This is a genomic window from Acetobacterium sp., from assembly GCF_041752335.1.
Classification (GTDB): Bacteria; Bacillota; Clostridia; order Eubacteriales; family Eubacteriaceae; genus Acetobacterium.
The window spans coordinates 1-42818 of the sequence record NZ_JBGSHG010000013.1; the positions used below are offsets into that span (position 1 = coordinate 1).

Here is a 42818-nt window from a genome sequence, read left to right on the forward strand (position 1 = left end):
ATTCTCATCCGGAGAAATTTTTGTTCCGGAAATGCTGATCGCTGCCAAAGCCATGTCAAAAGGCGTAGAAGTTTTAAAACCACTGATGGCCGGTGACGGTTCCGCCTCATTGGGAACCTGCGTCATTGGTACGGTGGCGGGGGATCTTCACGACATCGGGAAAAACCTGGTTTCGATGATGATCGAAAGCGCCGGCTTTGATATGGTTGACCTGGGCGTGGATGTTCCCGCCGATACCTTTGTCCAGGCAGTTAAAGATAATAAAAACGTTAAACTGGTAGCCTGTTCCGGTCTGCTGACTACCACCATGCCAGCTATGAAAGAAGCAGTCGCAACCGTTAAAGCCGCTTGCCCGGATGTCAAAGTCATTGTTGGCGGGGCCCCGGTAACCCCAGAATACGCCGCCGAAGTTGGCGCCGACGGATACGCTCCAGACGCCGGCAGTGCCGCGGTTAAAGCTAAAGAATTGGCATCCGCCTAAATTTACATTTTTCCCCTATAATATCAACCCAATCTAGAAATCAAAGCGCAAATTGTTTTTAATAAGCACACCAAAATTTTAGGAGGTATTATCATGTTAACAAAAAGGCAGAATTTAATGGAAGTCATCAAAGGCGGAAATCCCGATCGATTTGTCAATCAGTATGAATTTATGGAAATAATCTTAGAAGCTCCAATGGATCTTCCGCTGGCACCCGCTCCTGGCACCCGCATCAAAAATAAATGGGGCATAACCTTCGATTGGCCTGCCGATCAAATCGGTTCTTTTCCGATGCACGATGATGAACACAAGGCGCTCAAAGACATTACCGATTGGAAAAATCAAGTTAAAGCTCCCTCCGTTTTCTATACCGATGAAGAATGGGCTCCAGCAATTGCCCATTCTAAGTCGGTCGACCGTAATGATAAATTTGTTACCGCATTTTGTGCTCCTGGCATTTTTGAAATGACTCATCATCTGATGAGTATGGAAGATTCACTGATGGCGCTCTATGAAGAACCTGAAGCGATGAAAGAACTGATCGATTATGTGGTTGAGTATGAACTGGCTTATGCCAAAGAATACATCGAACACATTCATCCCGATGCATTGTTTCATCATGACGATTGGGGCAGCCAAATTTCGACCTTTATCTCACCGGCGATGTTTGACGAGTTTATTCTACCTGCCTACAAGAAAGTCTATGGCTACTGGAAAGCCAATGGCGTTGAACTGATTGTCCATCACAGCGACTCCTATGCGGCAACGCTGGTTCCTGAAATGATCGAAATGGGTGTCGATATCTGGCAGGGTGTAATGACTACCAATAATGTACCCGAATTGATTAAAAACTATGGTGAAAAAATTACCTTTATGGGCGATGTGGACAGCGGCCGGGTTGATTTCCCCGGCTGGACCCGGGAAAAAATCTATGAGGATACGAAAAAAGCCTGCGAAGAATGCGGTAAGCTTTATTTTATTCCTTGTTTAAGTCAGGGTCTCAATATCAGCTCATTCCCAGGGGTTTATGAAGCAACTAGCGAGGTGATTGACCAACTCAGCACGGAAATGTTTTAACAATAGACATCTCCATACCGTATTTACTGATCTAACTCAAGCTAAACTACAAAATTAAATTCCCACGCTTTTAAGGTAAAAAAAAAATTATTTACCTCAATAAATAACTCAAGCTCTATCTCAATTAGGACCCCATCCGGTACTAATTGAAGATAGAGCTATTTTTATCACCACAATCTTAAAAAAACATTAGCCGACTGATTATCAAGCGTTGACATCCGGGCAACGCTTCGTGCAACCGAATACAGGCCTTAACTGTGCGGTTTTCGCAAACAAGTGAGCGCCATTTAGAAACACAAATTGCTTTTGATTACTAAATACATAATAAAAAAACTGGTGCGATCCGGATTTTTATAGTGAAATTTTTGTGATAATTATCTAGCTTTATAGTATAATTATAAAACCGTATCTCATCTTGTAAAATTCGGCACATTCCCGTATTTTTTTAAAGTTTATTATACTTTAATTTATCTCTATGGTATAGTCAGATACAAAAAATTACTCGTTAAACATGAATAAAAATTGTTGAATTCCAAATGGGACAATAGTATTCTGTTCATTACAAAAAAGATTTTTCTGAGGAAGGTTAAAATGCGTATGAAACACACTAATTTACCACCAAAGCAGGGACTCTATGATCCCACTTTTGAACATGACGCCTGTGGTATTGGAGCGATTGTCCATATCAAAGGAAAGAAATCCCACGATATTGTCAAGCAGGCTTTAACAACACTTGTTAATTTACAACACCGTGGTGGACGAGGCTCCGAACAAAACACCGGTGACGGCGCCGGGATTCTGATCCAGATCCCCCACCAGTTTATGGAAAAAGCTTCCATTAAAGAAGGGTTTACCCTACCCCAACCCGGGGACTACGGTTTGGGGATGTTATTTATGCCCACCGATGCCAACGAAAGAAGCCAATGCGAACAAATCCTGGAAGATGTCATCATCGCCGAAGGGCAAACCCTGTTGGGCTGGCGTGATGTTCCGGTCGATCTCTGCGATCTGGGAAAAACCGCCGTTGCCAGCATGCCTTTTCTCAAACAGGTATTTATCCAAAAAAATCCGGCCATTACCGATGCCATGAATTTCGAGCGGAAGCTGTATACCATTCGAAAACAGGCCGAAAAGAAAACTAAAAAAGCCGGACTTTCTTTTTACGCTGCCAGCTTTTCTTCACGCACCCTTGTTTACAAAGGAATGCTGACCGAAGATCAGGTTGGCCAGTTCTATCTGGATTTGCAGGATCCCGATGTCACCACTGCCATTGCCATGGTCCATTCCCGTTTCAGTACCAACACCTTCCCCAGCTGGGAAAGAGCCCATCCCAACCGCTATGTGATCCATAATGGCGAAATCAATACCCTCCGCGGCAACGTCAACTGGATGTATGCCCGTCAGTCCCTGCTCCAAAGCGAACTCTTTGGCAATGAACTGGAAAAAACCTTTCCGGTGGTTGATGTGGACGGCAGTGACTCGTCCATTTTTGACAACGCCTTCGAATTTTTAAGTCTAACCGGACGTTCCCTGGCCCATAGCGCGATGATGATGATCCCGGAGCCCTGGTCCAAACATACCACCATGAGCCCGGAGAAAAAAGCCTTCTATAATTATCATTCCCGCATGCTGGAACCCTGGGATGGCCCTGCTGCCATCGCTTTCACTGATGGGATTCGACTGGGGGCGGTGCTTGACCGCAACGGTCTGCGGCCTTCCCGTTACTATGTGACCAAAGACGACATGGTTATCTTGTCCTCTGAAGTTGGCGTTTTAGATATACCTCCCGAAAACATTCTCTGTAAGGAACGATTAAAACCAGGTCGGATGCTGATGATCGATACCGAAAAAGGCAAAATCATCAATGACGAAGATCTCAAATACTCGGTTGCTTCTCAGGAACCTTATGCACAATGGCTGGAAGAACACAATATTTCCATTGACAGCTTACCGGAACCCCAGACAAAATATGTCACTGATCAGGAAACCCTGATACAGCGTCAGAAAACCTTTGGTTACACCTACGAAGATTTAAATGCGCTAATCATCCCTATGGCCAAGGACGGTGTCGATCCGATTGGCGCGATGGGTAATGATATTCCCCTGGCGGTATTATCGGATAAATCCCAGGTGCTGTTTAATTACTTCAAACAGATGTTTGCTCAGGTCACCAATCCCCCCATTGATGCCCTCCGGGAAGAACTGATCACCGGCACCGAGGTTTATCTTGGCGGCGAAGGCAACCTGATTAATCCATTGCCAGAAAGCTGTCATCAGATCAGTCTGGCTATGCCGATTCTCAGTAATGAAGATCTGGAAAAAATCCGGGAACTCGATGATCCGCGGATCAAAACCATCACCCTGTCCACCTTATTTGAAAGCCATACCGGTGGCGATGGTCTGGAAAAAGCCATGGACGATCTTTTTGTTGCCGCTGATCAAGCCATTGCTGCCGGCCATACAATTATCGTTCTTTCCGATCGCGGCGTGAACGACAAGATGGTGCCGATTCCCTCGGCGCTGGCGATTGCCGGCCTCCATCATCATTTAATCAATAATTTGACCCGAACCCGGGTCAGCCTGATTGTGGAATCCGGCGAACCACGCGAGGTTCATCATTTTGCCGTCCTGATCGGTTATGGTGCCACGGCCATCAATCCTTATCTGGCTTTTGAAAGTGTCGCCGATTTAATTGATCGCGGGCTGTTAACCGATGTTGCCTATGAAAAAGCCGTTAAAACCTATATCAAAACCGTCAGCAAGGGTGTTATCAAGGTGCTTTCCAAAATGGGAATTTCAACGATTTTAAGCTATCATGGCGCCCAGATTTTTGAGGCAGTCGGCATTAACTCCGATGTTATCGACAAATATTTTACCCGAACCCCTTCCCGAATCGAAGGGATCGGTATCAATGAGATTGCCCGGGAATCGCAGATGCGTCATGACGAAGCCTATATCAATCCCTTTGCCGATGCCAACGCCCTGGACTCCGGCGGAAATTTCCAATGGCGGGCCGATGGCGAATACCATACCTATAATCCGGTAGCCGTTTATAAATTGCAGACCGCCTGCCGCAACGGTGATTATAAAACCTACCAGGAATATACTGCTTTGATCAATGAACAAAGTCAGCGCACCTGTACCTTAAGAGGGATGATGACCTTTAAAGATCTTCAGCCCATCGCCATTGATGAGGTTGAATCGGTGGAAAGCATCTGTACCCGCTTTAAAACCGGGGCGATGTCCTACGGTTCGATCAGCAGTGAGGCTCACGAAAGTCTGGCCATTGCCATGAACCGCATTGGCGGCAAGAGCAATACCGGTGAAGGCGGCGAGGATCCCGAACGACATATCCCCTTGCATAATGGCGATTCCCGTCTCAGCGCCATCAAACAGGTGGCATCTGGACGTTTTGGGGTCACCAGCCATTACCTGTCCAGCGCCCAGGAAATTCAGATCAAGATGGCCCAGGGCGCAAAACCAGGTGAAGGCGGCCAGCTGCCGGGACGTAAGGTTTACCCCTGGATTGCCAAGACCCGTTACTCCACCCCGGGTGTTGGTCTGATTTCACCGCCCCCTCACCATGATATTTATTCGATTGAAGATTTGGCGGAACTGATTCATGACTTGAAAAATGCCAACCGGGAAGCCCAGATCAATGTCAAACTGGTTTCCGAAGTGGGCGTCGGTACCATCGCTGCTGGTGTGGCTAAAGCTAAGGCTGATATCATTCTGATCAGCGGTTATGACGGCGGTACCGGGGCATCGCCACGAACCAGTATCCGTCATGCGGGGCTGCCCTGGGAGCTGGGTCTGGCTGAAACCCACCAGACGCTGGTACTGAATAATTTACGAACCCGGGTCAAAGTAGAAACCGACGGTAAACTGTTAACCGGTAAGGATTTAGCAGTGGCTACCCTGTTGGGTGCCGAAGAATATGGCTTTGCCACGGCTCCGCTGGTCATCCTTGGCTGTGTGATGATGCGGGTCTGTCATCTGGATACCTGTTCGGTTGGGGTGGCGACACAAAACCCTGAACTGCGTAAGCGCTTCACCGGTGATCCCGGACACGTGGTTAATTTTATGAAATTCATTGCTCAGGAACTCCGTGAAATCATGGCGGAACTAGGTTTTAGAACCATCGATGAAATGGTCGGCCGTTCCGATAAGCTGGAAATGAACCAGGCCATCGATCACTGGAAAACAAAGGGACTGGACTTCTCCAGTATTTTCTATCAACCCGAAGTTCCCGAAGGCGGCGGTTTATACTGCCAGATGGAACAAAACCATAATATCGAAAAATCATTGGACTTAACGGTGCTGCTGGATCAGTGTAAACCAGCCTTGGAAAAAGCTGAAAAAGTCGAAATTACCACCCCAATTAAAAACGTTAACCGGGTTGTCGGTACGATTATCGGAAATGAAGTTTCCAAACGCTACGGTGAAGCAGGACTGCCTGAAGATACCATTACGATTAACCTGAAAGGCTCTTCCGGACAAAGTCTGGGTGCCTTTATGCCAAAAGGCATGACCATTAAACTGGAAGGCGATGCCAACGATTATTTCGGCAAAGGCTTATCCGGGGGAAAAATGGTAATCTACCCACCCAAAGAAGCTACCTTTGTTCCGGAAGATAACATCATCGTTGGAAATGTGGCCTTTTACGGCGCCACCGAAGGCGAGGCCTATATCCGTGGGGCTGCCGGCGAACGGTTCTGTGTCCGCAACAGTGGCGTAACGGCAGTGGTTGAATCCGTCGGCGATCATGGTTGTGAATACATGACTGGCGGCAAGGTTGTTATCCTGGGTAAAACCGGCCGTAACTTTGCGGCCGGAATGTCTGGCGGGACTGCCTATGTGCTGGACCTGGATGAAAACTTCTGTGAATCCTGCAATGCCGAAATGGTCGATCTGGTTAAGATCACCGACGCCGCTGAACTGGCAGAGCTTAAAGCTTTAATTGCTAAACATCGTGATTATACCAACAGTTCCCTGGCGCAGAAAATTCTGGATGACTTTGATCACTATGCGCAACAATTTACTAAGGTTTTACCCCGCGATTATAAACGGATGCTGGATGCGATGGAGCGGGTCAAGGCTCAGGGTCTAACCGGCGACGAAGCCTTAATGGCAGCTTTTAATGAAAATAACCGGGATTTGTCCCGGGTAAGCGGAAATTAGAGAGGAGGTAAACAATTATGGGAAAATCAACAGGATTTTTAGAATATAAACGGGAACTACCCCAAGATCGGGAACCTCTAACACGGATCAACGACTGGCAGGAGTTTCATTTAGAGCTGACCGAAGAAAAACAGCGCCTTCAGGGCGCCCGCTGTATGGATTGCGGCGTGCCTTACTGCCACTCCGGCATCATGATTGCCGGCGGTGCCTCCGGCTGCCCGCTTCATAATTTGATTCCTGAATGGAACGATATGATTTACAAGGGTTTGTGGAAAGAGGCCCTGATCCGACTGCTTAACACCAATAATTTCCCCGAATTCACTGGCCGGGTTTGCCCGGCTCCCTGTGAAGGGGCCTGCACCGTGGGACTGAACGAACCGCAGGTAACCATTAAGACCAATGAATGTACGATCATCGATCATGCTTTCAAAGAAGGCTGGATTACCCCCAAACCACCGAAAAACCGGACCGATAAAAAAATCGCCGTCGTCGGCTCCGGCCCCGCCGGACTGGCCTGTGCTGCCGAGCTTAACAGAGCTGGCCATCAGGTCACCGTCTATGAGCGGGCTGACCGAATTGGCGGACTGCTGATGTACGGAATCCCCAACATGAAGCTGGATAAGATTGACGTGGTGCAGCGACGGGTTGACCTGATGAGCGCCGAAGGCATTAACTTTGTCACCAGCACTGAAGTCGGTAAAGACTACGCCGTTGCCGATTTAAAGGCCGATTTCGACGCCGTGGTCTTATGCGGCGGTGCCACCAAACCCCGGGATCTACCGGTGGAAGGCCGAAATCTTCAGGGGGTGGATTTTGCGATCGACTTTTTATCCGCCAATACCAAAAGCCTGTTAGACTCCAACCTGGCCGATGGCAACTATACTTCCGCTAAAGACAAGCATGTGGTCATTATCGGCGGCGGCGACACCGGCACCGACTGTGTCGCCACCTCGATCCGTCACGGCTGTAAAAGCGTGCTGCAATTGGAAATTATGCCAAAGCCCCCGGAAACCCGGGCCCCGAATAATCCCTGGCCGGAATGGCCAAAAACCTATAAGCTGGATTACGGCCAAGAAGAAGCCGTCGCCCTTTATGGCAGCGATCCCCGCCAATACTGCACCACCACTAAAAAAATCGTCGGTGATGCCGACGGTCATGTCAAAGAGGTCCATACCGTAGAAATTGAATGGCTGGCCGATGAAAGTGGACGGATGACGATGAAAGAAATTCCCGGAACAGAAAAAGTGCTGCCCGCTGATCTGGTTTTACTGGCCATGGGCTTCCTGGGACCGGATGACCTGTTAGTTGACCAATTAGGTCTGGAACGGGATCTCCGCTCTAATGTTAAAGCCGATTATGGGGTTTATCAGACCAGTGTCGACAACATCTTTGCTGCCGGCGACATCCGTCGGGGCCAAAGCCTGGTTGTCTGGGCCATCAATGAAGGCCGGGAAGCAGCCCGAGCCTGCCACAATTATTTGATAAGTAATTCTGCAGTTAATTAAAGAAAATAACCCCGTACCGACAATTGTTTACTTTTATGTAATCAAACCAAAACAGCCACCAGATCAAAACCTGATCTGGTGGCTGTTTTATTTTTTATGGCTGTTTTTTAATAATAGGAAGCATACAACCCGTTAATATAAATGGCATTATCCCCCAACGGATTACAGTCAATTGAAAAACTGTGAGTTCCAGCATCAACGGTCCCGATGGTGCCATTATTTCCCGGAGAAATGTTAAAACTATAGACATCATCAAAATAGTCGCTACCGCCATCGGTGACATTGACTCTTCCGCCGCTAAAGGTATAATACAAAACAAAACCGCTGGAATCCCGGACCTTCCAGGTACCAGCAATATTACTTTCAAACTGGGCCCGTTCATTGGCATTCGTTGAAGCCGCTGGGGTTGTCGTGGTGGTTTGGGGTTGGGTAGTTTGGGGTTGGGTGGTTGCCGGCTGGGTAATCGCGATATTATAGGTGGCTGTTTTGATGTCGCTCTGATTACCATTCTTGTCAATGGCGATGCTCTTGAGGGTAGTATTGGTCTGCAATACAATCGGGTTCTCATATTTAGCTGACTTAACCGTTGGGTCAGTACCATCAATGGTGTAATAAACCTGAACCTCTTCGCCGGCCGGGTTACTGATTGCTACTTGCTGCTCGGTGCTATAGGATCCTTCACTTAATGAGTAAGTTGGCAGGTCTAAAACAGCACCATTCGTTTGGCTCCCAACCGAAGATCCGGCTTTGCCAAATAAATGCTGTCCCTGACTAAACCACCAGAAAGCCGTACCACCGATTAAGATGATCGCTCCCAATACGATTGAAATAATAATAATCGGCATCCGCGATGATTGCTTCTGCCCCTGATTTTGGGGCGTGGACTCCGGAATTGGTCCCGCATCAACAAATCGGGGATTCGCAGGAGTTCCGACAAATTTTACCTGATCCTCCGGTTGAATCGTTTCCTCGAAATCCGCCACGGCTTCGGTATCAAAACCGCAGTTACCACAAAATTTTTCACCCGTCTCTATTTTCGTCCCGCATTTGGGACAAAATCTTAAATCACTCATACTTCCTCCTTCAGTTCGGGGTTTGCAGGATTTTTTCACACAATGACAATCTCACCTTCCAGAATCCCTGCTTTATTCACATTTTCAAAATAATTGAATAGGCTGGTCCTAATATCCTGAACCACTTCCAGGGTATAACCTTCCAATCCGTGATCAGCCATATTTTCTTTCATCGTCTCAATCTGCTCTGGCGTATAAACCTCCCCAATCAGGTCCAGTCGCAAATTCTTTCTATCCAGGTCAATGGTAGCTCTCATGGCGGTGGCCGTGGAAGAATTAACTTCTGCATTCACAAATGACTCTACCTTACTGGTCAAATTATTTTCCAATATCGAATCAATGGACACATAGACGGCCGAAACCGCTGCCGGAATGGTAATCAGAATCATCCCGGTAATGATGCCCCGCTTTAACATCATGTTGAAGCGCTCTTTAACTACCTCAGCTTGTTTAAGTTGCAGCAGTTTACAAAAGGCAAAGGTTGCCAGCATGATAAAAAAAGCGTTAATCAGAAATAAATAAGCGGCCGGTAAAATATAATCGGGGTTGCCATTGGCTATTCCATAACCAACGGTGCACATTGGCGGCATCAGTGCTGTGGCAATGGCCACGCCGGGGATGACATTGGTTTTTTCTTTTCTGGTTATCCCGATAATCCCTGCTGTTCCGCCAAAAAAAGCAATCAGCATATCAAAAAAAGAGGGGCCCGTTCTGGCAATTAATTCACTGGTTGCTTCGCGAATGGGGGTCAGGGCAAAATAAATAGAAGCGCCAATCAGGGCAATGATAATCTGAATCAAAAAATTAAGGGCCGCATTTCGCAGCAACAACCCGTCATAGGTTGCGAGGCTATAACCCATGGCAATAATCGGATTCATCAAAGGTGATATCAGCATGGCCCCAATGATCACCGCCGTTGAATTGGTGTTTAAACCAACCGAAGCCACAATAATGGCACAGAAAAGGATAATCAGGGGGGCGCCCTTCAGCTTAACGCCTGAGACAATGCTTTCGTGGATGGCATCCGCATCCATTTGATCGGATCTGATATTAAATAAACCATTTTTAAGATAATCAATCATGCTAATCTCCCCATCTCAATTTGCTTATTGTCTTTTATTACCCCATCAGTCATAATGCAAACCCTGGTTTAGTAAAGATTATATCAAAAGTGCGGCCTCAATTCCATATGTTTTCAGCACGTCTTTTCAATTTTTAAATTGAATACCAGTCCGGACACAAAAAACGCTGAAAGCCGATTCCACAAATATTTCTGTAGAATCGGCCTCAGCTTACAATCTCAGTTGTCATTTCTTGGGATTCACCCCTTTCTTTTTTTCAAAAATCTTCTTCACTTTTCCAATGTAAATCTTGCACTTGTTTGGGGATTATCTTACTTTTTATTTTCGCTTAGCCTTCTTGCTCATTAGCACAATAAGGTTTTTAGTATTAAATAAATTTCTGAACAATCTGTTCTTTCGTCCAAATCTCTCCCTTTTATTTCTCTGAATTTTAATGGAAAATCATCTTCTCTTCTCACATCGATTACCTATTCTTGATCTATTATTTTTATTATGTCCACATCTTTTGATGATTATCATAATGTGAATACCGATCGCCAATAAATCAGCATGTGATTAACAATGTACTTCTTAATTTTTATTGAATATAATTTTCCATTGTAGAGTCTATGATCGATAAAATCAAATCCTCGAAGTTTATCACTGAGTTTTTATTTATAATTGGATAATCTTCTCCCAGATTTTATCATTCAGCCAAGTGTTTATTTACTTTTCAATGATCTTTCACTTAATTGGAAAAGGATTGGTTGATCCTTGATTCAATTATATTCTATCATGTTTCTGCGATAAGTAAATAGCCGCGCTGTAAACGTTTGTAACTCTTTTGTAAATAAGCAATCCGGCTTTATTATGCTATTCTTGAAACTGGCTTAAATCTTCTTTTTTCGAATATTTATATTAATTTGCTGATAAATTCCCTTTTTGTGGGTATTAAACATATGATCATCAGTTTCACAAAGTGAGGTGTTGTTATGGTAAGAGTTGAAGACATTAATATGAGCTACCGAATTTACGGAGAAGGGTATCCTCTGCTTTTAATTATGGGCTATGGCAGTACCATGAACCTGTGGGAGGAACGATTCCTTCGTTCCCTGTCAAAAAAATACAAGGTGATCGTGTTTGATAACCGCGGTATGGGAGAAACCAGTTCTGGTCATATGGACTTTACGATTGAACAATTTGCGGAAGACACCTATGAATTAATGGTTGCCTTAAAGATAGAAAGAGCTCATGTTCTGGGCTGGTCCATGGGTGCGTCAATAGCCCAGGAATTAGCCTTAAATCATCCCGAAAAGGTAAAAAAATTGATTCTTTACGCTTCACTTTGCCATCCGGAGATTTTTCCGCCTGAACCCAAGGTGATTTCCCGACTTGAAAACACCTTGGGACTTCCTTCTGAAAAAGGTTATGAATGGTTACGACTGATTTTTCCGGCCGACTGGATAAGAAGCAATCAGGATCGGATTCGGGAAATATTTCATCGTTCTTTGGGATCAATGAATCCCAATTCGATCCTCAAACAGGCTGAGGCCATCAATAAATGGGAGGGCTCCTGCAATCGCATCCCCTTTCTTCAGCACGATACTCTGGTAATTGACGGAAAAGACGATTTAATTCTGCCCTCGGAAAATGCCGCCTATCTGGCCAGTAAACTGCCCAACGCCAAACTTGTTTTAATTGCCGAAGCCGGACATGGTCTGATGTTTCAAAACCCGGATAAATTCACTTTAATTGTCAATCTGTTTCTGGACTAACGATCAGTTTAGCATTGATTGCTTTAATTTCGTAAATTCACAGTGATGCTGTTCAAGTATATATGATTCTTTTAACCGTCAAGATGCGGCTGGTTCCTCTTAATTCAGGAACCAGCCGCATTTTTATCCGTCGCTATTTCATTGCACTATTTGGTCCCTTAATCCAGCTCAACCACCGGTGTTTCTTTCATGATTCTGACAAACAATTCGACGATCTCAGGATCAAACTGAGATCCGGCATTTTTCTCAATTTCAGCTAAGGCGCTTTCGCGATCCGTGGCTTTTTGATAAATCCGATTCTCGGTCATGGCATCATAGGCATCGGTAATGCCGATGATCCGTGACAGCAGCGGAATATCTGCTCCGGCCAGGCCTTTCGGGTAACCGCTGCCATCCCAATGTTCATGATGGCTGAGAATATACTCAGAAATTGATACCAGCTCAGGAGACGCCATCGTAATCCGATAGCCGATTTCCGGATGCTTTTTCATTTCAATCCATTCCTCATCGGTCAGTTTTTCCGGTTTCGCTAAGATACGATCATCAATTCCCACCTTGCCAATATCATGTAGGGTCGCCAGCAGCTCCAGATTATCCAGTTCAATTTGCGAAAGATGCAGCGCTTCACCAACCATTCGGGATAAGGCCGCTAACCGTTCCGAATGTTCCTCAGTCTCATGGCTTTTCTCAAACATCGTTGCCTTGATCGAGGAGATAATGGCACTGTGGGAGCTTCGCTGTTCCAGAAGCTTGCGCTGATTCATATACAATTCAGCTTTTTTAATGGTCTCCTTCAAATTGCCATGGGGTTCTTCTTTGGTGCCGGAGCCCAGAGCCACATTGATATGAAATGCCTCATTTAAAATGCGGCGATTGTACCATATAAACGACTGCTTTATTTCTTCCATCCGTTTTAAAGCTGTTTCCCGGTTCGTTTGCGGCATTAGAATGCTGAATTCATCGCCGCCGGTTCTGGCAATGATTTCACCATCATGGCAGTAGTTTTTCATGATCTGTGCCGTCTCCATAATCATACGATCCCCGGCTTCATGGCCAAAGGCATCATTCATCAGTTTGATCCCATTAATGTCGCCAACAATCACCGAGATGGGCAGCTGATCTCCAATGTCAATCCGTTTTTGCTCTTCCTCCCAGAACAGCCGATTATTAAGCCCGGTCAGGTGATCATGATAACTTAAATAACGGTATTTCTGTTCACTGACTTCCAGATTATCTTTGGCATTGGCAATAATTTTTGCTTGTTGCTCCAATCCGTCATAGATCTTTTGGATAATAAACAGCAACCCAATCCCCAGCACCTGGCTGCTGATGGCGACGATCCACCATCGTGATCCATAATCAGCAATGGCGAATTCATTAAAAAACCCAATGGCCAGCAAAACTGTCATAACAAGAAAAGCAAACAGATTAAAGGTAATAAATTTTAGCACCCAATTTTTGTCCAGCAGCGATCCCGTTAAAACCAGTACCGCTGTCACACAAACCATTCCGGCCCCCATCGGTCCGGCGACAATAAGCACCAGCACACTGGCAAAATATCCGGTCAGCAGAAAAAACAGTTTTTTGATGCGGATATTGATTTTCCGACTAACCAGCACGAAAACTGATAGAAAATATAGCACAAACTCAATGGCCGCAACCACATATTTGCCTTCCTCATAAAATAAATAGGCACCATAAAAGAACAGGATGGGCCCCAATAGAATAAAATAAAATGAGAACTCATAAAATAAATGGTTTTTTAGATAATTGAGATCTCTGTAACCATCACCATTATTTTTTATATTGAGGATTTGCATTTTCAGGCTTTTGAACAGATTTCGTATGAATCCCATCGCAGCAGCGATCTTTTTTCTGATTATTTGATTCATCCTTTCATAACCCTTTCTACAAATATTCTTCTCCCATTAAATCATTCAAAAGGACACACTAAACGCTCCTCCAAACCATCGGGCTACTATATTAAATACCCCGTGATTCTCTGTTTAGTCATCAAGTTGGCTAAATCCCTGCTGCAACTGTATTTCCAACAGAAAAAAGCCGTCAATTGCTTATTGATAAGCGACTAACGGCTTTTTTAGCTTTCTTTTATACTTTCTCGGCAATGGTACGAATCAGTTCTTCTGATGCCTTCCAGCCCAAACAGGAATCGGTGATGGATTTTCCATAAACCCCGCCGTCAACCGGCTGATTACCTTCTTCAATATAACTTTCAATCATTAAACCCTTGACATATTTTTTTAAGTCAGCATCGTAATGACGATTGCGCAGAATTTCCCGGGCGATTCGCGGCTGCTCGCCAAACCGCTTGTTGGAATTGGCATGATTCAAGTCGATAATGATCGCCGGACAGGCAAAATCACGTTTTTCATAGAGTTTAATCAGATGCATGATATCCTCATAATGATAATTTGGATAATTGCGGCCATGCTGATCGACCGATCCGCGCATGATCGCATGGGTCAGGGGATTTCCCGATGTTTTCACTTCCCAGCCCCGGTAGATAAAGGTATGACCGGCCTGGGCCGCCTGAATGGAATTCAGCATTACAGTAATATCGCCACTGGTGGGATTTTTCATTCCCACTGGGATTTCCAGACCAGAAACAGTTAAACGATGTTTCTGGTTTTCCACCGACCGGGCACCAATGGCCACATAGCTGAGCAGATCCTCCAGATAAGCATAATTTTCCGGATACAGCATTTCATCAGCACAGGATAAGCCCGTTTCTTCAATGGAGCGGATATGCAATTGCCGAATGGCTTTAATCCCCTCAACCATGTTGGCTTTTTTGTTGGCATCCGGCTGGTGAAGCATCCCCTTATAGCCTTCACCGGTGGTTCGCGGTTTATTGGTATAAATGCGCGGAATAATGATAATCTTATCTTCCACTTCTTTTTGAATCATACTTAATCGGTTCACATAATCAATGACCGCAGTCTCATTGTCTGCAGAGCAGGGACCGATAATTAAAATAAAACGATCATCTTTTCCTTCAAAAACATCTCTGATCATTTGGTCCCGCTGGATTTTTATTTTTTTACCGGCTTCCGACAACGGCATCATTTTAAAAATCTCACTGGGCGACGGAATTTCCTGGATCAACTCAAAACTCATTTGTTACTCCCTCTTAAACTATTTTTATCATAATTATCACCGATTTTGTTTCTAATCACCATTTCACTGTGGCTACAGTATCGGCATTCTTTTTATTGGTATTTATTATAGAGATTAATGGTCCACCTGACAAGACTTATTATTGATGACCATCTATCCTATCCTGACAACCGATACCCTGCCGACTGGAAGCTCTACTGATATTGTCTTTGCGACAGAAGTTGAAGAGCAATACTGGGATCTGATGATTGCCGACTCGGCTGGAACCACCGTTTAATGGTCAAATATCGATTTGTTCACGGTTTCCGAAATTACGCTTAAAATCGAAAACAGCAATCCGACTGCCACCGTCAAGTAGAATTGAACAAAAAAACAAACCGCTGGAAATTTGCTTCCAGCGGTTTTATTTTTTTGTATATCAACTGAATGATGGATGAATTTAGTGAATTAGAACATCAGCCTGCTCATTTTATCAATCGCTTCATCATTTGATTCGTAAACACCTGGGAAACAGCCAAAGTTCAAACCATGGCTGGCCCCGGGTATAAAGTAAAGCTTACCACAACGTTCACAGGCTTCCTTCGTTTTTTCAAAAATGATTTCCGGCGTCCAGCCCGGGAAATCAACAACGCCACTGTCAATATCGCCCATAAAAGAAATTTGTCCGCCGTATTTCTTAATCAGTTCGGGGACGTTATTGGTTGTCATCACACCCTGCCAGATGTCAATGCCCATTTCAATCATCGCTGGAACCAGGTTGGCAGCATAGGAATCACTATGGTGGACGATCAGCTCAACGCCATTATCCTTATAAAAGCCATAGATTTTTTTATAAGCTGGAACAAAGAATTCGGCAAACATTTCCGGCGAAACGAAGGAGCTGATTTGACTGCCCCAGTCGTCATGGTGGAAAATACAATCCGGATGAAGCCGGCTGATCATTTCCTTGGCATAAGCCAGTTCATATTCAACTAGATAGTCAATCAGATCATGCATATCCTCCGGCTCTTCATACAAGGCCATCAACGCATCTTCCATACTCATCAGATGATGGGTCATTTCAAAGATTCCTGGTGCCACAAAGGCTGTGACAAACTCTTCATTACGATCAACGGCCTTGGCGTGGGCAACCGCTGCTGCCCACGCCTCATCTGAGGTTTCCACGGCAGGTGCTTTAACCTGATTTCTCCAGTCAGTAATATCCTTTAAAGCCTTATGCGCATCGTCATGGATTGGAAAACCGCCCAATTGACCTTCTGGCCAGGTAAAGGTAATTCCCCAACCATTTTTAATTGTTTGACCAGGGCCAACCATTGCGCCCATGGGCGCTTCCATGATAAGATTCATAAACTCATATTGTTTTACAAATCGATCGGGATTTCCACCTTTTATGGTTTCCAGCAAATTCTGTCTTTTTGTTAACATTCTAATACCTCCTCAAATTTTGTGGGTAATTATGAAAGTGTCCTGAGCTTGGCTAGTTATATCTCCATACTAATCAGTGCTTCTGAGCCGTTGCCAGTTCTTTAGTTATGTCAGCGATTACATATATCGTTCAACATCGCTTCTCACCTAATTCTTTCATCCGTATAATTTCTTCTTTCTTTGACTTAAGCAAATTTTAAATCAATTTAAAGTTTATGTCAACACTTATTTATAAAAAAGATACTTTTTACTAATTAGGAAATCGCATCTATTTACAAAGATCCTGGGACTCTTGCAAATGCTCCGCTCGTTCATCCTGCCTACAAATAAAAAACGCCCCTCTCCTGATCGACTGACTATTGAGTCGATCAGGAGAGGGGGCGCTTATGAACTTTCCGACATGTGCTTTGAGGCGCGTTTCAACCCCAGCCTATTTAGTTAAATAAGACACAGCCAACGTAGGTCAGGGTATTAGGTCCATAGTAATACTCCAGGTTATTTAATTTACACAGATCACTAACTAGAATTCCAAAAGCTTCCATCGATGAGAATGCCTTTTCCGGAAAGCGACAGGCTTCATCGGGATAGCTGCATTTTTCACAAAGCGAGCAGCAACCATCACCCAATGGCAGCATATCTGCCTGTTTGTCAAATAAGGTATCAACCAACCGATCAAAGCTGGCATTATGTTTGTCTTTGATATCTTCCATACCTTCAAAATCAAAACTGTCTTCCAGTTCGCCGGTGGTTTGAACAATTACACCGTATTTGTAGTTTTTAACCTTTGCGCCGCACTCATCCAATGTCCCGCAGCCCGGTGGACATGCCCAGTTAGTATTATAAATCTGACACTTGTTATCGGCACACATTTGTCTGACTGCCGGATTTAAATCAATGGTAGCGACGTCAAGTTCAGCTGCTCTCGTAAACCCGCTATGGTTGGCCAGATCCAGTACTTCGGTTAATTTAATCATATCATTTTCTCCGCTTCTGTGAAAATAATTTTTAGTCTCCACTAAATTATTAACTATTCTAGCACATTTTTTCGTATAAATATATTATTTTCTCAAATAACAACCGAAACCCGTCCATTTAAATAAATTCAAAATTCATTTCAAAGCAGACTATTTCATAAATCGAAAAAGATCGCTCACATCAGCAGAAAACTGATCATTGGAATGGTGACAACCGAAGCCAGAGTCGTAATAAAGACACCTTTTGTGGCCAGGGCCACATTGTTTTCATACCGATTGGCAAAAAGAACCGAGGATGTGGCCACCGGCATGGCAATAATCACAATCACTATTCCCAGTAAATAGGGGTTTACGATCACATTTTTTAGAATCGCCCAGGCCATTAAAGGCAGCAGAATCTGTTTGATAATTACGTAGGGATAAAGTCTGAACTCGGTAAAAACACTTTTGACCGTAATGCCTGACAAAGCGATGCCAATAACAACCATGGCCAGAGGGGTAGTGGTATCGCCAACGGTTTTCAGCGTGTCATTAAGAAGCGCAGGCAACTTAAGGTGGATTGAAAACATAATAACCGCTGCGATTGAAGACACTATTCCCGGAGATAAAAACTTTTTGAAATCCAGCGCTTTTCTTCCTTCCTTTGACATCAGCATAATTCCAAGCGTAAAGTTGCTCACGTTGAAAATCAGATTAAAGATCGTCGCATAAAAAATGGCGCCTTCTCCAAAAATTGATGCAATCACCGGGAAACCCATAAAACCAACGTTGGACCAGATCGTCATATACATATACATATGACGATCTTCTTTTTTCACCAACAGTATTCTTGCAATAAAATAGGCAATGAAGGGCATCACCACATAAAAAAGAATGGCGATGATAAACATCATCAAGACATTATTATTATCGGTATCTTCAGGCATGGTTGCCACCGAAGCCAGCATCATACATGGCAGGGTAATACTTAAAATAAAATTTGACAGCTGTGATCCAAATTTGGGACCGACAACCTTTTTCTTTGCGGCAATATACCCTAATGCTAAAATCAAAAACAGCTCTACCATCTGACTGATTACTAATTTAATGTCCATAAGCCTGCTCCTCCAAATAAAACTAGGCTATCATAATCTTGGCTTAAATTCAACCCTGTTCTTATTCAATCCTGATTACTGAAACCGTTTTTAGTCATCCCGTTAACTGCCAGCCACCCCTTATTCCGAAAATTTTTCGCGGCTTGATCCAACCTCTTGACAAATACTAAATTTTTTTTAAAAAAACAAGAAATTATTTGCACATTCATCTGATTTTCTGCTACAATCAGACTTAGGCCGGTCAGTATGGGTGATACTAGGACTGTTGACCTGAATTGTGAAAATTTGAGGCAGAAATGAAAAAAAGAACCACACCAAAATTAAGAATCAAAAACTTACCCCGTTTTATTCTATTTTCTACAATCAGTCTGATTATCGTTTTTTCTGTCTTAGGCGGAATGGTAACACTGACATCCAAACTGGTGATTGCCTTCAATTCCCAGCGGGAAATCCGCCAGACTGCTGCTGTTAATTCGCCTGAAACCAATGCTCCAAAATCCGAACCCATAACCATGAACACCACAACCAACCAGAATACTAAAGCTGAACCCGTACCGCCAACGGATGATACGGATCCCTTGGCTGAGATAAAGTCACGTCTGCGAAGTGGCGACACTGCCGGAATCAAGGTTGTCTTTTTAACCTTTGACGATGGCCCTAGCGAGCATACCGGCGCGGTGCTTGAGATGCTCAATGAATATGATGCCAAAGGCACCTTCTTTACAACTCTTCACGACAATGATAACGCCAAAGCCATGTATCGCCAGATTGTGGATCAAGGTCATACCCTGGCCAATCATACCAGCAGCCACGACTACGGTCTTTATAGTAACCCAGAAGCCTTTTTTGCCGACGTCGACGAGTTGGATCAATTCCAGAAAACAATCACCGGCCAAACGGAAACCAGCCATGTCTTCCGTTTCCCGGGGGGCTCGATGAACTCCAATGAAGCCTGTGCTCAGGGCATCGTCAGCCGGGGCTGGAATTACAGCGACTGGAATGTTTCCTCTGGCGATGGCTGTGCCGAACCGCCGTCAAGTGATGTCATTGCTCAGATGATCATTGAAGGATGTCGGGAACATGATATTTCCGTTGTTTTATCTCATGCGGAACTGAAAAAGTCCAGTCGGGAAGCGATGCCAATTGTGATCGAGACCCTGCAGGCAGAAGGCTATACTTTTCTAAACATGGAGAAGGACTATTCTTATCCCCGCCATTTAGAGGTTTAAAAAAAATCTATTTATCATAAATAGATTTTAATCCATAAAGCAAACCCACCGTGATCACGGTGGGTTTGCTATTTTTGTCTGGCTCTCAGGGCCGCACTTTCGTATTGCTTGTGGCGGTACATATCGTCTTCCGCCCGTTTGAAAATTTCATCGATGTCTTCTGTTTCTCTGACCTTTGTCTCATATCCAAAGGAAATAGAAACATCCATTCCGCCAACTTTTTCCGCTGCAGCCAGTTTCTTAATTTTACAAATAATCGCTTCGATCACCTTACCCTCTGATCTTGGTAAAATGACAATAAATTCATCCCCGCCAAGCCTGGCCACAATATCGTCTTTTCGGCATGCCTGTTTGATAATTCCGGCGGTCTTGATCAGCAATTCATCCCCCATCAAATGTCCCAGAGTATCATTTATCAATTTTAATCCGTTGACATCGCCCAGCAGAAGGGTTAATGGCAAATTTTCTTTTTTATCCAAATTAACCAATTCCTGCTCATAATACCGGCGATTAAAAAGTCCCGTTAAATAATCATGATAGCTGAGATAAAACATTTCTTTCTCAATCCGTCGTTTTTCATTAATAAACCGAGCCTGCAGCAAATTCTGAAAGGCCAGATTAGACAGTTGATTGGCAATTGTATATAATAACTTTGCTATTTTTTCAAATCGCTGCAGAGACATTTGAGGAACTTCCCGAAAGGCCTGTACAGCTTCTGCTTCATCTGCACCAATTTGCCGGGCGTAGGCAACTAATTGTTCCTCTTGTAAATTTTCATCCCTAACCTGACCAATCAGCCAATTGGCAACATGCTTGCCGCCAACTGTAATGGCCGCCCCGGCATCCCACAAGCCACCGCTCAAACAGCATTTTATGATCGGACCCGCTACTGAATAGGAACCGATGGCAGCATCCGACTTATAGCAATTTTCGCAGCCTTTCTCCGTCTTGCGGATAATATCCTGACAAAGATGGGTAAAATTAGAGGTTCTCGTTATTGGTGTTCCATCGGTCAAAGTAATCACCGAAGCGACACCGGTTGCATCAGAAAATTCATCCTGTAATTTTTGCATCGTTTCTAAATCGATCAACTCGCTAAAGTCGATATCGCCGGTATCTTCCGAGGGTCTGGTCAGCTCAAGCATCCGTTTTTCCAACTGTTGTTCCAGTTTTTTTCGATCCGTGATATCTCTGGCAGCGGCGTAGACCAGTTTTCCCTGGGGCCGGGAATTCCATTCAATCCAATGGTAGCTCCCATCTTTGGCCCGGTAACGATTGGTAAAATTGACGACCGGATTTTGATCATTGAGTCTTTTCATCGCCTCCCGGGTAACCTGGTCATCATCAGGGTGGACAAAATCCAGATATTTTGTGCGGATCAACTCTTCATGGGTATAACCCAGTGCATCTTCCCAGGCCTTATTAATCTTGATAAAATGCCCATCGATATCTGCAATACACAAAAAGTCCAAATTCAGTTCAAAAAAATTATTCAACTCCTCCAATTGAGTCATTTCTTTGGTAATATCAACAACATGAGTGGCAAAAAAACCCTTTTCCGGGGAATATGCGATAACTCGACACCAGATATTAAGGGCCGCGGTAAACTGTTCAAATTCCTTTTTTTCTCCATTTGTGGCTACGTCTCCATAAAATCCGATCCAGTCAAAGGCGTCATTGATAATTTCCGGCAAAATCTGGGTGATTCGTTTTCCGATTATGGACGCTCCAATTAACCCCGTCAGTTTTTCAAAGGCCGGGTTGACTTCGATAAATTCATAATCACAGGGTTTCCCTGCTTCATCACAGATAATTTTATGATAAGCATACCCTACTGGCGAGTGATCAACAACGGATTTATAAAAACTGTCATCCATGAGATTTATCCTTTCAGCTAACTTAACAACCGATTATACTACTTCCTTGTATACCCAAAAGGATTAACATTATGCCTTTTTTATGGAATAATCACGCTAAATCACAATTAAACGACATCTTCATCCCGGCACCTAAAAAGGGGATTTATCCTAACCAGGATAAATCCCCTTCAATTTGACAAGCGAACCTATTTTTTACCGAACGTCTAATCCAGCATGAAGCCATGATCATATCTTCGTTGCGCTTCCACCACTGAATGACGTCACCATTTTGCGACCATTCCTAAAAAGCGGCCTTGTAAATCGCAATTACATCTTCTTTCGTTGGGCATTTAGGATTTCCACCGGTACAGATATCAGCCAGCGCCAGATCAGCCAATTCACTGAAATCTTCTGCTTTTACGCCGATTTCTTCCAGTCCGGTCGGAATTCCAACATCTTTCGACAATGTTTTGATGGCTTCAATGGCCAGGTCGTTGATTTCTTCTTTGCTTTTACGAGCAGTATCAACACCCATTGCTTCAGCGACTGCTTTTAACCGATCGCCAACGGCATCGGCATTAAAGGCCGCAACATATGGCAGAAGAATGGCGTTGCACACGCCATGAGGAAGATCATAAAATCCGCCCAGCTGATGAGCCATGGAGTGAACGATTCCTAATCCGCCGTTTGAGAAGCCCATACCAGTTACAAATTGACCATAAGCCATCCCATCCCGGGCCTCCACATCTTCACCATTGGCAACAGCTGCGCTTAAACTGCTGGAGATCGCTTTGATCGCTTCCAGGTTAAATAAATCAGTAAAGCGGGAGGCACCAGCGGTGGTGTATCCTTCAACGGCATGAGTCAAAGCGTCCATGCCAGTCGCTGCGGTTAAGGATTTAGGCATTTTTATCATTAAATTAGGATCATTAACGGCAACTGTTGCCAGACAGTTAGGATCCACAATAACCATTTTCAGTTTACGGTCTTCGTCGGTAATAACATAATTGATGGTTGCTTCACTGGCAGTTCCGGCGGTGGTGTTGATGGCCACAATGGGCAGGGATTTATTGGCGGTTTTGCCAACGCCTTCATAGTCCCGCAGATCCCCGGGATTAGTTGCCAGAATGGCGATTCCCTTGGCAGTATCCTGGGGCGAGCCGCCGCCGATACTGACCACGAAATCACATTCATTATCCTGTAATGCCTGGAGACCGGCGTTGACATTGGTAACCGTAGGGTTCGGTTTAACATCAGAAAATACAGCATAGGGCACTTCAGTATTATCCAGCACGTTTAATACTTCCTGGACAATACCAGCTTCAATAAGCACCTGATCGGTTACCACTAAAGCTTTTTTGACGTTCATCCGTTTTATTTCCGGAGCGATCAATTCGATTGCACCGGGTTCCATAATTACAACTGGTGGAAAATAATAGGTTCTTGCCATTTAAAACACCTCCAAATATTCTGCAACTGTAAACAGTTACATTTTCTTTTCTTATTTTATCAAATTCTTGTTTGGATTCAATTGACACCGTCCTTTAAGTGTCACAAAAGTTACAATTTCGCCAAAATGTAACCTTGCCAAAAACAAAAAAAAACAATTTTTATCTGAGGAACCCAATCATCAGATAAAAATTGGCGGTTATTAAATACAATGAATTCATCTACAAAAACAGCAGAAAATGTCTGAGCTTTTCCGGAATTGCATCAATCAGCAATTTGGCAAACTCATCCGGCTCCATGATCATGCCCTCAGTTACCCATTTAAAGGTCATATCCATGGATCCCTGACAATACATATCGAGTAAAAACTGATCATCAGCTTCAAGGGGCTTCCCGGTTTTTTGAACAATACGATTGGTATAATAATCGGTTATCAGTTTTAAATCATAGTCATAAATAGAATTGCAGTCACTGGATTTAAATGCCGCCGTAAAAAAATCTTTTTCCGCCCGAACAAAGGCAAATTTTTTGGTCAATCCTTCTTCTAAAGTCAGGCTGATCCCCATCTGTTTTATGGATTGTTGGGCCAATTTATCAAAATACCAATTAACCAGATCATATTTATCCTGAAAATAACGATAAAATGTCTGCCTCGTTAATTCACTTTGATCTACAATTTCCTTAACGGTTATTTTATCTAAAGGTTTATTGACCATTAGCGCTTTTATCCCCTTGGCCAACCGTTCTTTTGTGCGATCATTTGCATCCATTGCTATCCCTCTTCATTAAATATTTTGAATCTGACAAGATGAATGTTTCTTCTCTAATGATAATCTTATCCATCACAGTAATCGCTGTCAATGAAATATTTTACCAAGTCGTGTTAAAATAATCCCTATTGTATTACTTTTTGCCAAAACTAAAAAGAACTCCTCTCTCTGATCTTTTCTTTTCGAATTGATCTGAAATCGGAGTTCTATTTTAGTAACGCGTGAAGTCAGATAAAACCGTTTGATTTAGTCTGCTGCACCGTTTTTCATTTGTGAATAGTTTGTGTTCTTATGCTTTGGCTTCTTTTTTGCTGATCAGATATGCCATACCCATCAGTGCCAATAGTCCCATTGTAGCCATTAAAGCATCTTGTCCCATGTCCTGAGCGCCAGTTTTAGGATTATCTGATGTACTCCAGCTGCCTGCGTAATATGGTTCCAGATACAGACAAGAAGCGGTAAGATCTACATCTCCGTAAACAGGGCTAATCCAAACGCCTTCACCACCATAGATAGCTAAAGGATCAACGCCACCTATAGCACAAAGATCCAGGATACCATCTCGGATAACAACCCAGCTACCTGCATATAATGCAGTTGCGATACCTGTTTCGGTTGTTGAACGGACAGTTGTGTATCCGCCTTTAACGATCGCATCGTCGCCAGCGCCAATGCCCATGCTTGGGCCATTAATTGATTCGGTAACGACATCAATATCGCCGCCGTTGATAACCAGGTCATTATCTGCCCAGAGACCATATGCACCATCAGTAACAGCGGTTCCGGTGTTAATAGCTGTAGCATCGATCCAACCATCATTGATGATTAAATCGCCGTTTGTTACATCAACTGCGGTTATATTGCCAACATTGCCAATGGCAAACAGTTCATAGTCGCCATCATTAAGGACGAGATCGCCGTTTGTTACATGGATAGCCGACGTAGAACCAATGGCCATTATTTCGCCAGGTCCGCCCATGGTCAGATTACCAGTCACATCAACTGCACTGCCGGTATCATTTGCGATCACGTTTGTGCCTTTGAGGATCATGGCAAAATTACTTCCCATATCAGTTGCAACTACTTGTTTCCCAATAAAATTATTAAGGGTCAAGGCGTTGGTTACGGCATCATATGAGTAGTCAGCGCCAACAGTGTTCAGAAGAACGTCAATAAATGTTACTGCATCTCTCCATAAACCTAAGGTAACTGCTTTAACCTCAATTGTTCCTTCTTCAACTGCTGTTTCAATCGCTGGTTCTTCAGCAACTGGTACTGTAACTGCTGATGTTTCTGCAGCTGGCGTTTCGGCAACTGGTGTTTCCACTGCTGCTGCTTCCACCGCTGGTTCTTCAACCGCTGGTTCTTCAACCACTGGTTCTTCAACCGCTGGCGTTTCTACCGCAGTATTTAACACCTCATCAACTGGGGCCCCCTCAACTTCTAAAACAACGAGGGTGGGTTCTTCCACAACTTCTTCTGCGGCAAATGTTGATACCGGTACCAACATTAATACCATCACCACAACCAGCAACAAAGCCATCAATTTCGACATTTTTTTCACTTCACTATTCCTCCTTTCAAGAGAATTGTTTACTGCGTACATCACACCCCAATTGGTGTGAAATTACACAGTTATCATTACGTTATAGTTTTACCCTCTTTTATCATAAATAACACAATTATTTAAAAAAATATTTTTTTTATTTTTTTTTTGTGCCGCTTACCTTTCTCCACTTTTTCTAATCTAAGCGCTTTTATTTCGTTCCTCTTACACGGCCAATTTTAACTGCTCACAAACGGTACTGCGGTTGCGCCCGGGGCGGCCGAGCCGATTGGCACCACGATGATCTGGATCCCTTCCAGCCGCAGGCTCAGGCCTTCGGTTCCGGCGCTGGCTCCGTTCTTGGCCCAATCCAGCCAGCCATAATTCTGGGCATGGACACGATAGTAAACATCGTATTCACCGACGTCCACGCCGTCCAGCTCAATCCGTATTCCTTCGAGTCTCAGGCTTAATCCGGTGGTTCCGCTCAAAGCGCCATTGCTGACCATCGGTTGCCAGCCAATATTCTGAACATGGGTCTGATACTGGATCACCACATCGACTTCGCTGTTATCGACCAGGATGGTGATCCCTTCCAAGCGCAATGACTGTCCCACGGTGCCACTGATTTCACCATTCTCTTTCGAACTCTGCCAGCCGACATTCTGGACGTGGGTGGAATAGTGGACATCCACATAAGAAGACGGCAAGATCACAAAGGGTCTGGTGTTGGCATAAGCATATGACTCAGCCGTGGAACCAGCATGTCCAAAAATAGTCAGATGCGGAATGGTCCCAAACACCTGTCCGTCAAAAGATATCGAACTGTTTAAAATAGTCATTTTAGTCAGGGCATTGCAATTGGCAAAGGCGGCATAACCCATGGACGTGACGGAATGGGGGATAATGATGCTGGTCAAGGCCTGGGCCCCCCAGAAAGAACCGTTGCCAATCGTAATTAAGCCATTTCCCAAAAAAACCGAATCGAGATGGGGACAATTGTAAAAAGAACGCATTCCTAACACCGTTACACTGTTGGGAAGATTGACACCGGTTAAGGCGCTCTTTCCATTAAATGCATCCACACCAATTTCCAACACGACTTTGCCATCAATGGTCGCCGGGATATCAACATTTCCACCGCTGCCGGTATAGGATACAATTCTGACCCCGCCGACAATATCGTCGTACCAATAGTCCCCCGCATGAACACTATCGGTCGAAATTTCCGATAGTTCAGCCCCGTCATTGAGGGTCTGGCTTTCATCAATTGCGATAACTGCCCGATTTTCGATTAATCCGTTATCGTTATGCGGTTCTTCCGCCATGACCCCCATTGGCTGCAAACTGATGCATAGACTTAAAATAATCAGCCCGCTGATTATCTGTTTGAGACGCCTTTTCATTTTAATCCTTCCTTTCATTTTTTACCCAATTATCCCGCTTGATTGCCTGGATTCAAACCTCAATTTTTTCAGCCTGAATGACGCCTAAATTATGACCGCTTTTGACTTCTTCTATGGTCATCTTACCCTGGAAAAATGATTTTAAACGATAGCTCCTATTTTATTTAGGAGATGCAAAAAGACCCGCTACCTGGTAACGAGTCTATTTAATGCTTCAATATGAATTTGCTGACTTTTCTAATAAAGTTCGGGTCTGCGGTCTTGAAAGACGGTCATCTTATTTCTGGCCAGATCCAGTTCGGCCAGATCCACATTGGCGATGATCAGCTTTTCTTGCGGGTCGGTGCCGGCATCGGCCAGCAGCTTTCCCAGGGGATCGATAATCATCGAGTTGCCGGCGTTCTGCTGATCCTTCACCGCTTCGCCGCAGCCATTGACGGCCACGACAAAGATCTGGTTTTCAATGGCCCGGGCCTGGTTAAGTACCCGCCAGTGACCCACCCGGGGCAAGGGCCACTCAGCCGGGACAAAAATCACCTTTGTCCCGGCCAGGGCCTGTTTTCGGGCCCATTCGGGAAAGCGGATCTCATAGCAGATAATGATGCCACAGGGGATTCCATCAAGCGCAAAGGTAACTAGCTGATCGCCGGCGCTGAAGCGCTTGTCCTCACCGGCAAAACTAAACAGATGAGCCTTGTCATAGTCGGCAATAATGCGTCCCTGCCGGTCGGCCACGTAACCGGTATTATAATAATTCCCGGCTTTTTTTGTCGCCACCGAACCGCCCACAATATTGATTTTAAGCTCCCCTGCCAGTTGTCCCAGAAAAGCCTGGGCCCGCCTTCCATCACCATCAGCCAGCCGCTCATCCAGATCAGTGGTGATAAAACCGCCGCTCCACATTTCCGGCAGCACCGCCACATCAGCCCCGGCCGCTGCCGCCTTGCGGATTAAGGCCTCCGCCTTCTGATAATTCGCTTCGAGCTGTTTTAGGGCCACCTGCATTTGAATTGCACATATTTTCATCAAGCTTTCCTCCCCTTTTTCGTCTACATCAATGGCGCCATGATTCTTAGCACTGATTGTCCCACCTTTTTCACAAACGCAATTTTTTCCCAATCGGAATAAAGCACCTCCCGACTGACCTGGATACAATCCAATAGATCGGCTTTGATGTCCAGCACTGTCTGTGAACCGGAAACCCAGGTGCCGCATTCGTAATTCCAGGTCAGACTGCGATAATCCATATTGATGGAACCAACAATCGCGACCTGATCATCGGTTACCAGCACCTTGCCGTGAACAAAGCCCGGTGAGTATTCATAGATCCGCACTCCCTCCGCCAGCAGATCCCCGTAAAAGGCCCGGGTGGTGGCATAAACCAGCTTCTTGTCAGGAATTCCCGGGGTAATGATCCGCACATCCACGCCGCTGCGGGCCGCCAGCAAAATACAATTGGTGAGATCCGTATCCAGAATCAGATAAGGGGTGGTCAGATACAGATAATTTTTAGCATTGGCAAAAATTGTCATATAGGTATTGGCCGCCGGATTTCTGGCATTCATCGGACCGTCGCAAAATGGCATCACCAGTTCTTTGCCGGTTACCGGCGCAGCCGTCCCCTTAAAGTCCTCCAGTTGGGAGACTACCCCGGTGGAATAATCCCACATATTGATAAACATCGTAGTGAGGCTAAAAACCGCCTCGCCTTCCAGCCGTATCGCCATATCTTTCCAATGGCCAAACCGCACCTTTTCGTTAATATACTCATCGCCGATATTGATCCCGCCGGTGATGGCCACCCGGCCATCGACAATGGTCATTTTGCGATGATCCCGGAAGCTGATAAATTTAAACAGCGATGGCGATAAGGGATTATAGGGAATGCTGTTAATATGATGATCGGCGCAGCTTTGATAAAAATCCTTGGGCAGGGTCGACAAACTCCCCATTTCATCCACCATCATCCGCACTTCCACTCCGGCTGCAGCTTTTTCATAGAGGGCGGCCATCAGCTCATCGTACATTTTTCCCGCGGTGACAATAAAATATTCCAGAAAAATAAATTTCTCGGCGGTTTTGATGGCTTCCAGGTTGGCCCGATGCATCTCCTCTCCCAGTTTCAGATATGCGGTTTTCGTATTGCCCCAAACCGGCAGATCGCTGAGGCGATGAACCAGCGCCACCTGTTTTTTAATCCCTTTGTCCTCAATGGCCTCAAACACAGCCTGGTTTTGTTCCAGTTTTAAAAAGGTGCGCTGATTAACTTCATCCCACCGTTTTTTGGCTTTTTTCGGAACCCGTTGCCGTCCCCAGATAAAATAGAGCACAATCCCGACGGCCGGAAGGGCCAGCACAAAAATAATCCAGGAAATTTTAAAGGTAGCGGTTTTTTTGCGATAGACGATATTCAATACCACAAAAATAGCCACCCCTTCAATCAGCCAATAGGCAACCACCGCATCTTCGGAAAACTGCAGAATAATCAATCCGATAATGGTCAATTGCAAAACGATTAACACTGCATTGACTAAAAATCTGAAAATACTTTGAAAATGGTCCGACGAATTTCTCATTGTTACCTCTTCTTTTTTATTTTATTTTACGGTCAGGCGCTCAGGCCAGGTTTTTGTAGAAAAAGATGGCCAGCTGGGTGCGATCCCGGAGATTCAGCTTTTCCAATATGACGCTGATGCGGTTCCGCACCGTTCCTTCACTTAAATAGAGGCTGCTGGCTATCTCCCGGTTGCTGAGGCCCTGGGCTACCCGGTCGATCAGTTCCAGCTCCTTGTCACTGAGATCAAAGCTGTTCGCCTCGCGATGATCCAGCTGATTGAGCAATCCCGGAATCTTGGTGACAATATCCTGGCCAAAAACACTTTGACCAATCTGCACCGCTCTCAGCGAGGGCACAATACTTTCAAAATTCTGCTTAATAATATACCCTTTTGCCCCCAGTTTAAGCGCTTTGATAATATATTCGTCATCCAGAAAGGTGGTTAAAAATAAGATTCTGGCGGCTTTGTCCGCATCAAGAATGACCGCCGCAGCTTCCAGCCCGGTCATTACCTCCATGCGAATGTCCATCAGCAATACATCTGGTTTTAACTGGTGGTATAAGGCAATCGCTTCTTCACCATTGTGACCCATTCCGATCACCTCAATATCGCCCTGGGCTTCGATGATCGTTTTCAGCGATGCACAGACCAGCCGGTCATCATCGACAACAAGTATTTTCATGGTTCCCCCTGTAGTTATATTTTTATTTACTCGTCATTTTTAGGCAGCGAGATAAAGATCCGAAAACCCCGGTCAGCGGTAATATGGACATTGCCATTCAGGGCCGCCACCCGGTCGCTGATATTTTTAAGTCCGATACCGGTGCTGTCAAAATTTACCCTGATGGTACCGTTATCCTTAACCACCAGCTGAATCAGTCCCGGATGCTCCCGGACCACCAGGGCCACTTCAGTGGCATTAGAATGGCGGATGATATTGGAAAAGGCTTCTTTGACCACGGCGATAAAACAGTATTTCACTTCCTTATCCAGCGCGGATTCCACATCATAGTCAAATTTGACCGGGCAAAACTCGAAATTCTTAATCAGCGTCTGCAACTCCACCTGCAAATCCAGGGACTCATCATGGAGATCATGAACACTGCTGCGGATGCTGTCCATGGCTTCAGAAAGGGTTTCTTTGATCTGGACTAAGCCCGCCCGGGTTTGCGTTTCCTGGCTGATCGCCAGCAGCGCCCCGGTTTGGAGAATACTCCGGGACAGCATATGCCCAACATTATCATGAATATCCCGGGCAATCCGGTTGCGTTCACTCAGGGTTGCCAAGTTCAGTTCATAGTCCTGCTTTTCCATCAGCATTTTATTCTTTTTTTCCAGCTGCAGGGCGGCTTCCCGGGTGGTGTCCCGGAGAGCTTTGTAGTCGTGCCTTAAGCTGTCCAGGGAGAGGGTTCGTTTTTTCATGAAATAGGCCACCAGCATAAAAACCGGAATCAACACCACCGCGGTGCCGCTAAGCTCCGTAAAGCCCGTCGCTGCCGGCAGCAGGGCCAGGGTTCACAACCATTTGTAACGGGAAATCAAAATATCATAGCCAATCAGCGGCACAAACAGAAGATAAACCGGTTCAAAAAAGCTGATTACCAGATAGCTGCCAAATAAACCCGTCGTCACCGGTCCTTCTTTTACATAGCTTGAAGCGGCACCAAAAATTACCGCCACCAGCACCGGGGCAATTAGCAGCACATTGTCCACGGTCGTCAGATACAAGGCCAGACAGAACCCAAAAATAATCAGTTTATCAATCAGCTTATTCATCATTACCCGCCTTTATCAGAATCGTATCGCTGTCAGCACTACGATTTTATCACTACTTTACCATAAATGGTGACATTTGTCATACCCCATCAGGAGGCTTATCACTACCAAAGTGACATCTGCTGGTGTAAAATAAACACATCAACAAATAAAAACGGATGTCTCACCGTCTTACCGGGGTGGACGCACATATAAAGGAGAAAAATTATGGTCATCAATGTTAAAAAACTGGTTAAACGTTACGGCGACCTGATCGCCCTGGATCACTTCAATCTGGAAGTTCAGGAAGGAGAAATCCTGGGTCTGCTGGGGCCCAATGGTTCGGGAAAAACCACTGCCATCAACTGCATCTTATCGCTGCTTAAATATGATAAGGGCACAATTGAAATTTTCGATCAGCCGATGTCCCCGGATGCCTACGCTATCAAACGGGACATCGGGATTGTGATGCAGAATGTCGCCGTTCTTGACGAGCTGACGGTTTATGAAAACATCGATTACTTCTGCGGTCTATACATCGCTGATCGACAAACCCGCAAAAAACTGGTAGCTGAGGCCATCGATTTTGTGGGACTTAACGATTTTACCAAATTTTTCCCTAAAAAACTCAGCGGCGGGCTGCTAAGACGCTTGAACATCGCCTGTGGCATTGCCCATCAGCCGAAACTGATCATTCTCGATGAACCCACCGTGGCCGTGGATCCCCAGAGCCGCAACAATATTCTGGAAGGCATCCAGAAGCTCAATCGACAGGGCGCCACGATCATCTACACTTCCCATTATATGGAAGAGGTTGAACAAATCGCCAGCCGCATCGCCATTATGGATAAAGGCAAGATCATCGCTATGGGGACTAATGAAGAGTTGAAGAAAAAAATCAAATCCGGGGAACATATCAACCTCGAACTGCTCAATCCTGAGGATCTCGATCTGGAAGCGATTAAAGCCCTGCCCCATATTATCTCCGCCGAGTTAAGCGACCATCAACTGGAGGTCAAGTCCGGCCGGGACAAAAATAATCTGATCGCGATTCTGGATCAACTCAAGGATCAAAGCATCGCCATCGGGAAAATCTATTCCGAGCCACCAACGCTGAACGACGTCTTTCTGGAAATCACCGGCAAAGAGCTGAGAGATTAGGAGGAGCCATGTTTTTATTTAATTATCGTTATCGTCTCAAGGCCATCCTGCGGGACCGGCAATTGATGTTCTGGACGCTGTTGTTTCCGATTCTGCTGGCCACCCTGTTTAACCTGGCCCTTTCTAACATTACCACTGCCGAGGAATTTATCAAAGTCCCGGTGGCCGTGGTTCAAAATGCTGAACTTGACGCCAACCCGGCGTTCACCACCGCGCTGGACGGCACCGATGATCTGTTTACTGTTAAATACACGACCCAGACCGAAGCCGAGGCCCTGCTCAAAGATAATCAGATCTCCGGTTATATACTATTCGACCCGGATCTTAACCTGGTGGTCAACCAGTCTGGCCTTAACCAAACCATTATCCGGGGTTTTCTGGATGATTTTCTACAATCCTCGGCCACCATCGTCACGGTGATCACCGAAAACCCCACCGCCCTAGATAGTGGTATCCTGGCCGGGGTTTCCAATCGTAACGAATACCTGACGGCAGTTTCTGCCAGCAAGTCCAACCCCGATCCGATTGTCAATTATTTCTATACTTTGATCGCGATGACCTGTTTGTATGGCGGGTTTCTGGGGTTAAAAGAGGTAGTGGCCATCCAGGCCGATCTTTCTGATGTGGGGGCCCGGATCAATCTGGCGCCCACCAATAAACTGAACGTCTTTATGTCCTCGATGCTGGCCGCCACCACCATTCAACTGGCGGAACTGCTGATTCTGCTGGCCTTTATCATCGGCGTGCTGGGGATCAGCTTCGGCAATCAGCTGGGCTATATCGCCCTGACCTGTGTGGTCGGAAGCCTCACCGGGGTGACCTTCGGCGCCTTTATTGCCTCGGTCATTAAAAAAGGGGAAGGCTTCCTGACCGGCATTCTGATTGCTTCAACGATGACGATGTGCTTTCTGGCCGGAATGATGTATGCCGATATGAAGTATATCGTCACCACCAAAATTCCGATTCTGGCCTATCTCAACCCGGCCAACCTGATCACCGACAGCTTTTATGCCCTCTACTACTATAATACTTATACCCAGTTTTTCACCGACATTTTACTGCTGTGCGGTTTCACCGTGATATTCAGTGCGATTACGTATTTTGTTTTAAGGAGACAGAAATATGCAAGTTTATAAAGCTTTTTTCCGCATCATCCAGAAAAACCGGAGCCAGATCCTGATCTATCTGGTGGTCTTCATGGTTCTGGCCCTGCTTTTGACCAACGCCTATACCCCACCCCAGGATACCGATTTTACCAAGACCCGGTTCAACATCGCCTTTATTAATGAGGATGGTGATTCCGAGCTGGTGGCTGGACTTAAAACCTACCTGGGCGAGAACGCCAACCTGGTGGATCTTCCCGATGATCCCCAGCAGCTCCAGGATGCCCTGTTTTTCCGGCAGGTTGTCTACATCCTCCGGGTGCCTGAGGGCTTTACTGCCGCGATGCTCAATGGCCAGGATGTTCAGCTGGAGAAAACCATCGTCCCCGATTCACCCAGCAACATCTATATGGATCTGTTGATCAATAAATACCTGAACACTGTGAAAACCTATGTTACCTATCTGCCCGGTCTGAGCCAGGCCAAACTGGTTAGCTATCTGGCGGCGGATCTGGCTGAAGAAACGCCAGTGACGGTGATCTCAGGCAGCAACCACTCGGCCAATGCCGAAAAATCCGGCTACTATTTCAATTATATTTCCTATTCCCTGTTTGCCATTCTAATTCTGGGGGTCTGCTCGGTGATGCTGGTCTTTAATGATACCGATCTGAAGCGGCGCAACCTCTGTTCGCCGATTCGCTCCGCCAACATGAATTTCCAGATGATTCTCGGCAACCTTAGTTTTGCCGTGCTGACCTGGCTGGTGCTGATCTCGGCCAGCTTTGTGATGTATGGCAGCTATATGTTCACCACCAACGGCCTGCTGCTGTTATTGAATTCCTTTATCTTCACCCTGGCAGCGCTTTCGATCAGCTATCTGATCGGCAATCTGGTTAAAAGCCGGGGCGCCATGTCCGCTGTTGCCAATGTCTTTGCCCTGGGTACCAGCTTTCTCAGCGGCGTCTTTGTGCCCCAGGAACTGCTCGGTGCTAACGTCCTGACCATTGCCAGCTTTACTCCCACCTACTGGTATGTCAAGGCCAATAACGAAATTGCCAACGCGGTCAGTTTCAATGCTGACAATCTCCAGTCGATTTTCACCAGCATGGTGCTGGTGCTGGCCTTCGGGGTGGCGGTGCTGGGCGTGACCCTGGTGCTGATTAAGCAGCGGCGGGTGGAAGCCTAAATATCAACTTTAAAATAAAAACAGGTCTGGGACAAGAGTGGGTTGTCCCAGACCTGTTTTTTTTATTCGTTGGAAGATCGTCTCAAACTGCTGAGATAACAACAACTTGAGTCAAATTGATAGCAACCATCATCCTTTGCTTAAACAATGTCACATTATTATACATTTTATTTATAATTACTTGCCTATTTTTTCCAAACCAACTATAATAAAGATGAGGTGATACCGATGCTGACATTTACTCAAATTAAATCTGAATTTAAACCAAATACTCCTATTTTCATAACCGATCTGGAAAATACAAACCTAATTTCCAGCGATGCGCTGAGAAAATCCTTCTCTCGGATGGCTAAGACCGGAGAGATCAAAAGGTTTCAAAAGGGTATTTACTATATCCCTGAAAAAACCATTTTTGGTGAATCGTCGCTCAATCCCGCTGATGTAATCCGGCGAAAATATCTTAGCGATGATAACAATCAGTACGGCGTTTTAACAGGACTGGCCTTACTCAATAAATGGGGGCTCACCACCCAGGTGCCCAACGTCATTGAAATTTCAACCAACAATGAAACCAACCGCAAACGACTGGTTCAAGTTGGCGGTCAGGCGGTGATTCTCAGGCGTTCCCGAACGCCTATCACCAATGAAAATGTAACCCTGATTGAATTTCTCGAAACTCTTTCAAGCATTGATTTTAACAATGGCGAACAGCTTAATTTTTTACGCACCTACCTCAAAAGCCAAAGCTTTTCCCGGTCGCTGCTCGATCAGGTGCTGATCTCCTATCCCAAAAAAATTTATCAAAAATTGGTTGAAAGTGGGATGATTAATGATTTTGCATAAATTAGTCATCGATATTTACCATTTAGTAATATTCCCGACATCTCTATGATTTATCGATGATCATTGACAGACTGGGTAATCTGGAATCCCTTATCCCGCTGATTGCTGAAGTCCGAATTGAACGCCACCCCAATCCCAGCTGCCATTCAGCCGACCAAAATCTGAATGGCATTCTTACCAAGATTATTGACGAAAACTTTTATCAAAAAGACTATGAAAAAATCACATCGCAGTTATTATATGACCCGGTAGCCTATGATGATGTTATCCTGGCTTTAAGAAGAATCATTGAATCCCGGCTATTCGCCATTGACTGCTGATTTTAGTAAGATCAAGAACGATCGTCGATAGCATGATGGACTCATTTACGCTGCCTGCATCTGCAGCAGCTGAACCCCCAGCTTTTGAGCCTCCTGACTCAGGGTCTCAAGCATCCTGTAGTAGCTGGCATCAATGCCATCTTTAAACTCCTGAACCCGATTATCCCGGTTGATGGAGGGTAGAAAAAAGATGGCAAAAGGAATCAGTCCCACCACCAGATTGGCCAGCAATTCACATACTACATCGACCCGATCCCGGGAAAAATTGTCATCATCTTGATCTTGTAAAATATACCCACTGAGAATTTTTTAAGCGGACATTCGCACCGAAATCACACCTGAAACTTTCTGGAGCAGCTCAAACAACGTTTCTTTTCATACGCATCGCTGGTCTGATAACCCCCGGTAAAAACCACATTGCCGGAATTACTATCGGTCACCACCGATTCCAGACCTAAACAATGAAAGATTTCCTTCAAATGCTTCATCCCGATTTTATTTTTTCGCCGTCAAAGTTAAGTGTCCCTGGCACCAGGGGATAATGACTTGGACTGGTAGCTGTCCTAAGTTCATTACACCGCCGTCCCCTTGTTTTTTTATTTGCAATTTATTTTACTATGTGGACATGATCTGACTGAGGGGACTCCCTACTGCCCCAAATGTGGCAAAGCCCAACTAATCCAGCCCCCAGTGTCACCGGCGGTTGATTTAAAGACTCTTTCCGAAAAGGCCAAGGCGAATCTCAGCCTGATTCTTATCGGCACCCAGGTTCTCGGCTTTTTTATCAATTTGTTTGCCGGCGCCTTTGGCGGCCTGATTGTAATGGCATCAATGATTGTCGCCATCGTGGTTTCAATGAAAGGTTATAAGACCACCCGCACCAGCAAGGGATTCAAAGCCTACATCGAATACATCTATACCGGGGCTACCGGCAAAAATCCCCATGCTTCCCGGCTGGAATGTCTGGCTGTTGTCACCGGCATCGCACTTTATTTTGTCAGCGTCATCATCTATATGATCTTAAGCGGCCAGCAGACAGAGGACGTGTATTATTATGAGACTTGGACGTTTTGGTATTGAAATGACAATAATGAAAAAAGCGATGTTCTATAAGGAACATCCTTTTTTTGAGACACAACCGTTTCAATAATTGTGCAAACCTCGTGGTTGATGTAAGATAAATACATTACCCAGGAGGTTTTTATTATGGCAGGAAGAAACGAAAGTAATGAAAAAAAGAGTCGATAAAAATTATTGAAAATTTTTTTACTTCAGATTCCCCGTCGCCGAGGACACCATGCCTTGAGCTATGAACTTGGCACTCTCTACACGTGCTCGGGACTTTCACTCGCTAGATTGCGCCCATGCCGTGCGCACCAGTAAGGGGTAAAAGTCATTTTAATGCCCTTGCCCCTTAATTAAATACTCTATCCTACATCAATTTTCGCAAATACACAAAACTTGAAACACTCCCTTTTATTTCCCAAATGGCTGTTTCCATTTTTGCGAAAAATTATTGACACTACCTTTTTCAACTGATAACGCATTTATTTTTTCGCTGATAATATCTTCCACTAATTTATTCACTGTTTCATTTTCCATGATTATAATTATCTCTTTTTCCATCAAAATGAGATAACGTAAAGCTCTCTTGAAATACCCTTTTGAAATCGAAAGATCTATTATTTCTCGATACCCTTCGATTCTGTCTAGAGTTTTTTCAAAACGCTCTTTTGAAAACAACAAACCCAATGCTATTTTGTTTCTGTAATAGGTCGTCTCAATTTGTTCAAGTTTCTTATATAAACCTCTTCTCAAAAGACACGCCTGTAACTCTTTAAAATGATCATTCATTTTTTAATATTCTTTCCAAAAATTTAGCATCTTTTTCATTCATTTCCTTTAATTGTGCAATTATTAATTCAGCTTTTTCTTGGTCTTGTTTATGCGTATTCATAAATATTTTATATTGATCAGTGAGCTCTTTAATCATCATTGACAGCAATTCAATTTGCTCGTCATTCTTTTCTACTGATTTCTTTTGTATTTTTGTTATACTTTCGTCTAAATTTTCGCAGAATTCTTCAAAGTTTTCTGTCATTTCATCACACATCATCTTAACTGTTCTTTCGTTCACTTCTTCCTGTAACAATAAGATTTTTTGTATCTTCTGGATGCCAGTTTTTACCGATTCTTCAATTGTCCCACCTTTTTCGTTAATAAATAATTCCATCCGTTGAAACGTTTCATTTACCATTATTTTTAATTCTTGCTGATTTTTTAAACTTGACTTTTCGAATTCATCAATGGAGACAAATTGACTTTCTAAATGCTTAATGAGTTCGTCATTTTTAGCCATTATCTCAGTATGACAAAGCTTTTCATCTTTTTTATGGTCTTTTAACTCAACCAGTACCATGTCAATGTATTCTACTGCTTTAGCAATATTATCATTCAGTTTCAATAAATGGTTCTCATTTGCTAAAAACATTTTATTCAGATCAACATTTAATTCAATCAATTCTCTTTGACCTGAATTCATTTTTACATATTCTTTGCTCAAATTCTCAAACCCATTGCTCAATCCACTAAATCGGTCTTCATTCTGTTTTTCTTTAATCACCATCCAGTCAGCAACCTGCAAACTAAGATAGTAAACCACAATAACCATGGCCACCCCAATTCCCAGACACAAATATTCATTTATGACAATCACATCAAAACAAATAATCGCAAAAGAAACTACTAAAGCGAAAAAAACACCTACTAATATTGAGTTCTTCTTCATGTCATTCTCCTCCGTATAAATTGCAAATAGTATTATGCTTTACTTCAATAAATTTTTTTACCGTATCCGGAAGAAACTTTTCAAAATACTCTTCACAGATAAATTTTTTAAATATTACATCACTATTGTCTTCGGCCATCAAACTACGATATTTTAATTCTGAATCTGGCACCTTGTTATCGTATATTTTTGAAAGCCTTTTCTGTGCACCATTTTTTAAACTACTCTTCAAATGTTCGATCAATAACACCTCATATTTTTGGCTATCCCAAATGCAAATCGGACTGATAATTTCATGGTATAGTACAATAAGACTTTCTATAAAATCGCTTTTTCCAAAATACTCTTTAATCGCATTGTTTACAAACCCTTCTCCGACATTCTTAGAATGTTTGACCCCATCATAATTGCACAGCTGATTCAACTTTTCTATCGAAGTTAGTTCATCATCCGAAATAATGAGCATTACTTCGTAATCAGAATCGAAATTATCAAGCCTATTTTTGACTTTTTTCAAATTTTCACGTAAGCCATGTGAGCAAGCAATACTAATATCTGTATCTGTAGAATAAATTGACCGCTCAAGTTCTGCTAAGCTAATCACTAATCCCTGCTTGATATCATTATAAATTTCATTGGCTTCCGCTAACGTTCTATTCAGATCTGTCATATCCGTATAACCAAAACGTCGTATGGTTTCCATCAGAAAAATCCTCAAATCAATATAAGGCATTTTCTCAATAATCGATTCAGCTAGTATTCTAATTTCTTCTTCACAATAGGGAAAAACATCAAATATGATTACTTTTGATGCCCATTTGCAATTGATGTCTTTTTCTATCTCGTAAACATTGTTTAACGCCGGCAATACAAAACAGGTTGCATACGGCATATTTTTAGTGAAATAAAAACGACTTCTAGGCTCATCGTCTTTATTTAAGAATTGATTTTCAATCTTTATTAATGCTTCCGGATGATTTCTGTAAAATTCTGACACAATAACAATAAAATTTGAATCCAAGTTGTGTTTCATATGCTCGTAATCAACCATTTGGTTTTTTTCGATAAATTTCTCCGCATAATCAAATCTACTATGATCACCCAACAGAAAGATGGCATTAAGATACTTATTTTGCACGTTCATATGTTTCCTCGAAATTCAAAATAAAATCCTTATACTCATTACATTTTGTCGAAATTTCCTTGACATGACCTTCATTGTTCATACATTCGGATTCAATTTTTTCTATAAAACATCTGTTTTTTCGAAGTTCTTCTTCAAATTGTTTAGTATAACTTTCAACAATTACTGGTGTAAAGAACTCAATCTTTTCATTGTAATTATCACACAAAGAACTCAACATTACTTCCCCCTTTTTTTGAAAACGTTGAGTATAAAAATCCTTGATTCTTTCTCTATTCTGCTGTTTGGTTTTAATTTGGATTTCCTTCTTTTTCTGAACTAACTGTTCCTCGAGCTTTTTTTTGTTTCTTTCTTCCAATTTCAGACGCTCTTCATTTTTTCGCTTTTCATTTTCAATTAGACCAAGTTCCTGTTTATGCGTTAATTGTTTTTCAATTTCAATCTTATATTTCTGTTCAAGTTCAGAACGCTGCTTTTTATACTCTTCTTCATTTGTATGATCATAATAATATCGCGGTGGCTCATCAAGCTCTTCGCCTATTTTTCTAAAAAGATGTTCAAATGTTAACATATCGAGCAATCCTGCTTCTTCCGCAATTGCCTTTCCAGTATTAGCTAACACTTTTCCTTTTTTACCTATTTCTACTGCTACTTTTTTAGCCTTCTCCGTATTTATTAATAATTTTGATGCGTACATTGTGTCTTTAACAGCGTCTGCTGCTTTTAAACCATTGGCGACATCTCCAGCTGCCTTTATTTCACCAAAAGGTAAAAAGAACATCGCAATATCCGCTACTTTTCCGACATTTGCCAACATCTCTGAATTCCTGAATTCAGCCTCTTCCACTAATAGTTCTGGTGCTTGATACTCCAGACTTTCCAGTTGTGATTTAAAACTACTGGTAATTTCTTTCGTTGCTTCCAGCTGATTTGCACAATTATCCAATTTGTCCTGCATTTGATTTATTTCTGAACTTATAACTTCGATCCCCAGTTCTGCAGCAGAAATTTCATTCTCAATTAAATGATATTCATCGTCATAGTCTGCCACTTCTATCGATGGAATGTTCAAATCATCGATTGTTAAATACGTGTCTATTTCAAATTCTCCCAAATCTTTTTCGAAATCCAATAAGATTTCTTCGTTAATCTGCGCCACTTCATCAATATAATACTCTCTTAGTTCTTCCGCACAATTGGCCAGTTCGTCAATAAATATATTTTGGCATTCTTTATTTGACAATTCTCCTTTTAAAAGGTCGACTCTTGTTGAATATTTGTACTCATGTTTTTTTAGAATATCATTGGCGAATTTTTCTGCCTCTCTTTTTACTCTCTGACACTGATTGACACATTTCTTTTTCTTTTCGCCAATTCTCCTAGTTAAGATGGCCTCCATTTGCTTTAACCGTTCTTTTTCAGCCTTATTCTGCGTATTATCTTTATTCTCGGTTTCCTGAATGGCTCTATGAATATTTTTTATTTCTTTTAAATATACTTTACCCATTAGACTCAAGCGGCTAGCAATTAACTGGTTGATCTGTTTTTCAATCGAATTGGCCATCTCTTCAGCAATGTAATCTCTCAGTTTATCGATGTTTTGAAACCACTCGCTATCTTTTTCGTTTGATAAATAAAAATACGCCACCTCTTTTCCAGTGATCTCTGCTAACATTTTTTTGTCTTGTCGAACTACTTCTTGGACTGTTTCTTCTGTTGACTTTATCTCATCAACTCTTGTGCGAACATAAATGCATTCAATCCCATTTTGGGCTAACCCATTCAGAAATATTTTGTCAGTTTGTGTGACAGTTTTCCCTAAAACATAAATTGCTTTACCAGTTAATTTGAGCATGCTCTCTGTAATTTTTCCGTGCGCTTTATTTATTGTATTCACACCGGGAGTATCCAGAATAATAATCCCTGTTTTCAACAAGTCATTCGTGATATTCACTTCAATGCAATATAAGCTGTCAAAGTCGTAGCCAGCAATTTCATCGGAATTATGATAAAATTTCTTTAAATCTTCCAATTCTTTTCTGATTATTTTTCCGTTTTTATCGACAAAAGCAACTGATTCCTGATTTGCATATTGAATAAAGGTTGGTACTGCCGTTGTTTCTGTAGTTCTTACCGGTAAAATATCTCGTTGCAACAAATTATTGATCAGTTTCGATTTGCCTGATGAAAATTGTCCCAAAACACTCACGTAAAGTTTTTTTGTTTTAATCATATTTTTCAGATTATTCAAAACATCGACATTGGAAAGATCCCCTAAATACTCGGATATTTGCAAGAACTTATCAATTTTTTCTTCCATCATTTACTCCTTATTTACCGAAACTGTTTCTAAACAGCTTCTCTTTCGATTTCATCAGTTTCCAGTGCTTCCAAATCGTATAACATCGTAATGCTGTCATTTAAAATTGACTGCACCTTTTCTCTTCGTTCCTGGATCTGTTCGATTTTTTGCTTTTTATCACTTTCCGAAGCGTCAAGCTGTTCTTTCAGTTCAATTATCCGTTGCTGCTCTCTTGAAAACTGGCTTTCCAGATTTTTTTCAATCATTTCAGCGATACAAGCTGCTACCGTTGATCTTTTATTCTTCAATTCTTTTCTTAGCATTTTTGAAAATTCACATGAATATTCATCAATGTACTCTTCGATCTCAGACTTCATTTTTTTAAGCTGTTTCACGTACTTTTTATCATACGCTTCTTTGAATTCCTGACGAATTTTTTTAATCGCCTCTTCTTGCTCCGTTTTTGTTCGTTCAATTGTGTTTGTCAATCAAAAAGTTTAGCGTTTGGTCTCGAAAAGTTGTGCACTTGCCAACACAATTTTGTTCATTAGCAGATGGTCGTCCAATCTCTTTTTAACAGAGTACCATCTGCGCAACTTTTGAATACTTTTTGCC

At 43.5% G+C, this 42818-nt stretch carries 37 protein-coding genes; 13 read left to right on the forward strand and 24 right to left on the reverse strand.

Going from position 1 to position 42818, the window contains the following annotated elements; all coding sequences use genetic code 11:
* The 4 genes from ACEW8F_RS02385 to ACEW8F_RS02400 all read left to right on the forward strand — a co-directional run.
* The coding region (locus tag ACEW8F_RS02385; protein WP_373481874.1) for a cobalamin-dependent protein at nt 1-481 on the forward strand (481 nt) is incomplete at its 5' end.
* Nucleotides 482-574: 93 nt separating this feature from the next.
* Nucleotides 575-1558, forward strand: a complete 984-nt coding sequence (locus tag ACEW8F_RS02390) for a uroporphyrinogen decarboxylase family protein (RefSeq protein ID WP_373481875.1) — start codon at nt 575-577, stop codon at nt 1556-1558.
* A gap of 597 nt (nt 1559-2155) precedes the next feature.
* Nucleotides 2156-6739, forward strand: coding sequence for a glutamate synthase large subunit (gltB, locus tag ACEW8F_RS02395; RefSeq protein WP_373481909.1), 4584 nt, complete (start codon nt 2156-2158; stop codon nt 6737-6739).
* A 17-nt stretch (nt 6740-6756) separates the two neighbouring features.
* Complete coding sequence (locus ACEW8F_RS02400; protein WP_373481876.1) at nt 6757-8244, forward strand: glutamate synthase subunit beta; 1488 nt, start codon at nt 6757-6759, stop codon at nt 8242-8244.
* A 107-nt stretch (nt 8245-8351) separates the two neighbouring features.
* Here ACEW8F_RS02400 and ACEW8F_RS02405 read toward each other — a convergent pair whose 3' ends face one another.
* Together ACEW8F_RS02405 and ACEW8F_RS02410 are read right to left on the reverse strand one after the other, a co-directional pair.
* The gene (locus ACEW8F_RS02405) at nt 8352-9317 is read right to left on the reverse strand and encodes a chitobiase/beta-hexosaminidase C-terminal domain-containing protein (protein WP_373481877.1); all 966 of its coding nucleotides are present in this window, start codon (nt 9315-9317) and stop codon (nt 8352-8354) included.
* A 35-nt stretch (nt 9318-9352) separates the two neighbouring features.
* Nucleotides 9353-10399: a DUF389 domain-containing protein gene (locus tag ACEW8F_RS02410; protein ID WP_373481878.1), complete on the reverse strand. Its 1047-nt coding sequence runs from the start codon at nt 10397-10399 to the stop codon at nt 9353-9355.
* A gap of 971 nt (nt 10400-11370) precedes the next feature.
* Between ACEW8F_RS02410 and ACEW8F_RS02415 the strand changes: the two genes are divergently transcribed.
* Nucleotides 11371-12153 carry an alpha/beta fold hydrolase gene (locus ACEW8F_RS02415; protein WP_373481879.1) on the forward strand — a complete coding sequence of 261 codons (783 nt, stop codon included), beginning with the start codon at nt 11371-11373 and terminating at the stop codon, nt 12151-12153.
* A 158-nt stretch (nt 12154-12311) separates the two neighbouring features.
* Here ACEW8F_RS02415 and ACEW8F_RS02420 read toward each other — a convergent pair whose 3' ends face one another.
* Both ACEW8F_RS02420 and ACEW8F_RS02425 read right to left on the reverse strand, forming a co-directional pair.
* Nucleotides 12312-14045 (reverse strand): HD domain-containing phosphohydrolase, encoded by a 1734-nt coding sequence (locus tag ACEW8F_RS02420; RefSeq protein ID WP_373481880.1) that lies wholly within the window; start codon nt 14043-14045, stop codon nt 12312-12314.
* A 217-nt stretch (nt 14046-14262) separates the two neighbouring features.
* On the reverse strand, nt 14263-15291 hold the full coding sequence (locus tag ACEW8F_RS02425; RefSeq protein WP_373481881.1) for a 3-deoxy-7-phosphoheptulonate synthase: 1029 nt from the start codon (nt 15289-15291) through the stop codon (nt 14263-14265).
* Nucleotides 15292-15436: 145 nt separating this feature from the next.
* Between ACEW8F_RS02425 and ACEW8F_RS02430 the strand changes: the two genes are divergently transcribed.
* Entirely contained in the window at nt 15437-15568 is a 132-nt protein-coding gene (locus ACEW8F_RS02430) for a hypothetical protein (RefSeq protein WP_373481882.1), read from the forward strand.
* A 170-nt stretch (nt 15569-15738) separates the two neighbouring features.
* On the opposite strand, the gene ACEW8F_RS02435 is transcribed toward ACEW8F_RS02430, so the two are convergent.
* From ACEW8F_RS02435 to ACEW8F_RS02445, 3 genes are all read right to left on the reverse strand, one after another.
* Nucleotides 15739-16716, reverse strand: coding sequence for a uroporphyrinogen decarboxylase family protein (locus ACEW8F_RS02435; protein ID WP_373481883.1), 978 nt, complete (start codon nt 16714-16716; stop codon nt 15739-15741).
* Between the two features lie 434 nt (nt 16717-17150).
* Nucleotides 17151-17690, reverse strand: a complete 540-nt coding sequence (locus ACEW8F_RS02440) for a DUF2284 domain-containing protein (RefSeq protein WP_373481884.1) — start codon at nt 17688-17690, stop codon at nt 17151-17153.
* 176 nt (nt 17691-17866) lie between these two features.
* Nucleotides 17867-18784 carry an AEC family transporter gene (locus tag ACEW8F_RS02445; protein WP_373481885.1) on the reverse strand — a complete coding sequence of 306 codons (918 nt, stop codon included), beginning with the start codon at nt 18782-18784 and terminating at the stop codon, nt 17867-17869.
* Nucleotides 18785-19080: 296 nt separating this feature from the next.
* Between ACEW8F_RS02445 and ACEW8F_RS02450 the strand changes: the two genes are divergently transcribed.
* A complete protein-coding gene (locus tag ACEW8F_RS02450) occupies nt 19081-20013 on the forward strand; it encodes a polysaccharide deacetylase family protein (RefSeq protein WP_373481886.1) in 933 nt (310 codons plus the stop codon).
* Between the two features lie 68 nt (nt 20014-20081).
* Here the strand turns inward: ACEW8F_RS02450 and ACEW8F_RS02455 are convergent, their stop codons facing one another.
* From ACEW8F_RS02455 to ACEW8F_RS02500, 10 genes are all read right to left on the reverse strand, one after another.
* Nucleotides 20082-21890, reverse strand: a complete 1809-nt coding sequence (locus ACEW8F_RS02455; protein WP_373481887.1) for a PocR ligand-binding domain-containing protein — start codon at nt 21888-21890, stop codon at nt 20082-20084.
* Nucleotides 21891-22173: 283 nt separating this feature from the next.
* Nucleotides 22174-23322, reverse strand: a complete 1149-nt coding sequence (locus ACEW8F_RS02460) for an iron-containing alcohol dehydrogenase (protein WP_373481888.1) — start codon at nt 23320-23322, stop codon at nt 22174-22176.
* Nucleotides 23323-23542: 220 nt separating this feature from the next.
* Nucleotides 23543-24091, reverse strand: coding sequence for a TetR/AcrR family transcriptional regulator C-terminal domain-containing protein (locus ACEW8F_RS02465; protein WP_373481889.1), 549 nt, complete (start codon nt 24089-24091; stop codon nt 23543-23545).
* Between the two features lie 289 nt (nt 24092-24380).
* Complete coding sequence (locus ACEW8F_RS02470; protein ID WP_373481890.1) at nt 24381-25697, reverse strand: hypothetical protein; 1317 nt, start codon at nt 25695-25697, stop codon at nt 24381-24383.
* Between the two features lie 179 nt (nt 25698-25876).
* A complete protein-coding gene (locus tag ACEW8F_RS02475; RefSeq protein WP_373481891.1) occupies nt 25877-27043 on the reverse strand; it encodes a leucine-rich repeat protein in 1167 nt (388 codons plus the stop codon).
* A 237-nt stretch (nt 27044-27280) separates the two neighbouring features.
* Nucleotides 27281-28069, reverse strand: a complete 789-nt coding sequence (locus ACEW8F_RS02480) for a carbon-nitrogen family hydrolase (protein WP_373481892.1) — start codon at nt 28067-28069, stop codon at nt 27281-27283.
* Between the two features lie 23 nt (nt 28070-28092).
* On the reverse strand, nt 28093-29619 hold the full coding sequence (gene cls, locus ACEW8F_RS02485; protein ID WP_373481893.1) for a cardiolipin synthase: 1527 nt from the start codon (nt 29617-29619) through the stop codon (nt 28093-28095).
* A gap of 40 nt (nt 29620-29659) precedes the next feature.
* Nucleotides 29660-30283, reverse strand: a complete 624-nt coding sequence (locus tag ACEW8F_RS02490; protein ID WP_373481894.1) for a response regulator transcription factor — start codon at nt 30281-30283, stop codon at nt 29660-29662.
* A 26-nt stretch (nt 30284-30309) separates the two neighbouring features.
* Nucleotides 30310-31023 carry a sensor histidine kinase gene (locus tag ACEW8F_RS02495; RefSeq protein ID WP_373481895.1) on the reverse strand — a complete coding sequence of 238 codons (714 nt, stop codon included), beginning with the start codon at nt 31021-31023 and terminating at the stop codon, nt 30310-30312.
* 93 nt (nt 31024-31116) lie between these two features.
* Nucleotides 31117-31380: a hypothetical protein gene (locus ACEW8F_RS02500; protein ID WP_373481896.1), complete on the reverse strand. Its 264-nt coding sequence runs from the start codon at nt 31378-31380 to the stop codon at nt 31117-31119.
* A 204-nt stretch (nt 31381-31584) separates the two neighbouring features.
* Here ACEW8F_RS02500 and ACEW8F_RS02505 point away from each other — a divergent pair, with 204 nt between their 5' ends.
* The 5 genes from ACEW8F_RS02505 (at nt 31585) to ACEW8F_RS02525 (ending at nt 35969) form a co-directional block, all read left to right on the forward strand.
* Complete coding sequence (locus ACEW8F_RS02505; protein ID WP_373481897.1) at nt 31585-32517, forward strand: ATP-binding cassette domain-containing protein; 933 nt, start codon at nt 31585-31587, stop codon at nt 32515-32517.
* An 8-nt stretch (nt 32518-32525) separates the two neighbouring features.
* Nucleotides 32526-33653 (forward strand): ABC transporter permease, encoded by a 1128-nt coding sequence (locus tag ACEW8F_RS02510; protein ID WP_373481898.1) that lies wholly within the window; start codon nt 32526-32528, stop codon nt 33651-33653.
* A complete protein-coding gene (locus ACEW8F_RS02515) occupies nt 33640-34806 on the forward strand; it encodes an ABC transporter permease (protein WP_373481899.1) in 1167 nt (388 codons plus the stop codon). The genes ACEW8F_RS02510 and ACEW8F_RS02515 overlap by 14 nt, the downstream gene beginning before the upstream one ends.
* A 228-nt stretch (nt 34807-35034) precedes the next feature.
* Entirely contained in the window at nt 35035-35649 is a 615-nt protein-coding gene (locus ACEW8F_RS02520; RefSeq protein ID WP_373481900.1) for a DUF6088 family protein, read from the forward strand.
* 56 nt (nt 35650-35705) lie between these two features.
* Nucleotides 35706-35969, forward strand: a complete 264-nt coding sequence (locus tag ACEW8F_RS02525) for a hypothetical protein (protein WP_373481901.1) — start codon at nt 35706-35708, stop codon at nt 35967-35969.
* Between the two features lie 45 nt (nt 35970-36014).
* Here ACEW8F_RS02525 and ACEW8F_RS02530 read toward each other — a convergent pair whose 3' ends face one another.
* Together ACEW8F_RS02530 and ACEW8F_RS02535 are read right to left on the reverse strand one after the other, a co-directional pair.
* Nucleotides 36015-36200, reverse strand: a complete 186-nt coding sequence (locus ACEW8F_RS02530; protein WP_373481902.1) for a hypothetical protein — start codon at nt 36198-36200, stop codon at nt 36015-36017.
* A gap of 101 nt (nt 36201-36301) precedes the next feature.
* Nucleotides 36302-36463, reverse strand: a complete 162-nt coding sequence (locus ACEW8F_RS02535; protein ID WP_373481910.1) for a DUF1697 domain-containing protein — start codon at nt 36461-36463, stop codon at nt 36302-36304.
* A 106-nt stretch (nt 36464-36569) separates the two neighbouring features.
* On the opposite strand from ACEW8F_RS02535, the gene ACEW8F_RS02540 reads away from it, so the two are divergent.
* Complete coding sequence (locus ACEW8F_RS02540) at nt 36570-37049, forward strand: hypothetical protein (protein ID WP_373481903.1); 480 nt, start codon at nt 36570-36572, stop codon at nt 37047-37049.
* 396 nt (nt 37050-37445) lie between these two features.
* Here ACEW8F_RS02540 and ACEW8F_RS02545 read toward each other — a convergent pair whose 3' ends face one another.
* Genes ACEW8F_RS02545 through ACEW8F_RS02565 form a run of 5 tightly spaced genes read right to left on the reverse strand, consistent with a single transcriptional unit; the run spans nt 37446 to nt 42691 of the window.
* Nucleotides 37446-37823: a hypothetical protein gene (locus tag ACEW8F_RS02545; protein WP_373481904.1), complete on the reverse strand. Its 378-nt coding sequence runs from the start codon at nt 37821-37823 to the stop codon at nt 37446-37448.
* Nucleotides 37816-38757: a hypothetical protein gene (locus ACEW8F_RS02550; protein ID WP_373481905.1), complete on the reverse strand. Its 942-nt coding sequence runs from the start codon at nt 38755-38757 to the stop codon at nt 37816-37818. Before ACEW8F_RS02550 ends, ACEW8F_RS02545 begins: the two co-directional genes overlap by 8 nt.
* A 1-nt stretch (nt 38758) precedes the next feature.
* Nucleotides 38759-39901, reverse strand: a complete 1143-nt coding sequence (locus tag ACEW8F_RS02555) for a hypothetical protein (RefSeq protein WP_373481906.1) — start codon at nt 39899-39901, stop codon at nt 38759-38761.
* Complete coding sequence (locus ACEW8F_RS02560) at nt 39885-42224, reverse strand: dynamin family protein (RefSeq protein ID WP_373481907.1); 2340 nt, start codon at nt 42222-42224, stop codon at nt 39885-39887. Before ACEW8F_RS02560 ends, ACEW8F_RS02555 begins: the two co-directional genes overlap by 17 nt.
* Before the next feature lie 26 nt (nt 42225-42250).
* The gene (locus tag ACEW8F_RS02565) at nt 42251-42691 is read right to left on the reverse strand and encodes a hypothetical protein (protein WP_373481908.1); all 441 of its coding nucleotides are present in this window, start codon (nt 42689-42691) and stop codon (nt 42251-42253) included.
* Between the last annotated feature and the right edge of the window lie 127 nt (nt 42692-42818).

Bases quoted from the DNA above. Each gene is read 5' to 3' on its own strand.
- ACEW8F_RS02390 (WP_373481875.1), top strand. From the start codon at position 575: ATGTTAACAAAAAGGCAGAATTTAATGGAAGTCATCAAAGGCGGAAAT.
- gltB (WP_373481909.1), top strand. From the start codon at position 2,156: ATGAAACACACTAATTTACCACCAAAGCAGGGACTCTATGATCCCACT.
- ACEW8F_RS02400 (WP_373481876.1), top strand. From the start codon at position 6,757: ATGGGAAAATCAACAGGATTTTTAGAATATAAACGGGAACTACCCCAA.
- ACEW8F_RS02405 (WP_373481877.1), bottom strand. From the start codon at position 9,317: ATGAGTGATTTAAGATTTTGTCCCAAATGCGGGACGAAAATAGAGACG.
- ACEW8F_RS02410 (WP_373481878.1), bottom strand. From the start codon at position 10,399: ATGATTGATTATCTTAAAAATGGTTTATTTAATATCAGATCCGATCAA.
- ACEW8F_RS02415 (WP_373481879.1), top strand. From the start codon at position 11,371: ATGGTAAGAGTTGAAGACATTAATATGAGCTACCGAATTTACGGAGAA.
- ACEW8F_RS02420 (WP_373481880.1), bottom strand. From the start codon at position 14,045: ATGAATCAAATAATCAGAAAAAAGATCGCTGCTGCGATGGGATTCATA.
- ACEW8F_RS02425 (WP_373481881.1), bottom strand. From the start codon at position 15,291: ATGAGTTTTGAGTTGATCCAGGAAATTCCGTCGCCCAGTGAGATTTTT.
- ACEW8F_RS02430 (WP_373481882.1), top strand. From the start codon at position 15,437: ATGACCATCTATCCTATCCTGACAACCGATACCCTGCCGACTGGAAGC.
- ACEW8F_RS02435 (WP_373481883.1), bottom strand. From the start codon at position 16,716: ATGTTAACAAAAAGACAGAATTTGCTGGAAACCATAAAAGGTGGAAAT.
- ACEW8F_RS02440 (WP_373481884.1), bottom strand. From the start codon at position 17,690: ATGATTAAATTAACCGAAGTACTGGATCTGGCCAACCATAGCGGGTTT.
- ACEW8F_RS02445 (WP_373481885.1), bottom strand. From the start codon at position 18,784: ATGGACATTAAATTAGTAATCAGTCAGATGGTAGAGCTGTTTTTGATT.
- ACEW8F_RS02450 (WP_373481886.1), top strand. From the start codon at position 19,081: ATGAAAAAAAGAACCACACCAAAATTAAGAATCAAAAACTTACCCCGT.
- ACEW8F_RS02455 (WP_373481887.1), bottom strand. From the start codon at position 21,890: ATGGATGACAGTTTTTATAAATCCGTTGTTGATCACTCGCCAGTAGGG.
- ACEW8F_RS02460 (WP_373481888.1), bottom strand. From the start codon at position 23,322: ATGGCAAGAACCTATTATTTTCCACCAGTTGTAATTATGGAACCCGGT.
- ACEW8F_RS02465 (WP_373481889.1), bottom strand. From the start codon at position 24,091: ATGGATGCAAATGATCGCACAAAAGAACGGTTGGCCAAGGGGATAAAA.
- ACEW8F_RS02470 (WP_373481890.1), bottom strand. From the start codon at position 25,697: ATGTACGCAGTAAACAATTCTCTTGAAAGGAGGAATAGTGAAGTGAAA.
- ACEW8F_RS02475 (WP_373481891.1), bottom strand. From the start codon at position 27,043: ATGAAAAGGCGTCTCAAACAGATAATCAGCGGGCTGATTATTTTAAGT.
- ACEW8F_RS02480 (WP_373481892.1), bottom strand. From the start codon at position 28,069: ATGAAAATATGTGCAATTCAAATGCAGGTGGCCCTAAAACAGCTCGAA.
- cls (WP_373481893.1), bottom strand. From the start codon at position 29,619: ATGAGAAATTCGTCGGACCATTTTCAAAGTATTTTCAGATTTTTAGTC.
- ACEW8F_RS02490 (WP_373481894.1), bottom strand. From the start codon at position 30,283: ATGAAAATACTTGTTGTCGATGATGACCGGCTGGTCTGTGCATCGCTG.
- ACEW8F_RS02495 (WP_373481895.1), bottom strand. From the start codon at position 31,023: ATGAAAAAACGAACCCTCTCCCTGGACAGCTTAAGGCACGACTACAAA.
- ACEW8F_RS02500 (WP_373481896.1), bottom strand. From the start codon at position 31,380: ATGATGAATAAGCTGATTGATAAACTGATTATTTTTGGGTTCTGTCTG.
- ACEW8F_RS02505 (WP_373481897.1), top strand. From the start codon at position 31,585: ATGGTCATCAATGTTAAAAAACTGGTTAAACGTTACGGCGACCTGATC.
- ACEW8F_RS02510 (WP_373481898.1), top strand. From the start codon at position 32,526: ATGTTTTTATTTAATTATCGTTATCGTCTCAAGGCCATCCTGCGGGAC.
- ACEW8F_RS02515 (WP_373481899.1), top strand. From the start codon at position 33,640: ATGCAAGTTTATAAAGCTTTTTTCCGCATCATCCAGAAAAACCGGAGC.
- ACEW8F_RS02520 (WP_373481900.1), top strand. From the start codon at position 35,035: ATGCTGACATTTACTCAAATTAAATCTGAATTTAAACCAAATACTCCT.
- ACEW8F_RS02525 (WP_373481901.1), top strand. From the start codon at position 35,706: ATGATCATTGACAGACTGGGTAATCTGGAATCCCTTATCCCGCTGATT.
- ACEW8F_RS02545 (WP_373481904.1), bottom strand. From the start codon at position 37,823: ATGAATGATCATTTTAAAGAGTTACAGGCGTGTCTTTTGAGAAGAGGT.
- ACEW8F_RS02550 (WP_373481905.1), bottom strand. From the start codon at position 38,757: ATGAAGAAGAACTCAATATTAGTAGGTGTTTTTTTCGCTTTAGTAGTT.
- ACEW8F_RS02555 (WP_373481906.1), bottom strand. From the start codon at position 39,901: ATGAACGTGCAAAATAAGTATCTTAATGCCATCTTTCTGTTGGGTGAT.
- ACEW8F_RS02560 (WP_373481907.1), bottom strand. From the start codon at position 42,224: ATGATGGAAGAAAAAATTGATAAGTTCTTGCAAATATCCGAGTATTTA.